Consider the following 57,671-nt stretch of genomic DNA (forward strand, 5'->3'; position numbering starts at 1 on the left):
CCCGCATGAAACGTCAGATCAAGCTGATTATTAACGTAGAAGCCCAGAAGGATTTTCATCCCGGATACTCTCTTATGACCCGTGGCATTTTCTACGGAGCCCGGATGATTTCGGCTCAGAAGGGAACAGAATTCTCCGGAACGGACTATGATAACATCCGGAAAGTATACAGCATATGGATCTGCATGAATGCTCCGGATTCTGTCGGGAATGCCATATCCGATTACAGCATTTGCAAAAAGGATAAGATCCCCGGCATTCCTGACCGGAAGGAAGAATACGATAAGATGACTGTGGTCATGATCTGCCTGAATCCGAATTCAAAGAAAGGCAACCGGCTGACGAAGATGCTGGGAGTTCTGTTGTCGCCGACTATAAGCGCAGACTCGAAGATACGGCATCTGGAACAGGAATATGATATACCGATGGAAAGCAATATGGGAGAGGAGATGAAACAGATGTGCAATTTAAGCGATTATGTGGAAGAACTGGGGATACAAAAGGGACTTGAACAGGGGATTGAGCAGGGAAAAGAACAGCTCCTTACTCAGCAGATAATGAAAAAATGCGCAAAAGGCAAGTCAACAGCAGAGATTGCAGATGAGTTGGAAGAGGATGAAGAGACGATCCGCAAAATAATAGAAAATATACAGGAGGGAACACAGAATGTTGGAATTTCGGTATGACACACAGCTTTTGATTGAAGGAGAGGATCTCGATGAGGATGTGATCAGCGAGTATTTTACAGAGCATTTCAAGGGTGACTGCCTGCTCGCGGTGGGAGATGAGGAGCTGATCAAGATTCATTTCCACACCAATGAGCCCTGGAAGGTGCTGGAGTACTGTGCAGGTTTAGGCGAGATCTATGATATTGTAATTGAAGACATGGATCGCCAGTCCAGAGGACTGAAAGGCTGAGAAAATCCCCGCCCCCTTGTAATAATGTATTACATCGGGACGGGGATTATTTCATGCATATTTTTTTGACATCCAGGAGATATATCCTGTCAATAATCCTTTAGTCATCCTCCTCGGTCTGAACCGTGTAAGTCTGTCTCTTTCTTGCCATCTCGTCGCTTTCCAGATACTCATCGTATGTGGTGATCTTATCGATGAGCTGTCCTCCCGGCACGATCTCCATGATCCGGTTGGCGGTTGTCTGTACGATCTGATGATCCCGTGAAGTGAAGAGCAGCACGCCCGGGAACTTGATCAGTCCGTTGTTCAGGGCAGTGATTGCCTCCATATCCAGGTGGTTGGTAGGCTCATCAAGAATCAGTACATTCGCTCCGGAGATCATCATTTTGGAGAGCAGGCAGCGTACTTTTTCTCCACCGGAAAGCACTTTCAGGCGCTTCACGCCGTCCTCTCCGGAGAAAAGCATCCTTCCCAGGAAGCCGCGGACATAGGTGGCATCCTTATTCTCAGAGTACTGGGTCAGCCACTCGGTGATCGTATAGTCGCTGTCGAATTCCCCGCCGAAATCCTTCGGGAAATATGCCTGGGATGTGGTGATGCCCCACTTGTATGTGCCGGAATCCGGCTCCATCTCCCCGATCAGGATCTTGAAGAGCACAGTCTTGGCAACCTCGTTGCTTCCCACAAACGCGACCTTGTCATCATGCCCCAGGGTGAAACTGATATTGTCGAGAATCTTTTCGCCGTCGATGGTCTTGGTCAGCCCTTCCACTGTGAGAACTTCATTTCCGATCTCGCGGTTCGGGCGGAAATCGATATACGGATATTTCCTGCTTGACGGTTTGATCTCATCAAGCTGGATTTTTTCAAGGGCACGCTTTCTGGAAGTTGCCTGTTTGGATTTGGAGGCATTGGCGCTGAAACGGGAAATAAATTCCTGCAGTTCCTTGATTTTCTCTTCTTTTTTCTTGTTGGCTTCCTTCATCTGGCGGATGAGAAGCTGGCTTGACTCATACCAGAAATCATAGTTTCCGGCGTAGAGCTGGATCTTGCCGTAGTCGATATCCGCGATCTGGGTACAAACCTTGTTTAAGAAATAACGGTCATGGGATACCACGATCACCGTATTCTCAAAATTGATCAGGAACTCTTCCAGCCAGGCAATGGCGTCCAGATCAAGATGGTTGGTAGGCTCGTCGAGAAGAAGAATGTCCGGGTTGCCGAACAGAGCCTGGGCGAGCAGGACTTTAACCTTCTCCGGACCGGTCAGATCCTTCAGATATTTGTAGTGAAGTTCTGTGGGAATCCCCAGTCCGTTTAACAGGGATGCGGCGTCAGACTCCGCCTCCCAGCCGTTCATTGTGGCGAATTCCGCCTCCAACTCGCTTGCCTTGATTCCGTCCTCATCGGTGAAATCCTCTTTTGCATAGATGACTTCTTTCTCCTTCATGATTTCGTAAAGGCGGGCATTTCCCATGATTACGGTGTCCAGGACCGGATATTCATCGTATTTGAAATGATCCTGCTGCAGGAAGGAAAGACGTTCGCCGGGAGTGATGGAGACGTCTCCCTGGGTCGGCTCAAGCTGACCGGAGAGGATCTTTAAAAATGTGGACTTTCCGGCTCCGTTGGCGCCGATCAGACCGTAGCAGTTTCCCTCGGTAAATTTGATATTGACATCTTCAAACAGCGCCTTTTTCCCGACGCGCAATGTCACATTGTTTGCACTGATCATTGTAAAAACTCCTTAATTTCTGAAAAAGATTTTCTTCCTATAAACATCACCGCTTATATTAACATGGAAGAGGGGGAAAAGGCAAGGCAGGAAACATTATTTTATGCAGGGATTTTCAAAAAAAGATGGTTTGCGAACAGGCAAAAACGTTATATAATGAAAGAAGGCAGGCGCAGAATCTGCCGGACTGGCTGACAAGACTTATTATGCAAGGAGAAATGGATATGGCGATAAAAAAAGCAACACTTGTACTGGAAGGCGGCGCTACAAGAGGTGTATTTACCTCCGGCGTTCTGGATTACCTGATGGAGCAGGACTTTTATACGTCCAACGTAATCGGAGTATCGGCAGGGTCATGCAATGCGGTTGACTATGTATCAAAGCAGCCGGGAAGGACGAGGGACTGCATGATTCCAACGGAGAAAAGCAACAGCTATTATTACGGGGTTCGGGATTTCTTCAGGGAAAAAAGTGTGATGAATATGGACCTGATCTTTGAAAAATTCCCGAATGAGCTCATTCCCTTTGACTTTGACACATATTTTAATTCGGAGATGAAGTGTGAGATTGTCACTACAAACTGTATCACCGGAAAAGCGGAGTATATGACGGAAGACCATGACAGGGAGCGGCTTATGAAGATCTGCCGTGCTTCCTGCAGCATGCCTCTTCTGACCCCCATTGTAAATGTGGACGGAGTACCCTATCTGGATGGCGGACTGGCGGACTCGGTGCCGGTGAGGCATGCCCGGGAGATCGGGAATGAAAAGATTATTGTAGTCCTCACAAAGAATCCGGGATACCGCAAGAAGACACCGTCCCCGGCGCTGCAGAGGATTTACCGCAGGGCCTACAAGTCCTATCCGAATGTAGTACGCACAATTCTGAGAAGGAGCTTTATGTACAACAGGACGATGAATCATATCGATCAGCTTGAGAAAAAAGGAGAGATTTTTGTCCTGCGTCCTCTGGTAAAACCGGTGTCAAGACTTGAGAGAAATGGAGATGCTCTGTTGTCTTTCTATGAGCACGGATATAAGCTGATGGAGAGAAAGATGGACGCCCTGATGGAGTACATGGCAAAATAGCACAATGCGAAACGAATATAAGCAAGGATAATGAAGGAGGGAACCACAGCATATGGACAGACCTGAGATTTTAGATTACACCCAGAACCGGGAACTCTCATGGCTTCGCTTTAACCAGAGGGTTCTTCAGGAAGCGCAGGATGAGACGGTACCGCTGATGGAGAGGATGAAATTCGTGGCGATCTTCACGAGCAACCTGGATGAGTTTTTCATGATCCGGGTGGGGAGTCTCTACGACATGGCGGACGCGGACAGCAAAAAGATCGATATGCGGTCGGGCATGACGGCGCTGCAGCAGCTTGAGGCAATCTACAAGGCGGTTGCCCCGCTCTACAAGGAGCGTGACAAGACTTACGCGGAGATCAAAAAGCAGCTCCATCCCTACGGAGTGTGCGGCCTGGATTTTAAGGAACTGGAGCAGCAGGAGAAAAAGTATGTAAAGAAGTACTTTAAGGAACAGGTGCTGCCGGTACTGTCACCGCAGATTGTGGATGCGAACCATCCGTTTCCCCATCTCTTAAGCAAGGAGATCTATGTGGTGGCGAATTTAAAAGATGGAGATAAAACCATGATGGGAATCGTTCCGGTTCCCCAGTACATATCCGATATCCTCTATATGCCGGGATATGACATCCGCTACATCCGCATGGAAAAAGTGATTATGGAGCACCTGGAGCTGGTGTTTGACAAATATCAGGTGTCCGATAAAAATTATATCTGTGTGACGCGAAATGCTGATATTTCACCGGATGACGAGGCGTTCGCGGACCATGAGGATTTCCGGCATATTATGAAGGAGACGCTCCACAAGAGGAGGAGGATGGCGGTTGTCCGTCTGGAGGTCGCCAACTCTCTGAGTAAGGAGATGGAGAAATATTTCTGCGAGCGGTTCAATATTACGCCGGAATGTATTTTCCGCACAAAGATGCCAATGAAGCTGGGATTTATTTTCGCCATAGCAGACAAGATCCCGGATTCCATGAAGAAGGCGCTGACCGATCCGCCGTTTTCTCCGCAGCCTTCGGCTTCTCTTGCGGAGGGCAGTGTGATGGCACAGGTCAAGAAGAAGGACGTCCTGCTTTCCTATCCGTATGAGAGCATGGATCCGTTCCTGCAGCTGATTAAGGAAGCTGCCTATGATCCGGATGTGATGACGATCAAGATCACGATTTACCGTCTGGCGAAAAAGGCGCGTCTGGTGGAGTATCTCTGCGCTGCTGCGGAAAATGGAAAAGAAGTGACCGCACTGATCGAACTGCGGGCACGTTTCGACGAACAGAACAACATCGACTGGTCGGAGCGGATGGAGGAAGCGGGGTGCCGCGTGCTCTATGGATTTGAAGGATATAAGGTACACTCGAAGATCTGTCTGATCACTTACAGGAGCCGGAATGAGATCCGGTACATCACCCAGATCGGAACCGGAAACTATAATGAGAAGACGGCGAAGATGTATACGGATTATTCGCTCATGACTGCCAACCGGGAGATCGGGGAAGATGCGGCAGTGTTCTTTAAGAACATGTCTATCGGCAACCTGGACGGCGTGTACAATCACCTGATTGTGTCGCCCACAAGCCTGAAACAGAAAGTGCTTGCTCTGATGGACGAGGAGATCAGAAAAGGAGCGCACGGGCGTATTGTGATGAAGATGAATTCCCTGACGGATATGGATTTTATCCGCAAGACCGCGGAGGCGTCCCAGGCGGGGGTGAAGATCGACCTGATTGTCCGGGGAATCTGCTGTATTCTTCCGGGGGTTCCGGGGCGTACGGATAACCTGAGAGTTACAAGCATTGTGGGAAGATTCCTGGAACATCCGAGAGTGTTCGTATTCGGAGCAGGGCAGGACGCGAAAGTATATATCGGTTCTGCGGACATGATGACAAGGAACACCGAGAACCGCGTGGAGGTTGCATGCCCCATCTACGATGAGGGAATCAAACGCCGCCTGATTCATGATCTGAAAGTGATGCTTGCTGACAATGTGAAAGCCCGGGTGATGACAAGCGACGGTACATACCGGAAGAAGCCTTCGGACGGAAAGAAGATAAATGCACAGGAGACTTTTATGAAAGAGGCGATGAACGCCAGAAGACCTGCTCCGGTCCGTGAGAAAGGAAAGCAGGGCTTTATCGGGAAAGTGCTCGGGATGTTCGGAAAGAAGAAATAGGAGGAGAGAAAAGATGGATAAGCTGACAGTAAAGAAATTCGGAGTTACGGGAAAGGGAGAAAAGCCATACCTCTATACCATGCAGAATGATAAGGGTATGCAGGTGTCTGTCACAGACTATGGCGCGACTCTGGTAAAAGTCTGCGTGCCGGACAGAGAAGGAAAACTGACCGATGTGGTGCTGGGATATGATGACGCGGCGGGATACGAGCGCGGGGGCCTCTTTTTCGGCGCAACCGTAGGAAGGAGCGCCAACCGGATCGGAGGCGCACAGTTTGAGATAAATGGTGTGAAGTACAGTCTGGAGAAGAATGACAACGGCAATAATCTCCACAGCGGTATGGATTATTACCAGCAGCGCATGTGGGAAGTTGTGGAAAATGCAGACGACCATGTGACGTTTCTGCTTCACAGCCCGGACGGCGACCAGGGATATCCGGGGGCGCTGGATATGTATGTGACATACAGCCTTGATGAGGAAAACACGGTTACCATTCATTATCAGGCTGTACCGGATCAGGATACGATTATCAATATGACGAATCACAGCTATTTCAATCTGAACGGACATGACAGCGGAGATGTCCTCGGACATACCGTCCGCCTGGAGGCAGACTGTTTTACACCTGCCGATAATGAGTCCATTCCGACCGGAGAGATCCGCAGCGTGGAGGGTACGCCCATGGATTTCCGGGAGGGCAAGGCCATCGGAAAAGAAATCGATGCTGACGATGAGCAGATCCGGTTCGGCGGCGGCTACGACCACAACTGGGTGTTGAAAAACGAAGGCAGATTTGATAAAGTAGCAGAAGTGACGGCGGACAGGAGCGGCATTGTCATGGAAGTGTACACGGATCTTCCGGGGGTACAGATGTACACCGCTAATTTCGTGGATGGCGAGCCCGGAAAGGAAGGGGCATGCTACGGAAAGAGAAGCGCAGTGTGCCTGGAGACGCAGTATTTCCCAGATGCGGTGCACCATGAGAATTTCCCGGGTCCGATATGCAAAGCGGGAGAAAAGTACGATACCCGCACGGCATACCGGTTCCTGTAAACCGTCAGTGCTTATCAGTGCATGGGATTAATCAGTGCATAAGAATACATACAGGACGGCAGAATTGACATTATATGGGAAAAGCAGTATATATCGCAGAGAAGCCAAGTGTGGCTCAGGAATTTGCAAAAGCATTAAAACTGAATACAAAACGAAAAGACGGATATCTGGAATCGGATCAGGCGATCGTCACATGGTGCGTGGGACATCTTGTGACGATGAGCTACCCGGAAGAATACGATCCGTCGCTGAAAAAGTGGTCCCTCGAGACGCTTCCTTTCATTCCGGAAGAGTTCAAGTATGAGGTCATTCCGGGGGTAGCGAAGCAGTTTCAGATCGTAAGCGGCATCCTGAACCGGGAAGATGTGGATACGATCTACGTCTGTACCGACTCCGGGCGGGAAGGAGAATATATTTACCGTCTGGTGGAACAGGAAGCCCATGTTACGGGAAAGGAGAGGCGCAGAGTATGGATTGATTCCCAGACCGAGGAAGAGATCCTCCGGGGGATCCGTGAGGCGAAGGATCTGTCCGAATATGATAACCTCAGCGCCTCCGCCTATCTTCGGGCAAAAGAAGACTACCTTATGGGAATCAATTTTTCCCGGCTTCTGACACTGAAATACGGGAACAGCATTTCCAATTATCTTCACACAAAATATTCCGTGGTCTCCGTGGGCCGGGTGATGACCTGTGTGCTGGGCATGGTAGTCCGCAGAGAGCGGGAGATCCGGGATTTTGTGAAAACCCCCTTCTACCGTGTAGTCAGCACCATCGACGCCTCGGGACATTCCTTTGAGGGGGAATGGCGGGCAGTGAAGGGCTCAAAATATTTTGAATCATTTGCCCTGTACAAGGAAAACGGATTCAAGGAGAGAAAGACGGCCCAGGAGCTGATCGACTATCTCTCGGAGGAGAAGCCGGTGGAGTGCCGGATCGAGTCCATTGAGAAAAAGAAGGAGAAGAAAAATCCGCCTTTGCTCTACAACCTGGCGGAGCTTCAGAACGACTGTTCCAAGCGCTTTAAGATCAGCCCCGATGAGACACTGCGGATTGTCCAGGAACTCTACGAGAAGAAGCTGGTCACTTATCCGAGGACGGACGCCCGTGTCCTGTCTACAGCGGTGGCAAAGGAGATCAGCAGGAACCTGAACGGGCTCTCAAAATATCCGATGGCGGCGCCCTATCTGCAGGATATCCTGGGATTCGGCTCCCACAAGGGACTTGCAAAGACACGTTACGTCAATGATAAGCAGATTACGGACCATTACGCCATCATTCCTACCGGTCAGGGCCTTTCCGCCCTGAATTCCGTCTCGGCGACGTCAAAGAGGGTGTATGACCTGATCGTGCGGAGGTTTCTCAGTATATTCTATCCTCCGGCAGTGTACCAGAAGGTTGCCATTGTGACGTCTGTGCGGGGCGAAAGTTTTTTCTCAAACTTTAAGGTTCTGGCGGAAGAAGGTTATCTGAAGGTAGCGGGAATTCCCCAGAAGAAGGGAACGAAACAGAAAAACGCATCAGCAGAGGGCGCAGAAGAGTCCGGAGAAAGCCGGATGTCGGAGGAAAACCGGGAAACAGACGGGGACGCAGGCGGCGCACAGGAGGAACAGAGTCTCGATACTGCTCTGTTCGAAGTTATAAAGACGCTGAAAAAAGGCGCGCTTCTCCCGGTGAAGGCACTGGAGATCAAGGAGGGGGAGACTTCTCCGCCCAAGAGATACAATTCCGGTTCCATGATCCTTGCCATGGAGAACGCGGGACAGCTTATCGAAGATGAGGAACTCCGCGCCCAGATCAAGGGAAGCGGGATCGGCACCAGCGCCACCCGCGCGGAGATCCTGAAGAAACTGATCCACATCAAATATCTGGCGCTGAACAAAAAGACCCAGATCATTACACCGACCCTGCAGGGCGAGATGGTGTTCGACGTGGTGGATCACTCGATCCGTTCCCTTCTCAATCCGGAACTTACGGCAAGCTGGGAGAAGGGGCTGACCTACGTGGCGGAGGGAAGTATCACTCCGGATGAATATATGGAAAAACTGGACCGTTTCATCACAAGCAGGACGGTGGGGGTGAAAGGGCTGAATAATCAGTATCAGCTGAGAACCTGCTACGACAGGGCGGCGAAGTATTATAAAACCGGCAGCCCTGCGAAAAGCGCGTCCGGCAGATCCGGCTCTTCGGGAAAAGCAGCAGCAAAAATGCCGGAAGAACGGTAAAAATCAATCATGTGCCGGTGATCCGGCGGAAAAGGAGTATAGAAATGAGTATGGAAGCATTGACAGTGAAAGAACTGTATACACTGGATCAGACAATTGCAAAAGACATTTTCAACGGAGTGACCTACCCCTGGGAGGTTCTGCCGAAGATCAGCAGCTTCATCATCGAGCTGGGCAACACGCTCGACAGTGAAGAGTATGAGAAAGTGGGGGAGAATGTCTGGATTGCCAGGTCTGCGAAGGTCGCACCCACGGCTTTTATCAATGGTCCTGCCATTATCGGAAAGGACGCGGAAGTGCGCCACTGCGCGTTTATCCGCGGCAATGCGATTGTGGGAGAGGGCGCAGTTGTCGGAAACTCAACAGAGCTCAAGAACGTGATCCTGTTCAATAAAGTTCAGGTGCCGCATTATAACTATGTGGGGGATTCCATACTGGGATACAAGTCCCATATGGGCGCAGGTTCCATCACATCCAACGTGAAATCCGACAAAAAACTGGTAGTAGTCAAGACGCCGGAAGGCAATATCGAGACAGGAATGAAGAAGTTCGGCGCCATGCTCGGCGATGAGGTGGAAGTCGGATGCGGCAGCGTGCTTAATCCGGGAACCGTAGTGGGAAGCCACTCCAATATCTATCCGCTCTCTTCCGTGCGTGGGTTCGTGCCTGGGAACAGTATCTACAAGAAGCAGGGAGAAGTTGTGGAGAAGAGGGACGAGTAGAGAGAATAATAGAGGAGGTTTCTTGACTTATGAAACAGATAGGTTTTATCGGTGTGGGCATCATGGGGAAATCCATGGTCCGCAATCTTATGAAAGCAGGGTATGAGCTTCACATCTTTGCCCGGACAAAATCGAAAGTGGAGGATGTAATCAGCGAGGGAGCTGTGTTTCACGAAACAATCGCTGACTGTGTGAAAGGGCGTGATGCGGTGATTACGATCGTCGGTTTCCCGCAGGATGTCGAGGAGGTATATTTTGACGAGGGGAATATTCTGGACAGTGCGGATCCGGGCACTTACCTGATCGATATGACGACTACCAGTCCCCAGATCGCAGAGAAGATCTATAACGAAGGAAAGAAGAAGGGCTTCCATGTGCTAGATGCACCTGTCACAGGCGGGGATTCCGGCGCGCGGGAAGGAAAACTCTCTATTCTTGTGGGCGGCGACCGTGAGGACTATGATGCCTGCCTGGAGCTGTTTGAGGCGATGGGAACGAACATCAATTATGAGGGAAAGGCAGGGTGCGGCCAGCACTGCAAGCTTGCCAACCAGATCATGATCGCGGGAGCGCTCTCCGGTGTGTGCGAGGCGCTGACCTATGCGCAGGCAAAGGGGCTTGATATGGATACGTTTTTCCACTCTGTTGCCACAGGGGCAGCGGGCAGCAGGCAGTTCGACACACTGGGACCCAAGATCATCGGCGGAGACTATGAGCCGGGATTCTTTATGAAGCACTTTATCAAAGACATGAAGCTGGCCCTGATCGAGGCGAATATGAGCGGACTTGATCTGGGGGTGTTAAGCCAGGTACTTGCCAACTGCGAGGAACTTCAGGCGGAAGGTCTGGGAGAACTCGGAACCCAGGCGCTTATGAAGTATTATGACGAGGAACACAGAGGGGAGATGTAATTCCCATGTGTTTTGTAACTCCCATGTGTCTTATAAGGCAGAGGAGTTCTTAAGTTTTTCTGTATCTCAAAAATTGTATTGACAGAAAGAATAAAGTCCTATATCATTGTATTAAATCAATAATACAGCGGTGCAGGACTTTTTTTGCTGCATGCAGCGGTCGGATATATGGCTGCGGTCAGGCACAGTCAGGAGGGTAGTAAAATGTTAGAGGTACAGAATCTGAGAAAATCTTACGGGCATAACGTTGCAGTTGACGGAGTAAACTTTCTGGTCCCGGACGGACAGATAGGAGTGCTCCTGGGACCCAACGGCGCAGGAAAATCTACGATTATCAAGAGTATAGCGGGACTTCTGAGGTATCAGGGGATCATACGTATCCAGGGAATTCCCGCCCGGAGAGTCGAGGCGAAGAAGCTGTTCGGCTATGTCCCGGAGATTCCGGCTATGTTTGAGGCACTAACGGTGAGAGAACATATCGAATACATCCGGAGGGCATACGGCAGCGACATCACGGATGAGGAAGTGGAGGAGATGCTGACGGCTTTTGAGATGGATGACAAGCAGGACAAGCTGGGAAATGAGCTGTCCAAGGGAATGATGCAGAAAGTCAGCATCTGCTGTGCTCTGGCAGTGAAACCGAAGGTGATTTTACTTGACGAGCCAATGGTGGGACTGGATCCGGCGGCGATCAGGAAGCTCAAAGAGGTTGTTCTGAGACTGAGGGATCAGGGAGTGACGGTGCTGATCAGCACTCATATGCTAGAGATGGTTGAAGAACTCTGGGACATTATGTTTGTCATGAAAAAGGGAAATATCATCGGGTCTTATACCAGGAAAGACGCTCAGGGTAAAGATCTTGATGAACTGTTTTTTGAGATGACGGGTGGTGAAGACTGATGAAAGCTCTGTTTTATCTGGCAAAACGCAGTTTTGTCAATCATATTAAAATGGCCCTGAAAAAGCCGCTGACACTGATTATATTTGTATTCGGCGTGGCTTATGCAATATTTATTATCATGGCCCTTGCCTCGTTCGCATCCATGATCCGGCTGGACTCTGTCCAGGGGTTGGTAATCATCATGACAGTGTGGAGCATCTATATCACACTGGCGGATTTTATGACGTATTCGGGGAGGAAAGGTATCCTTTTCAGACCTGCACACACGCATTTTGTGTTCACTGCGCCGATCAGTCCCAAGCTCGTGCTGATCAACAGTGCATGGATGAATTACATTTTCGCTTTCGGAATGTGGCTCCTCATGGCGATCGCTGCAGCTACGATTTTTCAGGCTGCTCTGTGGCAGGCGGTGCTGTTCTTCCTGGCTGCATGTATTCTGAGTCTGGGGTTCGAGATCGCGGTGATGGTGCTGCTCTACGCGAATGACAGTATCCCGGAGAAGGTCCTCAGGGGGATCTGCTGGGGAATCCGTGTATTCCTTGTGGCGCTTACCCTGGTTATTATTCTCTATTTCCGGCAGAACGGGCTTACCATTGAGTCGGCGATATCCTTTGTGGACTGGCCGGTACTGCAGATGCTCCCCGTGGTGGGCTGGCAGGTCGCCCTTTACCGCCTGATTCTTCTGGGACCTACTGTGCTGAACGTGGTATGCAGCCTTCTCTATCTGGCGACAGTGGCTGCAGCGGCAGCAGGAGCAGTGTGCATGAGATGCGATGGAGGATACTATGAGGAGGCGGCGAAGTTTGCCGATGATTACGCGGAACTGCGGAAAAGGCAGAAAAGCGGAGAGTTGGTCAGCGGGATCGGCAGGAAGAAGAAAACGTTCAGGAAGATCCGGGAGCGTATTGGCGGGAAAGGGGCAAAGGCGGTATTCTACAGGCAGCTCCTTGAATATAAAAAGGAAAAATACTTTATCTTTTCCAAGACCACACTGATTGCCGTGTTCGTGGCGCTAGTTGTGTCTTTCCCGATGCGGGACGAGGTGGAGGCCGGGTATTCCCGTTTCTTCCTTCTGGGAATCGTCGCCTATGTATCCCTGATTATGTCCGGATATACGGGAAAGTGGGAGAATGAGCTGAAGACACCCTACCTTTTCCTGATCCCGGACACGGCATTCCGGAAACTGTGGTACTCCACCCTGATGGAGCACATAAAAGCACTGGCGGACGGGACGATTATCTGTGTGGCTTCCGGCATATTCTGGCGGGTACAGCCTCTGTATATTGTACTCTGTATTCTGATCTACACCGTGCTTCAGGCAAATAAGCTCTATGCCAGAGTGCTGGCTCAGTGCCTGGTGGGAGATGTCTTCGGCGCGAAAGGACAGGACATCATCCGGGCTGTAATCCAGATGGCGATTCTCGGAATGGGCATCGGCGCTGCGGTGATTGTGGGAGTCTTCGTGAATGTAGATTTGATCTTTCCAATTCTTCTGATTTATAGTATCATAGTAACCGGAGCGATGTGCCTGCTCGCTTCCCTGCGGTTCGACACGATGGAACAGCTCGTGTAGCCGGACTGCGGAGCTGAAAAAGGCAGAAAGCAAGGAGGTTACTGGTATGTTGGATGACAATTATGTAACAATAGAAATCGAGAAGGCAAAACACATTGCACTGGTTGCACATGACGGAAAGAAAAAGGAACTGGTTGACTGGTGCGAACGCAACAAGGATGTGCTCAAGAGCCATTTCCTGTGCGGGACGGGAACGACGGCGCGGCTGATCTCGGAACGAACAGGACTTCCGGTAAAAGGGTACTGCAGCGGTCCCCTCGGAGGCGATCAGCAGATCGGCGCCAAGATTGTGGAAGGACAGATTGACTTTGTGATTTTCCTGTGGGATCCGCTTGAGGCGCAGCCCCATGATCCTGATGTGAAGGCGCTTCTCCGTATTGCCGTAGTCTATGACATTCCGATTGCAAATAACCTTGCCACAGCGGACTTCATGCTGAATTCGAAATACATGAATGAGCCGTACAGCAGGAAGATTGAAAACTACAACAAGACGATTCAGCAGAGGGTAAAGCATTTCGAGTCCGAGGGTGTGTGATTCCTGTCTGAAAAAGCGTGATTCCGGTTGACACGGGCTGTATGCCCGTGTTATTCTATGCTCAGATACTTTAATACTTTAAAGCGTTGCGCATTAAAGTTCAACGCTTTAAAGCAATTGAGTGAATGCGGAAAAAACTTTGTTGAAGAAAGGGTAAAGAAAATGGGAATTAAAATTGTGCTTCTTGTAATCTTTTTTGCCGTGATGGTGGGTGTGGGGATTTACTCCCGCAGGCATGCCACCAGCGTGGACGGCTTTGTACTTGGAGGCAGGTCAGTGGGACCGTGGCTTACGGCATTTGCCTACGGTACCTCCTATTTTTCAGCGGTGGTATTTGTCGGATATGCCGGACAGTTCGGATGGAAATACGGCCTTGCCAGCACATGGATCGGAATCGGAAATGCAGTGATCGGAAGTCTCCTGGCCTGGGTAGTACTGGGGAGAAGAACAAAAGTTATGACACAGCATCTGAAGTCCAAGACCATGCCGGACTTTTTCGGCGAGAGATACGACAGCAAAGCATTGAAAATCGCAGCTTCCGTGATCGTGTTTGTCTTTCTGATTCCCTATACCGCATCGGTCTACAACGGTCTTTCCAGGCTCTTTGAGATGGCTTTCCACATTCCCTATGCGTGGTGTGTCGTCGTCATGGCAGTATTTACGGCAGTCTATGTGATCCTCGGCGGCTATATGGCGACTGCAATCAATGATTTCATCCAGGGAATCATCATGCTGGGAGGCATTGTTGCCGTCATTGCGGCTGTGCTCAACGGGCAGGGAGGATTTATGAATGCGGTCTTCGAGATGGCGCAGATTCCAAGCGATGTTGCTGTGACAGAAGGACAGCCGGGCGCCTTTACCTCCTTTTTCGGACCGGATCCGCTGAATCTTCTGGGTGTTGTCATTCTCACCTCGCTGGGAACCTGGGGACTTCCGCAGATGATTGGCAAATTTTACGCTATCCGGGATGAAAAATCCATTAATACAGGAACCGTGATTTCCACGGTGTTCGCCATTGTGGTGTCCGGTGGATGCTATTTTCTCGGCGGCTTTGCCCGTCTGTTCGACAGCCCGGAAATCTACGACAGCGCAACCGGAGCAGTTGTCTACGACAGCATTATCCCGCATATGCTTTCCTCCCTGTCGGATATTCTGATCGGTATTGTTGTCGTTTTAGTTCTTTCTGCATCCATGTCAACATTGTCATCCCTAGTGCTGACATCGAGTTCGACAATGACCCTGGATCTGCTGAAGGGAAATATTATCAAAAAGATGAGCGAAAAGAAGCAGATTGTGACCATGCAGGTGCTGATTGTGTTTTTCATCGTTATTTCTGTGGTGATTGCCCTCAATCCGCCTACCTTCATTGCACAGCTCATGGGAATCTCCTGGGGCGCCCTGGCGGGCGCATTTCTGGCACCGTTCCTCTACGGGCTGTACTGGAAGGGGGTGACGAAAGCGGGAGTCTGGGCAGGATTTGTCGCCGGGGTGGGACTGACGGTGTCGAATATGTTTCTCGGTTTTATCGAATCACCGATCAACGCAGGGGCGGCAGCCATGATCTTAAGTCTGATCGTTGTTCCGGTTGTCAGTCTGATTACACCCCGGCTTAAGAAGGAAAAAACAGATGCAGTATTTGCCTGCTACGAGGAGAAAGTGACGATTACAAAGAAGCGGTCGCTGCAGCAGGAGTAGCTGTTTACATATTGTAATAATGGGCGTACAGTCCGTTTTTCGCCAGAAGGCTTTCATGGGTGCCCCGTTCGGCGATGCCGTCCTCGGTGATCACGATGATCTCGTCAGAATTGCGGATTGTGGAGAGGCGATGGGCGATTGTAATAGTTGTCCGGTCTTTCGCCAGCTCCTCCAGGCTCTGTTGGATCCAACGCTCGCTCTCGTTATCCAGGGCACTTGTAGCCTCGTCCAGGATAAGGATGGGCGGATTCTTCAGGAATACGCGGGCAATGGAGATCCGCTGCTTCTGACCGCCGGAGAGCCTTGTCCCGCGCTCGCCTACATAGGTGTCGTATCCGTCCGGGAGCTCCATGATAAAGTCGTGGATGTTGGCCCGCTTTGCCGCCTCCACGATCTCATCCATGGAAGCGCCCGGTTTTCCATAGGCGATATTCTCTCTGATCGAGCCGCAGAACAAATAGACGTCCTGCTGGACCATTCCGATCTGGCTTCTCAGGCTTTTGAGCTGAAGCGTGCGCACATCCTGCCCGTCTATGGTGATCCTTCCCCCTGTGACATCATAGAAACGGGGAAGCAGAGAACAGATCGTCGTCTTTCCGCTTCCTGACGGTCCCACGAGGGCGATGGATTTGCCTGCCGGTATCTCAAAGGAAACATGCGAGAGAACCGGTGTATCATCGTCACTGTAGTGGAAGGAAACGTCTTCATAGCACACACGTCCGCGGACGTCTGTAAGAGGCACTGCATCCGGAGCGTCCTCGATATCCGGTTCCGTCTCCATTACGTCGAGAAAACGGCGGAAACCGGAAAATCCTTTCTGAATCATCTCCACCAGCTCCACGAGAATCTGGATCGGACTGATGAAAATACCGATGTACAGGGCGTACATGGCGAGATCAGCGGGAGCCATCTGCCCGTTGGCAATCAGATATCCTCCGTAAATGAGTGTGACCAGATACATCATTCCCTGGAAGAACAGGTTCCATCCCATAAAACTTCCCATGCACCGGTAGTTGTTATCCTTGGAGATCAGGAATGCATGATTGCTCTTTTTGAATTTCTCATGCTCGATCTCCTCATTGGCAAAGGACTGTACTACGCGGATTCCGGAAAGGGTATCCTGGAGACTGGCGTTCACATCTCCGATCTTGCGGCGGTTCTCCATGAATGTCTCCTGCATCCGGCTGTTCTGCCGGAAAGAGAAGAGAAACATGCACAGCACCAGAACCACGAGAGGCAGGGCAAGCCGCCAGTTGATCAGGAAGAGGAAGATGAACGAACCGACAATCTTTACCACGGAAATGAACAGGTTTTCCGGTCCGTGGTGGGCGAATTCGGCGATATCAAACAGGTCGGAGACGAGTTTGCTCATCATCTGTCCGGAGTTGTTCTGGCTGTAATAGGAAAAGGAGAGCTTCTCATAGTGGTCGAAGAGCTGCTGACGCATGTCCCTTTCCATATTTGCTCCCATCATATGGCCCTGATAACTGACATAGTACTTGCACAGGCTCTGGACAATGTACATGACGAGAAGCCCGATGGCAATGGGAAGCAGGGCGGAAAGAATCGTGTCCCTGTCCTCTGTGAAAAGTGTATTTGTCATCGTCCGCAGGATCTGCGGATATACCAGATCCACCAGACTGATGACAGCCGCGCAGATCAGATCAATGAAGAAAACGGCGCGGTAAGGTCCGTAGTAGCGGATGAATTTCTTTAATGTATCCATAAAATCCCCCTTTGTTCATGTGTTTCTTATATTTTATCTGTTTGTCTGTGTGCTTTCCGGATGCTGAGGCGAAAGTTTTGAAAGAAGCTGCAGATCCGGTCTGCTGATTATCTTAGCACAACCTTTTCCGCTTGACAAGAGCCTCAGAATGTGGCTAACTTATATGAGGCAGCTCAGGTGCCGGCGCTTTACTGCGGGCCTTTGTGGCAACTGGAAACGGCACTGTCTGCGAAACGGAATATACAGCAGAATATGCGCCTGCCCACACAGGGAAAGGCGAAGGAGGCAATATGAAGATTTATCTTGCCCCTCTTGAGGGGATTACGGGATTTATATACCGCAGGGCTCTTTTTGAGTGCTTCGGGGGATTTGACAAGTATTTTATACCATTTATCCGGCCCAACCAGAAGGGGCATTTCAGTTCCAGGGAGAAGAAGGATATTTCCCCGGAAAATAACGCGGGAATGTATGCGGTTCCGCAGATCCTGACAAACAGCGCGGAAGATTTTCTGCGGACGGCGGCAAAGCTGAAGACATACGGATACGGGGAAGTGAACCTTAATCTGGGGTGCCCGTCCCGGACGGTTGTGACCAAAGGTCGGGGCGCGGGATTTCTGGCAAAACCGGAGGAACTGGAACGGTTTCTGGATGAGATCTTTGAAAAATGTCCTCTGGAGATCTCGGTCAAGACGAGACTGGGGATGGAAGATCCGGGGCAGTTTGAGAAAATTCTCGCGATTTACAACCGGTTCCCAATGAAAGAGCTGATCATCCATCCGAGGGTACAGAAAGATTTCTATAAGAATACGCCGAATCTGGATGTGTTTGAACAGGCGTTACAGGAGAGCAGCAGTCCGGTATGCTACAACGGCGATATCTTTACCACCGCAGATTATGAAAAGTTTGCCGCACGGTTCCCGGAGGTGGAATGTATTATGACAGGGAGAGGAACGCTTGCGGACCCTGCCCTGGCGAGAAAACTCAAAGGGGGAAAGGGAGCGGACAAGGCAGAGCTGAAAAAGTTCCACGACAGGATCTATGCCGGCTACTGTGAAGAGATGTCCGGCGACCGGACGATCCTCTATAAAATGAAAGAACTGTGGTTCTATCTTGCCCCCATATTTCCCGACAGCAGAAAGTATGCGAAAAAAATCAGAAAATGTGAGAAGTGCCGGGTATATGAAGAAGTTGTGGAGGAGTTATTCCGAAATGAGAGCCCGGCCTGCTGAACAAAACAAAAATACCGTCAGGGATACAGCTTATCAGCCTTCCCTGACGGTTCATTTTATCTTTCGTTTTTATTCTTCAGCGCGGCCTCCACAAATCCCTTAAACAGCGGATGCGGGCGGTTGGGCCTGGATTTCAGTTCCGGGTGCGCCTGTGTGGCGATAAACCACGGATGAGACGGGATCTCGATCATTTCCACAATACGGCTGTCCGGGGACAGACCGCACAGAGACATCCCGTTTTTCTCCAGATCTTCCCGGTAGTCATTGTTGACTTCATAGCGGTGGCGGTGGCGTTCGCTGATCTCTTTCGTGCCATACAGCTTATAGGCAAGGGAATCTTCCTTGAGTACGCACGGATAGGCGCCCAGGCGGAGCGTTCCCCCGATGTCTTCCACGCCGATCTGATCCGGCATGATATGGATAACCGGGTGCGTGGTATCGGGATTCAGTTCCATGCTGTGTGCATCGTTAAATCCGACCACATTCCGGGCAAATTCCACGATGGCAAGCTGCATGCCAAGGCAGAGACCGAGGAAAGGAATGTTGTGAGTGCGGGCATATTTGATTGCCTCGATCTTTCCTTCCACACCGCGGTGTCCGAATCCTCCCGGAACAAGGATTCCGTTTACATCGCCGAACAGTTCATCTGCATTGTCCGGCGTGACGGTCTCGGAATCAATCCATTTGATATTTACTGTAGTGTGGCTGTAGATTCCACCGTGCTTCAGAGCCTCAACCACACTGATATAGGCGTCGTGGAGCTGAATATACTTTCCTACAAGGGCAACCGTTACTTCCTGAGTCGGGTGACGGAGATTTTCCACCATCTCGGTCCAGTCTTTCAGATCCGGCTCCGGACAGTCGAGATGGAGACATTCGCACACCACCTGCGCCAGATGCTCTTTCTCCATTGCCAGAGGCGCCTCGTACAGATATTCCACATCCAGATTCTGGAGTACATGGTTCGACGGCAGGTTGCAGAACAGGGATATCTTGTCCTTCATGCTCTGGTTCAGCGGGTATTCGGAACGGCAGACGATGATGTCCGGCTGGATTCCCATGCCCTGAAGTTCCTTTACGCTTGCCTGCGTCGGTTTTGTCTTCATCTCCTGGGATGCACGGAGATACGGGATCAGTGTTACGTGGATCAGGATTACATTCTCCCGTCCCCGCTCATGCTGAAACTGACGGATGGATTCCAGAAACGGCTGGCTTTCGATATCGCCGACAGTACCGCCTACCTCGATGATGGCGATCTCCGTGTCCGTTGCTGCCGGATTGCGGTAAAACCTGCTCTTGATTTCATTGGTAATGTGCGGGATAACCTGTACGGTCCCTCCGCCGAAATCGCCGCGGCGCTCTTTCTGAAGAACGGACCAGTAGATTTTTCCGGTTGTTACGTTGGAATTCTTGGTCAGGCTTTCGTCGATAAAACGCTCGTAATGACCAAGATCCAGGTCTGTCTCAGCACCATCGTCCGTGACAAAAACCTCTCCGTGCTGCACCGGATTCATTGTTCCCGGGTCGATGTTGATATATGGATCGAATTTCTGCATGGTAACCGTGTAGCCGCGCGCTTTCAGAAGCCGTCCGAGAGATGCGGCGGTGATGCCTTTCCCAAGGCCGGAAACAACGCCTCCGGTAACGAATACATATTTTACTGCCATAGTGTCTGTCCTCCTCCGTATAGAATCTGTCAAAAAAAATACTTTCCAAGTATACACCAATCTGACGAAAAAATACAGTATTTTTTTCAGGACATAAATATAAATCTAGTGATAGAGATAATCGTGTTCGTAGACTGCCTCACAGGTAAGCTGCACTCCGAGTTTCTTGAAAATCTTGATATCCACGTCGGAGAGCAGGACGGAAGTGTGTGCCTGGCAGCCGTTCAGACGGGGAAGCTGGGAGAGCGCAAGACGCGCCTGAGGGTTGATGGCAGCACTGGCGGACAGGGCGATCAGCACCTCGTCTGTGTGGAGTCTGGGGTTCTTGCTCTTTAAATAGTCCACTTTCAGCTTCTGGATCGGTTCGATGGACTCCGGCGAGATGATCCGGAGTTCGTGATCCAGCCCGGCAAGTTCTTTCAGCACATTCAGCAGAAGTGCGGCTGACGCGCCCAGCAGTTTGGTTGTCTTGCCGGTGATAATCCTGCCGTCATCCAGTTCCATTGCGGCTGCGGGACCGCCGGTCTCCCGGGCACGCTCCAGGGCTTTCACGGCAACTTTCCGGTCTGCAGTAGTAATTCCCGCCATATTCATAAGAAGCTCGATTTTCTGTGCTTCCCGGTCGGAAGTCTCCCCTTTTACAAGGGCGTTCAGGGCAGCATAGTAGCGGCGGATAATCTCCTGGCGGGATGCCTCGCGGCAGGCCTCGTCATCGCAGATACATTTCCCTGCCATATTTACCCCCATGTCTGTGGGAGATTTGTACGGGCTGTTCCCGTAGATCTTCTCGAAAATCGTGTCGAGGACAGGGAAGATCTCCACATCCCGGTTGTAATTGACGGTCGTCTCACCGTACGCCTCCAGATGGTACGGATCGATCATGTTCACATCGTTGAGATCAGCCGTAGCCGCCTCGTAGGCAAGATTGACCGGATGGCGCAGAGGCAGATTCCAGATGGGAAATGTCTCGAACTTCGCATAGCCTGCCCGGATCCCTCTCCTGTGTTCGTGGTAGAGCTGGGAAAGGCAGGTTGCCATCTTACCGCTTCCAGGTCCCGGAGCCGTGACGATCACGAGCGGCCGGGAAGTCCGGATATAGTCGTTCTTTCCGTAGCCCTCCTCGCTGAGAATCAGAGGAATATTGGACGGATATCCGGGAATGCTGTAGTGAATGTATACCGGGATCTGCATGTTCTCCAGTTTTTTCTTGAAAAGAAGAGCGCTTTCCTGTCCGGAGAACAGCGTGATCACGACGCTTCCAACGAAAAGCCCCTGCCCCCTGTAAGTCTCGATCAGCCGCAGTACATCGGAATCATAGGTGATCCCCAGATCTCCGCGCACTTTATTTTTCTCGATATCCTTTGCGCTGATCACGATCACGATTTCCGCCTGGCTGCTCAGCTCTTTCAGAAGCCTGAGTTTGCTGTCCGGTGCGAATCCGGGAAGAACCCGGGATGCGTGATAATCGTCAAAAAGCTTTCCCCCGAACTCGAGATACAGCTTATTGTCAAACTGATTAATCCGGTTGCGGATATGTTCGGACTGCATTTTCAAGTACTTTTCATTGTCAAAGCCAATTTTCATTTTTGAACCCCCATTAAACGACATATTTCGTAACCAGTATACTATAAAAAGTCATGGATTTACAATATTTTCATAATCTTTTTATTGATTTATGGAAAACTGATACTTATAATGGTAATAGTTGATTTTAGGAGGAAAAGGATGGATAACCAGAATAATAGAGATAACAATTCCAACAATAACCGGCAGGGTTGGGGGATTATCCTTTTTACAACACTGTTGGTCACTTTTGTTGTGATGGCGCTGTATTCCATGATGCAGGGATCAAGCCCGGAGGAGATTACCTACGACAGGTTCCTTGAACTTGTAGAGGACGGAGATGTGCAGTCCGTCGAACTTGGGAGCAACAGAATCCTGATTACACTGACGGATGAGGCGAGGCAGGAGCTTATGGGAAGCAGTCTCCCCTCCGGCAACAGCAGCATTATGAACCGTTTTCAGTCACAGCAGTCTTCCGGGAATACAGATTCAGATTCGGACCGGCAGCCGGATTATTATACCGGATATGTAAGCGATGACACTCTTGCGCAGCGTCTGGACGATGCGGGCGTTGAGTTCAAGGGAACAGTGCCGGATACGGCCGGATCGATATTTTTCGAGCTGATGGTAACGCTTGTGCTCCCGGTTGTGCTTTTCGGACTGCTCTTTATGTTCGTCATGCGCAAGATGTCCAAGGGCGGCGGCATGATGGGAATCGGAAAGAGCAACGCCAAGGTCTATATGGAGAAGGAGACAGGCGTGACATTCCAGGATGTTGCAGGTCAGGATGAGGCCAAGGAATCCCTGCAGGAGGTTGTTGACTTCCTGCACAATCCGGGGAAATATACGGGGATCGGTGCAAAGCTTCCTAAGGGGGCGCTTCTTGTGGGACCTCCGGGAACCGGAAAGACGCTGCTCGCCAAAGCTGTTGCGGGTGAGGCGAAGGTTCCGTTCTTCTCCCTGTCCGGTTCGGCGTTTGTCGAGATGTATGTCGGCGTGGGAGCTTCCCGTGTCCGTGACCTGTTCAAGCAGGCGCAGCAGATGGCGCCGTGTATTGTCTTTATCGACGAGATTGACGCGATCGGAAAGACCCGTGATACGATGATGGGCGGAAACGATGAGCGGGAGCAGACGCTCAACCAGCTTCTGGCGGAGATGGATGGATTTGACACGAACAAGGGGCTCCTGATCCTCGCGGCCACCAACCGTCCGGAAGTATTGGATCCGGCGCTTCTTCGTCCGGGACGTTTCGACCGGCGGATCATTGTGGACAAGCCGGATTTGAAGGGCAGGATTGATGTCCTGAAGGTACATGCAAAAGATGTAAAGATGGATGAGAGCGTGGATCTGGAGGCAATCGCTCTGGCAACATCCGGAGCAGTCGGTTCGGATCTTGCCAATATGATCAACGAGGCCGCCATCAATGCCGTGAAGAACGGCAGGCATGTGGTCAGCCAGAAGGATCTCTTTGAAGCCGTGGAAGTGGTTCTTGTAGGAAAAGAGAAGAAGGACCGTATCATGAGCAAGGAGGAGCGCAGGATTGTCTCTTATCATGAAGTAGGCCATGCGCTTGTGACCGCGCTCCAGAAAAATACGGAACCGGTACAGAAGATTACCATCGTGCCGAGGACCATGGGGGCTCTGGGGTATGTGATGCAGACGCCGGAGGAAGAGAAGTTCCTCAACACAAAAAAGGAACTGGAAGCCATGATCGTGGTTGCCCTGGGAGGCCGTGCAGCGGAGGAAATCGTATTTGACACTGTGACCACAGGCGCTGCAAACGATATCGAGCAGGCCACCAAGATTGCAAGGGCGATGATTACCCAGTACGGTATGTCCGAGCGGTTTGGCCTGATGGGGCTTGAGTCTATCCAGAACCGCTATCTGGACGGGCGTGCAGTCCTGAACTGCGGAGACGCTACAGCCGGAGAGATCGATGAAGAAGTTATGAAGATGCTCAAGGCTGCCTATGAGGAGGCCAAGCGGCTCCTTGAGGCGAACCGGGAAGCACTTGACAAGATCGCCGCTTTCCTGATTGAGAAGGAGACCATCACCGGCAAGGAATTCATGAAGATCTTCCGCGAGGTGAAAGGAATCCCGGAGCCGGAAGAAGGCGCAGAGACCGAGGAGAAGAAGTCATCCAGAATCGCCATGAAGCCGGTGGAGGAGCATGCGGACAGCCCAGCAGAGAATCCGGTGGGAGAGCATGCGGACAGCCCAACAGAGAATCCGGTGGGAGAGCATGCGGACAGCCCAGCAGAGGCTCCGGCGGAATAAAACAGCAGCAGAAAAGAAAACAGGAAGATGTCCCGGAAACCGGTAGAGACGGCTCCGGGATATTTTTTTGTGCCGGAACAGCCGAAATATGTTCTTGTCCTTTCGTGCCGGAACAAGTATAATAATGACTATGGAAACGAATAATTTTGATATACAGGAAGAATTGAAAAAGCTCCCGGGCAGACCGGGGGTTTATATTATGCATGACGAGAAGGATAATATTATCTATGTGGGAAAGGCGATAAGCCTGAAGAACCGTGTCAGACAGTATTTCCAGACGAGCAGGAACAAAGGGGTAAAGATCGAGCAGATGGTCACGCATATCCGCCGCTTTGAATATATTGTGACGGATTCTGAACTGGAGGCTCTTGTCCTGGAATGCAACCTGATCAAGGAGCACCGTCCGAAATATAATACAATGCTCATGGACGACAAGACCTATCCTTTCATCAAGGTTACGACCAATGAAGATTTTCCGAGGATATTTATGACCAGGAAGATGCTCAAGGACAAGGCAAAATATTACGGCCCGTATACAAGTTCCCAGGCAGTCCGTGACACCATTGATCTGATCCACAAGCTTTATCATGTGCGGAGCTGCAACCGGAATCTGCCGAAAGATATCGGAAAGGAGCGACCCTGCCTGAACTATCATATCCGGCAGTGTGATGCGCCGTGCCAGGGTTACATTTCCAAGGAAGAATACGGGGAGTCCATCAGTGAGGTGCTCCGCTTTCTGAACGGAAACTATGACATTCTCCTGAAAGATCTGGAAGAGAAGATGAACGCGGCGTCGGAAGCCCTGGAATTTGAGAAGGCAATCGAGTACAGAGAACTGATTTCCAGTGTAAAAAAAGTGGCGCAGAAGCAGAAGATTACTGATTCCAGCGGTGAGGACAGAGATGTTCTGGCGGTTGCCTCCGGGGAGGAAGATGCGGTTGTACAGGTATTTTTTATCCGCGGCGGAAGACTTATCGGGAGAGACCACTTCTATCTGCGTATCTCGAAGGATGAAGACAAATCATCGATTCTGGACAGTTTTATCAAACAGTACTATGCCGGGACACCCTATATTCCGGGGGAGCTGATGCTGCAGGAGGAAGTGGAGGAACACGAGCTTCTGGAGACATGGCTTACGGCAAAGAGGGGGCAAAAAGTAGTGATCCGCGTCCCCAAAAAAGGTACAAAGGAAAAACTGGTGGAACTGGCGGCGGACAACGCCGCGCTTGTCCTGAGCAAGGACAAGGAGCGCTTAAAGCGCGAGGAGGGACGGACGATCGGCGCTGTGAAGGAGATTGCCGCGCTTCTCGGGCTGGATGAGATAACACGGATGGAGGCATATGATATCTCTAATACAAATGGCTTCGAGTCCGTGGGATCCATGGTCGTCTATGAGCGCGGCAGGCCCAAGCGCAATGACTACAGAAAATTCAAGATCAAGGGAATCAAAGGCGCAGATGATTACGGAAGCATGGGAGAGGTGTTGACGCGCCGTTTCACCCACGGTCTGAAAGAACGCCAGGAAAATAAAGAACTTGGAAAGTTTACGGTGTTTCCGGATCTGATTCTCATGGATGGAGGAAAGGGGCAGGTCAATGTTGCCCTGGAAGTCCTTGACACCCTGCATCTTGACATCCCGGTGTGCGGCATGGTAAAAGATGACTACCACCGGACGAGGGGACTTTATTATCACAACGTGGAAATCCCCATTGACAAGAACTCTGAAGCATTCCGGCTGATTACCCGGATCCAGGACGAAGCGCACCGCTTCGCCATAGAGTACCACCGGCAGCTCAGGGGAAAAGGGCAGGTACATTCCATTCTGGATGATATCGACGGAATCGGACCGGCCAGAAGAAAAGCGCTGATGCGCCATTACATGAGTCTGGACGCCATCCGGAACGCTACGGTAGAAGAATTAAAAGAAATTCCATCCATGAATGAAAAAGCAGCCGAAGCTGTCTATAAATTTTTTCATTAGTATGATATAATAATACAATCTGGGTACACAGTAACGAAAGGAGAAAGTAATGGAACATGGGATTAAACTGAAAGAAATTGTAGAAAAGATGGATCTGAAAAATCTGACGCCGGAAGTCGATATGACAGAGCGTGAGGTAAACGTACCGGATATCAACCGTCCGGCACTTCAGCTTACCGGATATTTTGATCATTTTGACTCCGAGAGAGTTCAGATCATCGGATTTGTAGAATATACGTATCTGCAGACACTGACGTATGATGAGAAGATGAAGATGTATGACACCTTTCTTTCTCACCCCATTCCGTGCGTGATCTTCTGCAGGAATCTAGAGCCGGAGCCAGAGCTGCTTGAAAAGGCGGTACAACAGAATATTCCGATCTTCCGTACGGCAAAGCAGACATCTGATTTTATGGCGGAGATTATCCGCTGGATGAATGTAAAGCTTGCCCCCTGCATTTCGATTCACGGCGTACTCGTGGATGTATACGGCGTCGGCGTTCTGATCATGGGCGAGAGCGGTATCGGAAAGAGTGAGGCGGCACTGGAGCTGATCAAGAGAGGACACCGTCTCGTGACGGACGACGTGGTGGAGATCCGGAAAGTCAGCGACGATACGCTGGTCGGTTCTGCACCGGATATTACAAGGCACTTTATCGAGCTTCGCGGCATCGGCATCGTGGATGTGAAGTCCATGTTCGGTGTGCAGAGCGTCAGGGAGACACAGAATATCGATCTGGTTATCACACTGGAAGACTGGAGCCGTGAAAAAGAATATGACAGGCTCGGACTTGAGGAAGAATACACAGAATTCCTCGGAAACAAGGTTGTGTGCCACAGTATTCCGATCCGTCCGGGAAGAAATCTTGCAATTATCGTAGAGTCTGCAGCGGTCAACCACAGACAGAAACAGATGGGATACAATGCCGCACAGGAACTCTACAAGCGGGTTCAGGAAAACCTCGCAAAAAGAAAAGGCTAAAGGGAGAGGAGAAAGTGTTATGAAGTACTGTTTTGGTGTGGATATCGGAGGGACAACCGTAAAGATGGGCTTGTTCGAGTCGGAAGGAAAGATCCTTGACAAGTGGGAGATTACCACGGACACATCCCGTGAAGGCCAGGCGATTCTGCCGGATATTGCAGCTTCGATCGAGAAGAAGACAGAAGAGCACCATCTGAGCAGAGAGGACATTCTTGGCGTAGGCGTAGGCGTGCCGGCTCCGGTGACATCGGCGGGCATCGTAAACGGAAGTGCCAATCTCGGCTGGAAATATAAAGAAGTGAAAAGAGAGATGGAAGAACTCACAGGATTCCGCGCAGAAATCGGAAATGATGCGAATGTGGCCGCTCTCGGAGAGATGTGGAAAGGCGGCGGAGCCGGAAGAAAGAATATCGTCATGGTAACGCTTGGAACCGGAGTAGGCGGCGGAGTTATCATTGACGGGAAGATTCTTGTCGGCCAGAACGGCGCGGGCGGAGAGATCGGACATCTCTGCGTGAACTATGAGGAGACGGATACGTGCGGATGCGGAAACAGGGGATGCCTGGAACAGTATGCTTCCGCAACCGGAATCGTACGTCTGGCAAAGAAAAAACTGGGAGAAGAACTTCGTCCTACAACACTGAAAAAGGAAGACATCACGGCAAAAGCTGTATTCGATGCCGTAAAAGCAGGAGATGAGACTGCCAGAGAGATCGCTGTGGAATTTGGAAAATATCTCGGATATGCTCTTGCGAATATTGCGGTTGTGACGGACCCGGATGCATTCGTTATCGGCGGAGGGGTGTCGAAAGCGGGCGAGGTGCTGATACCTTTTATCAGAGAACCTTATATGGAAAAAGCATTCTTCGCAAATAAGAAAGTGGACTTTGTCCTGGCAACTCTCGGGAATGACGCGGGAATCTGCGGAGCGGCAAAACTGGTGCTGGATGCGTAAATGCCGGCCCCTGCAGCGAAAATGGAAAGAATACGATAAAATGTAATAAAAAGAAAAGGAACCGACTGTTTTTGAAGGTCGGTTCCTTTTTTTAAACCTGTGAGTCCGGAAGAGGGGGAGTGACCACTCCCGTGATCACTGCGCCGCTCCGCCTTCCGCATTGCCGCCTGTGCTGCCTTCTCCGCCGGTATTACCGCCGGATGAAGTATCACCGCCGCCGGTATTGCCACCGGTATTGCCTCCGGTTGTGGTGTCACCGCCGCCGGTATTGCCGCCTGTGCTGCCTCCGGTTGTAGTGTCGCCGCCGCCGGTATTACCGCCGGTTCCCGGATCGGTTGTTGTGCCCGGATCTGCAGGAGCTGCCGGATCATCCGGTGTAACCGGTTCTTCCGGCTCCGGAGGAGCTACATAGTGTCCTCCGCAGCTCTGCGTCGGTACATTGTCGGCTGCAAAGTATTCGGTAAGTCTGGAACTGCAGCTGTCAACTGCCAGCAGTCCCGTTTCTGTACAGATCGTCTTCTGTACAACGGAAGCCGGCATTTCAAAATCTCTGTACTCGAGATTCTCGTGGACACGGCTCATGATATTGCTCCACAGACGTGTACGCCAGCTTGAGTAGGAGCTGTTCATCGGCTTGTTGTTGTCATATCCGCCCCATATGGAAGCTGTATAGTACGGTGTGTAGCCTGCAAACCAGAGATCCACATAATTGGTGGTTGTACCGGTCTTTCCGGCTACCGCCATGTTATCAATATTGGCGGATCGTCCGGTACCGTATTTTACAACATCCTCCATGGCGCTTGTGAGCAGATAGGCAGTAGAATCCTTGACAACCTGCTTTGTATTCGGTGTAGAGTTGTCGATCAGGATATTTCCGTCATGGTCAATAATCTGTGTGTAAAGGCTGGGCTCGGTATATGTGCCGCCGTTTGCAAGGGCTGCAAATGCCGCGGTCAGCTCAGTGTTGTAGACGCCGTACTGAAGTCCGCCGAGTGCCTTGGACTGGGAATACACATCATCATCTGCGAGACTGGTGAATCCCATATTGAGAAGGAACTCATAACTTTCCTCCTCGCCGACCTGGTCGGTCAGTGTGCGCACTGCACAGGTATTGATGGACTGTTCGATTGCATAGCGCATTGTGACCGGACCGGCATAGCGGTTGTTTACGTTATTTACCGGTGTTCCGTCCTTGTAGGAATACGGCTCATCTACAATGATGCTTGCCAGTGTCATGCTCTTGTTCTCCAGGGCAGGCGCATATGCGGCGAGGATCTTGAATACGGATCCGGGCTGCTTGCGCGCTGCTGTGGCACGGTTGAAGGAAAGACTCGAAGTCTTCTCGCCGCGTCCGCCGACGATGGCCTTGATCTGACCGGTGTACTGATCCATGATCACGATGGAAACCTGAGGCTGCGGTGTGATCTCAAGATTTTCATCAACCTTGTCGTCCTCAGCGATTCCAAGCGTTCCCTTGTACTCTTCGATCGCAGCTCTTGCTTCATCTTCTGAATCGAAGACTACATAAGTGACGCCGTGGGCGCCCTTGTAATAGGACTCGAACTGTTCCTTGCTGTAGTTTTCAGCCGTACCGTCTGCTCTGTGGATGGTGAGGGCATACTCAATTCCGTATTCAACATTCGGGTAGAGCTCGCTGATTCTGGAAACTTCCTCATCGCAGATCTGCTGGATCGTCGTGTCCTGCGTCGCCTTGATGGTCAGACCGCCGCTGTAAAGCAGATTATAAGCCTGCGTCTCTGTATAGCCCTTCTCATCAACAAGATCATTCACCACCTGCTTGATGACAGCGTCAATGAAATAAGTGTAAGGAGCCTTATCGGACGTCTGGGAAGCGGTCTGCAGGATACGGTCATAAACCGGATCTGCAAGCGCCTCATCGTACTCGGTCTGGGTAATATAGCCCTGTTCCAGCATGAGTTTCAGGATACGGTTCCGGCGCTGCTCGTTATTCTCCGGATGATTGACCGGGTCGTAGTAGGAAGGCCGGTTTGTGATGGCTGCGATTACCGCGCACTCTGACAGATTCAGGTCGGAGACATCTTTATTGAAATATCTCTGGGAAGCTGTCTGTACGCCGAGACATCCCTGGCTTAAATTGATCGTGTTCATATAGGCTTCCAGGATCTCTTCCTTGGACATCTGCTTTTCAATCTGCAGGGCAAGATAGATTTCCTGAATCTTACGCTCCACACGTTCATAGGCGGACTCGTTAATGAAGTCCGGGAATACGTTGTTCTTGATGAGCTGCTGTGTGATGGTGCTGGCACCCTCGGTGAAATCAAACTTGTTCAGGACACCGACCACTCCGGCACGGATGATTCCCTGAAGGTCGATTCCGTTGTGTTCATAGAAACGCTCGTCCTCGATCGCCACAAAGGCGTGGGCGAGATACTCGGGTATCTCATCGTAAGTGACGTAAACACGGTTGGAATCGGCATCGCTGAGCGTCTCAAGAGTCGTGCCGTTCTGGTCCACGATGATAGTGGTATATCCCTGCGGAAGGATATCCTCAGCGGTCACTGCAGGGGTATTGTCTATAATCCGTTTTACAATGAAAGCCGCGCCGCCGGCACAGATAACCATAAGAAGCAGAATACATATTATGACTGCCTTGAAAAGACGGACACCGACACGCTTCTGCTTCATCTTCTTTTTTGAAGAAATGTTCTTTTTTCTTCTGGAAATATTTTTCTTTCCGTAATTCACGAATAGCATCCTCCTTTATCAACTCTTATGATTATATCAAATATGCCCTTTTAAATAAAGGAAAAAATAAAAACTTCACATTTCTGAATAAAAACTTAAGATTTTCTTGTGCGGAGAGGAGCGGTCTGATATAGTAAAAAGACAGGAGGATAGGGCATTGGACAGTTATCATACAGTATATAAAGGCGGGACGGCGGAAATTGTCGAAAAGAAGTCCCGGTTTATCGCGGAGGTTTTCCCGGTTTCTTCCGAGGAAGAGGCCATGGAATATCTGGAGGAGACAAGAAAAAAATACTGGGATGCGCGCCATCATTGCTGGGCGTATGTGACGGGGAGAAATCCCGCCTCGGAGCGGATGAGCGATGACGGAGAGCCTGCCGGAACTGCGGGGAAACCGATTCTGGAAGTGATAAGGGGGAGAGGGCTGACGGATGTGTTTGTTGTAGTGACCCGGTATTTCGGCGGCACTCTTCTGGGAACGGGAGGTCTGGTCCGAGCTTATACGTCCGCGGCGGCGGAAGGGCTTGAGAGCAGCACGTTGATCACAAAAATCCGTGGATTCCGTCAGAAGATTACCACGGATTACACCGGACTGGGTAAAATTCAGTATATTCTCGGTCAGCGTAAGATCCCTGTATTGGACAGCGTTTATACCGATAAGGTTGAAGTTTCCGTGGTTGTGGATGCGGGAGAGAAGAAGAGCCTTGAAAAGGAGATTACAGAGGGGACGAACGGACAGGCTGTGATGGAAGATCTGGAGGAATGCTGGTTCGCCGATACGCCGGACGGCATTCAGATATATTCCGGGATGGACTGACGGCGCGGAAAAGGGAGCGCGGAATAAGGAGTACGGAAAAGGAGCACGGGAAAAATACTCTTTTTCCGTGCTCCTTTTCCTGTATGCTGTGAACTGCTTTCTGCACAAGGAGGAGAGAAGTGCATCACAGCTTCAGATTCCTGTTATTCTAAGAAAATTCAGGCTCGATCAGGCCGAAGGAACCGTCTTTTCTCTTGTACACTACATTGACTTCATCTGTCTCCGCATTGGAAAATACGAAAAAGCTGTGTCCGAGAAGTTCCATCTGGAGACATGCGTCTTCCGGATACATGGGCTTGACGCCGAATTTCTTTGTGCGGACAATGCGGATCTCATCATCCTCAGAAGGCTCTTCCTCCGAGTCGATGAACTCCTTCTTTATGCCGCCCGGTACAGAGGCGGAAGTCGGGTGTCCCTGGTTTTTGGCCACCAGCTTGTTTTTGTACTTGCGCAGCTGGCGTTCGATGATCTCTTCCACGAGATCAATGGATACGTACATGTCACTGCTTGTCTGCTCGGAGCGGATGAGACTGCCCTTGACGGGAATTGTCACCTCAATTTTCTGACGGCCTTTCTCCACGCTGAGTGTTACGATGATTTCTGTTTCAGGAGTGAAATACCTTTCCAGCTTTCCTAATTTCTGCTCGATCGCATCTCTTAATCCGGTAGTTACTTCGATGTTTTTTCCGCTGATGATAAAATTCATGCTGCTCAACTCCTTTGTTCATATTTAACATAAACAATAATAAAATTACTGCTTACATTATATAAATATTATAACATAGGACAGGATTAATGTATAGAACGAATCCATTTTTTTATTCCACAGAGTTATCCTCAGAGTTATCCTGTCCTTTTCTTGAAGCCGCTGCTTATTTCATGGCGCTGCGTTTCCTCATTCTGGAATCCAGAATCTTCTTGCGGATGCGCAGAGATTTCGGCGTTACTTCCAGAAGCTCGTCGGTATCGATGAAATCAAGTGCCTGTTCCAGGCTTAAGATCCGCGGCGGAGTCAGGCGGAGCGCCTCATCCGCGCTGGAGGATCTGGTGTTGGTCAGATGCTTGGTCTTGCAGACATTCAGTTCGATATCCTCTGCCTTGCCGTTCTGTCCGATGACCATTCCCGCGTAAACTTTTTCACCGGGGCCGATAAACAGCGTACCGCGCTCCTGGGCGCTGTAGAGACCGTAGGTTACGGATTCTCCGGTCTCAAAGGCGATCAGAGAGCCCTGTTTGCGGTACTGGATGTCACCCTTGTACGGCGCATATCCGTCGAAACTCGTGTTCAGAATACCGTTTCCTTTCGTGTCCGTCAGGAATTCACCGCGGTATCCGATCAGGCCACGTGCAGGAATGGAGAATTCCAGGCGGGTATATCCTCCGCTGATGGATCCCATGTTCTGGAGTTCGCCTTTTCTCTGACCGAGTTTCTCGATGACGACGCCGGTAAATTCGTCGGGAACGTCGATGTAGGCGATTTCCATGGGCTCCAGTTTTTTCCCGTTCTCATCGGTCCTGTAGAGAACCTCTGCCTTGCTGACTGCGAATTCATAGCCTTCCCGGCGCATGTTCTCGATGAGGACGGACAGGTGAAGTTCCCCGCGGCCCGATACTTTGAAGCTGTCGGTATTCTCCATTTCTTCCACGCGGAGGCTTACGTCCGTGTTCAGTTCACGGAACAGACGCTCGCGCAGATGGCGGGAGGTGACGTACTTTCCTTCCTGGCCGGCGAAGGGGCTGTCATTTACGATAAACTGCATGGAGATCGTAGGCTCGGAGATCTTCTGGAAGGGGATCGGTTCGGGGTGCTCCGGAGAGCAGAGGGTGTCTCCGATGGAGATATCGGAGATTCCCGAGATCGCCACGATCGATCCGATGGTAGCCTCACGGACCTCTACCTTGTTCAGTCCGTCGAACTCATAGAGCTTGCTGATCTTTACCTTTTCCTTCTTGTCCGGATCATGATGGTTGACAAGAACCATCTCCTGATTCACGGCGATGGTGCCGTTGTCTACTTTGCCGATACCGATACGTCCCACATACTCGTTGTAGTCAATGGTGCTGATGAGAACCTGCGTGGGGGCTTCCGGATCTCCTTCCGGGGCAGGAATGTAGTTCAGGATCGTCTCGAAGAGCGGCTTCATATCCCGCTCCTCATCGGAGAGATCCAGAACGGCCACCCCGGCCTTCGCTGATGCGTAGACAAAAGGACATTCCAGCTGCTCATCGGAAGCGCCCAGATCGATGAACAGTTCCAGCACTTCGTCGATGACTGCCTCCGGACGCGCTTCCGGACGGTCGATCTTGTTGATGCACACGATAACCGGGAGACCCAGATCAAGCGCCTTGCGCAGAACGAATTTTGTCTGGGGCATAACGCCCTCAAAAGCGTCTACCACAAGGATGACACCGTTCACCATTTTCAGTACACGTTCCACTTCGCCGCCGAAGTCCGCGTGTCCCGGAGTATCGATAATATTAATTTTAGTTCCTTTATAATGCACGGCGGTATTCTTGGAGAGAATTGTGATGCCGCGCTCGCGCTCGATATCGTTGGAATCCATCACTCGCTCCATGACTTCCTGGTTTTCACGGAACACGCCGCTTTGCTTGAGCAGCTCGTCCACCAGAGTCGTCTTGCCGTGGTCGACATGAGCAACAATCGCAATATTTCTTACATCTTCACGTTTTGTCTTCATGATATTCTACACTCTTTCCCTATTATACTCTGTTTAACTGCTGTAACTTTCTTATTCTATCATAATTCTGCAAATTTACAAGAATTCTTTTTAAATATTGCAGATGAGCCTGGAAAAAGCTGCAGCTACCGGACGGTACAGGGCATGGAAAAGGACGCGGAATCTGTCGAACGATTTGCCGGAAATTCCGTTCTAAATGCGGAATGCGGTTCATACATTTAGTATTGACTCAAAAATACCAAACAGAGGAAGGGAGAACTACAAATCATGTCAGATAAGATCATTGAGAACAATCAGGTGACGGTAATCGGGGAGGTCGTATCGGAGTTTACATACAGCCACGAGGTCTTTGGAGAAGGCTTCTATATGGTTGACATCCGGGTGAAGCGCTTAAGCAGCTCCAGTGATACGATTCCGGTCATGGTATCGGAGCGGCTGCTGGATGTGAGCCGGGACTACCGGGGAGAGTGTATTATGGTGTCGGGCCAGTTCCGCTCCTATAACCGCCATGAGGAACAGAAAAACAGACTGGTGCTTTCCGTATTCGCGAGGGAGATTGAATTCATCGACGAGGAACCCGACGGGGCAAAGACCAACCATATCCTTCTGGAGGGGTACATGTGCAAAAGACCCGTATACCGGAAAACGCCGCTCGGAAGAGAGATCGCGGATCTTCTTCTTGCGGTCAACCGGCCTTACGGAAAGTCGGATTACATCCCCTGTATCTGCTGGGGCAGGAATGCCCGGTATGCTTCCGGATTTGAAGTGGGAGAGCACGTGCGCATTCTCGGGAGGATCCAGAGCAGGGAGTATGTGAAAAAACTTTCCGATACGGAGACGGAGACAAGGACGGCCTACGAGGTTTCCGTGAGCAAACTGGAGTGTATAGAACAGTAATCCCGCGGTTTTCTGAGCAAAAAAGGATATCATATGTTGAGATAAGCTCTCAAATGTGGTATCCTTTTTCTTATAGGGTAAATTCAGACAGGAGGAAGAAGACTATGGTAAAGATATTGATGCATGGCTGTAACGGAAAGATGGGAAGGATCATTACAGAGCTGGTGAAAAACGATGAAAATGCAGAGATCGTTGCGGGAGTGGATACATACACCCAGGTGCCAAACGATTATCCTGTATTTGATTCTCTTGACAAGTGTAACGTGGAGGCGGATGTGGTCGTAGACTTTTCCACGGCAGCGGCGATGGATGCCCTGCTGGACTACTGCGCCGCGAAAAAAGTTCCGGTGGTTCTGTGTTCTACGGGGCTTTCACAAGAGCAGCTTGAAAAGGTAAAGGAGACTTCAGAGAAGACGGCGGTTCTGAAATCAGCCAATATGTCCCTTGGCATTAACCTGCTGTTAAAGCTTCTTCAGAATGCGGCGAAAGTTCTCGCCCCGGCAGGATACGATATTGAACTTGTGGAAAAGCATCACAACCAGAAGCTGGATGCTCCCAGCGGTACAGCACTGGCACTGGCTGATTCCATCAACGAGGCTCTGGGCGGAGAGTATCACTATGTGTACGACCGCAGCCAGGTGAGACAGAAGCGCGACAAAAAGGAGATCGGTATCTCTGCCCTCAGAGGAGGAACGATCGTAGGGGAACATGAGGTTCTGTTTGCGGGAACAGATGAGGTGATCGAGTTTAAGCACACCGCATATTCCAGGAGCGTGTTCGGAAAAGGCGCCATCGAGGCTGCCAAATTCCTTGCGGGGAAAGAACCGGGCATGTACGATATGAGCGATGTGATTCAGCTGTAAAATCGGGGGACAGAATGAGATTCAGTCCGCAATATGAGAACCGAATGGCAGAATCTGTCTGAAATGATTCGGTTATGAAAGAGAATATCAGGAGAAATAATAGTTATGAAAGAACTTGAGACCAGGTATCTGGAGCGGCTGTCAGACCTGTATCCGACCATTGCGGCGGCGTCCACGGAGATCATCAATCTCCAGGCGATTCTGAACCTCCCCAAGGGCACGGAGCATTTCCTGACAGATATCCACGGGGAATACGAGGCCTTTTCCCATGTGCTCAAGAACGGTTCCGGAGCGGTGCGCAAGAAGATCGACGATGTGTTCGGCAATGCCATGAGCCACCGGGACAAGCAGGCGCTTGCCACGCTGATCTACTATCCGAGGGCAAAGATGGATATGATCAGGCAGACGGAAAGCAATATGGAGGACTGGTACAGGGTGCATCTGTATCTGCTTATCGAGGTGGCAAAGCGGGCGGCGAGCAAGTACACACGCTCCAAAGTGAGGAAGGCGCTGCCGAAAGATTTCGCCTATGTGATCGAGGAACTGATCACGGAGAAAGCGGAGGTCAACGACAAGGAATCCTATTACAATGAGATTATTTCCACCATTATCCGCATCGGCCGGGCGGAGCAGTTTATCGAGGCGATTTCCGAGCTGATTCAGAGACTCGTGGTGGATCACCTGCACATCCTCGGCGATATATATGACCGGGGACCCGGTCCGCATATTATTATGGACAAGCTGATGACATACCATTCCCTTGACATTCAGTGGGGAAACCATGATATCCTCTGGATGGGAGCGGCAGCGGGACAGAGAGGATGCATTGCAAATGCGGTCCGGATCTGCGCACGCTACGGCAATCTGGATATTCTGGAGGACGGGTACGGGATTAACCTGCTTCCGCTTGCTACATTTGCCCTGCGGACCTATGAGGATGATCCCTGTGTCTGCTTTAAGCTTAAAGTGCCCGAACGTCCGAAATCGGAAGAGTCGGAGATGAATCTGAGAATCCACAAGGCGATCTCTGTTATTCAGTTCAAGGTGGAAGGACAGATTATCCGGCGCCAGAAAGGTTTTCATCTGGAAAACCGGGCGCTGCTCCACCGGATTGACTATGAGAAAGGGACCATCGAACTGGACGGAAAAGAGTATAAGCTTCTGGATACAAATTTCCCGACCATCGATCCGGAAGACCCCTACGCGCTTACAGCGGAGGAGGAAGAGGTCATGGAGCGTCTGGAAAAGGCGTTCCTCCACTGTGAAAAACTGCAGAAACACATGCGTTTCCTCCTGGCAAAAGGAGGACTTTACAAGGTCTACAACGACAATCTCCTCTACCACGGCTGTGTTCCGCTCAATGAGGACGGCACGCTGAAGGAAGTGGAGATCTTCGGGAAAAGATACCGGGGCAGGGAGCTTTACGACACATTGGACAGCTATGTGAGAAAGGGATTTTTCGCACTGGATGAGAAGGAGAGGCAGGACGGAAGCGATATCATGTGGTATATCTGGCTCCATCCGGACTCCCCGCTGTTCGGCAAGAATAAGATGGCGACCTTTGAGCGCTATTTCCTGGCGGAGAAGGAGACCCATGAGGAGAAGAAAAATCCTTATTACCGGCTGCTTGAGAATGAGACGGTCATCGACGGGATCTTAAGGGAGTTCGGTCTGGATCCGGAGGATGCGCACATTGTCAACGGCCATGTTCCGGTCAAGAGCAAGGATGGGGAGAACCCCATCAAATGCGGGGGAAAGGTGATGGTCATTGACGGCGGATTTTCCCGGGCGTACCAGAAGGAGACGGGCATTGCAGGCTATACGCTGATCTACAATTCCTACGGTCTGCGCCTGGTGGCACATGAGCCTTTTGAATCCAGGGAGGCTGCCATTGTCAAGGAAAATGACATCCACTCGGAGACTGTGGTCATCCAGAGAGTTTTCGATAGAAAACTTGTGGGAGATACCGATGTGGGAAGAGATCTGAAAGAGCAGGTGCAGGATCTGGAACGTCTGCTTGCGGCATACAGAAACGGAGAGATCATAGAGAAACTGTAACAGTACCCGCAGAGGAATGCGGAGCGGGAGGAATACAGAGCGAACAGGAAACAGAAGAAACAGGAGAGACAGGATAATATCCAGGAGGCATACATGAATCAGGACATTGAGAAAGAACTGGAAATTCCGGCGGGAACGGAGGCCACCGAGCCGCTGAAGATTTATTTGAGAGAGATCGGACAGATCCCCCTCCTCGAACCGGAGGAGGAAAAGGAGCTGGGCAGACGGATCTCAGAGGGCGACGAGAGCGCAAGGAGGAGACTGGCGGAGGGAAATCTTCGTCTGGTAGTCTCCCTCGCGAAACATTATACCGGCAGAGGCGTACCGTTTCTGGACCTGATCCAGGAGGGGAATATGGGACTGATGCGTGCTGCGGAGAAATATGACTACAAGATGGAGAACCGCTTCTCCACCTATGCGTCCTGGTGGATCCGGGAGGCGATGCAGAGAGCCATCGACCAGCAGTCACGGGAAATCCGGGTCCCGGTCCATGTGGCAGAGAATATGAAGAAAGTCCAGAAAGCGGCAAAGGACCTGCAGCAGACTCTGGGACGGGATGCTACGCCGGCGGAGATCGCAGAGAAACTGGGCAGGACAGAGAGCGATGTGAAAGAAATCCTCACTTATCTGCAGAGTCCTGTGTCTCTTGAGACTCCGGTGGGAGAGGATGGGGAGAACAGTCTGGGTGATCTGGTGGAGGATAAGTCAGAGTCCACGCCGGAGGAAGCCATGGAGGCGCTTGTGGAGAAGGAGGAAGTGAGCGAACTTCTCTCTTCCCTGAATGAAAGGGAGCAGAAGGTGATCCGCCTGCGCTTCGGACTGGAAGACGGAAAGGCACATACGCTGGAGGAGATCGGAGAGATGCTGGGCGTCACAAGGGAAAGAGTCCGGCAGATCGAGGCCAGAGCCATGGAAAAGCTTCGGCAGAAGGCAAAAAAATAACTCTCTTCTGCATAAATATTGAAAATGTGCAGATAGTAATGGTACAACAATATTTATGGAAAGGGAGATAATCTTATGAAAAGAATGAAAAAATTTCTCCTGCTTCTGACATGCGCATTTGTCCTTTTCGGAACAACTGCATGCAGCAGCAGGAACAATGCAGACAACGCAGCTGACCAGACGACACAGGAGGGCACTGCAAACGATCCGAATATGAACGACGCAACAGAGGGCGGCGGCATCCTGGATGACGCGGTGGATGATGTGACAGACGGTGTGGACAATGTGACGGACGACATTACGGACGGCGTGGATAAAGCGGCCGACGACCTGACAGAGGACAACGGAGCGCAGAAAGATATGGAGAATAACAGATAGGTGCGTGACTGACCGCCGCAGATCCGGATACCGCCGGTTCTGCGGCAGATTTTGTGAAAGGGAGAAAACAAGAGATGAGATTTCGGCCATGTATTGACATACATAACGGGAAAGTTAAACAGATCGTGGGAGGAAGTCTGCGGGATGAAGGTGACCGGGCGGCGACAAACTTTTCGTCCGAACTCGGTGCGGCATTCTATGCGGATTTATACAGAAGGGACGGACTGAAAGGGGGACACGTGATTCTTCTGAACCATGCCGGTTCCGAATACTATGAAGAGACGAAGCGCCAGGCGTTTGAGGCGCTTAAGAGTTACCCGGGCGGCCTGCAGGCAGGGGGCGGCATCACTGCAGAGAATGCAGAGGAGTATCTGCGCGCAGGGGCGAGCCATGTGATCGTAACATCTTATGTGTTCCGTGACGGGATGTTCTGCAGAGAAAACCTGGAAAAACTGGTGAGCGCTGTGGGAAAAGAGCATATTGTTCTCGATCTGAGCTGCAGGAGGAAGGGCGACGGTTATTATATCGTGACAGACCGGTGGCAGAAGTTTACGGAGGTGAAACTCTCTCCGGCATTTCTGGGGGAACTGTCGGATTCCTGTGCGGAGTTCCTTGTTCATGGAGTAGATGTGGAAGGGAAAGGCTCCGGGATGGAGACCGAACTGGTGGAGATGCTGGGAGAATGGGAAGGAATTCCGATCACCTATGCAGGCGGAATCGGCTCCATGGAAGACCTGGAGCGCTTCCGGAAAGCCGGCAGAGGCAGGCTTGATTTTACAATCGGAAGCGCTCTTGACCTGTTCGGAGGCAGCATTCCCTACGAGAAAGTTCGCTGCCTGCAGTAAAAAATCAGTTCCAGAAATCTGTCCGGTCTTTCAGTCCGATGTCTGCGGCTTTGAAGACCGGATTTTTTCCTTCTTTCTTCTGTCTGACATAATCTTTCAGGCAGCGGACTGCAGGACCGCCGAGAAGAATAATAACCGGCAGGTTGATCAGTGCAAGGAATCCCATAATCACATCTGCTGTACTCCAGGCAACGCTGAACTCCATGAGAGATCCGCTAAAGACGATAACTGTGGCCACGATTCGGAATACGATGAGCAGTTTCCTGCCGGGTTTGCGGTCGCAGAGGTAGCCGAGCCCCATCTCTGCATAGAAGAAATTGCCGATCAGAGTGGTAAAGGCAAAAAGAAACAGGGCAACCGTGATAAAAACTGTGCCGAAACTGCCCAGTGAATGGGATGCGGCAGCCTGTACCCAGGGCATCCCTTTGAGTTCCGCGCTGGGAGATACTCCGGAGCAGAGCAGCATAAACGCGGTGGCAGAGCAGATCAGTATGGTGTCGATGAATACGGAAAGCATCTGCACAAGTCCCTGTTTTACCGGATGAGAGACGGATGCGCTTGCAGCTGCATTCGGGGCGGAACCGACGCCGGCCTCGTTGGAGAAGAGTCCTCTCTTGATTCCCTGCATGACACAGGAACCGGTGAAACCTCCGAAGACTGCCTTCAGGTCAAATGCATTTGTAAATATGTCGGCAAACATTCCGGGGATCAGGCTGTAATGTGTGACTACGATGAACAGGGATAAAGCCAGGTAAAAAATCCCCATGGCAGGCACGAGAACGCCTGTGATCCTGGAGATCTGCCTGCTCCCTCCGCAGATGCAGACACAGAAGACAACCGCAAGAATTCCTCCGATGACAAGCGGTGTGCTGGACTCATCGAAAAAGCCGTAAGCCCGGAAACAGTCCGTGATATTGAAAGATGCGACCAGATTGAATCCCACCATGTAGGTAAGAATCAGGAAAACGGCAAAGATCACGCCCATCCAGCGTTTCTTGAGAACCGCCTGAATGTAGTAGGCGGGACCGCCGTAACAGCTCCCGTCTTCTGCGCGGCGCTTGTAAATCTGCGCCAGTGTGCTCTCGATGAAGGCAGAGGCACTTCCAAGAAGCGCGGTAATCCACATCCAGAATACGGCGCCTGCACCGCCCAGGCAGATTGCTGTGGAGATTCCGGCGATATTTCCCGTTCCCACCCGGGAAGCCGTGGAGACCATCAGCGCCTGAAAGGACGAAAGACCTTTTTCATCATCTTTCGGCTCCATAACCACGCGGATCGATTCGATCAGCATGCGGAACTGGACAAAACGGGTCTTCACTGTAAAATAGATCCCGGTTGCAAGTAAAAGGATGATCAGGATATAAGTGTACAAAAGATCGCTTAATGTGTTGATGATTTGTGAAAACATTTTTTCCCTCTTTTCATTCTTTATAGTCTTTCTGTTTTTGATGTCCGGCTTATATATTCTATAGAAAGAAAGCGGGTTTGTCCAGGCAAAAATGCGGAAAACACACAGGAATAATGAAGAAAATGAATGTTAACAAGTTATGAACTAGTTGAATTAGAGGGAAGTTAGTGATAGAATGGAAAACGGAGTGGCATCTGGAAGCAGAGAAGCTGCTAAATTTTTATTAAGGAGTTAATTGCGGACTATGGGTATTATAGAGAAAATTTTCGGAACCCACAGTGAGAACGAGCTGAAGCGGATCTACCCGATTGTGGACCGGATCGAGGCGCTGGGGCCGGAGATGGAAGCGCTGTCTGACGAAGAGCTTAGAGGGAAGACGCGGGAGTTCAAGGACCGCCTGAAAGAAGGGGAGACTCTGGACGATATCCTGCCGGAGGCATATGCAGTTGTGAGAGAAGCTGCTTACAGAAGCCTTGGAATGCGCCATTACAGAGTTCAGCTGATCGGAGGTATTATCCTGCATCAGGGGCGTATCGCGGAGATGAAGACCGGAGAAGGAAAGACTCTTGTCTCCACGCTGCCTGCTTATCTCAACGCCCTGGAAGGAAAGGGTGTCCATATCGTCACGGTCAACGACTACCTGGCAAAGCGTGACGCCGAGTGGATGGGAAAGGTGCATGAGTTCCTGGGGCTGACCGTGGGCGTTGTGCTCAACAGTATGGACAACAAAGAGCGCCGTGCGGCGTATAACTGTGATATTACTTATGTGACAAACAATGAGCTCGGTTTCGACTATCTGCGTGATAATATGGTTATCTACAAGGAGCAGCTCGTACAGAGAGGACTTCATTTCGCGATCATCGACGAGGTCGATTCCGTTCTGATCGATGAGGCGAGAACTCCCCTTATCATTTCCGGACAGAGCGGAAAGTCTACAAAACTGTATGAGGCCTGCGATATCCTGGCGCGCCAGCTGGAGCGGGGCGAGGCCAGCGGAGAGTTCTCCAAGATCGACGCCATCATGGGGGAAGAGATCGAGGAGACCGGAGATTTTATTGTTAATGAGAAAGAGAAGACAGTCAATCTGACGGAAGACGGCGTGAAGAAGGTAGAACAGTTCTTCCATATTGAGAATCTTGCCGATCCGGAAAACCTGGAGATCCAGCACAACATCATCCTTGCCCTGCGGGCGCACAATCTGATGTTCCGCGACCAGGACTATGTGGTTACACCGGAAGGCGAAGTCATGATCGTCGATGAGTTTACCGGACGTATCATGCCGGGACGCCGTTATTCGGACGGACTGCACCAGGCGATCGAGGCGAAGGAGCATGTGAAGGTAAAACGGGAGAGCAAGACGCTTGCCACCATCACGTTCCAGAACCTGTTCAATAAATTCGACAAGAAGAGCGGTATGACAGGTACGGCGCTTACCGAGGAGAAGGAGTTCCGTGACATCTATGGCATGGATGTTGTGGAAATCCCCACCAACAAACCGGTGCAGAGAGTGGACCTGGACGATGCGGTATACAAGACGAAACGGGAGAAATACGAGGCTGTTGTCCGTGCGGTGAAGGAAGCCCATGCAAAGGGGCAGCCGGTGCTTGTAGGTACCATCACCATCGAAGTATCCGAGCTGCTGAGCAGGATGCTGAAAAAAGAGGGAATCAAGCACAATGTCCTGAACGCCAAGTATCATGAGCTTGAGGCGGAGATCGTGGCGGACGCCGGTGTCCACGGAGCGGTTACCATCGCCACCAACATGGCAGGCCGTGGTACGGATATCAAGCTAGATGACGATGCAAGGGCTGCCGGAGGTCTGAAGATCATCGGTACAGAGCGGCATGAATCCCGCCGTATCGACAATCAGCTCCGCGGACGAAGCGGACGTCAGGGAGATCCGGGTGAGTCCCGTTTCTATATCTCTCTGGAAGATGACCTGCTGCGTCTCTTCGGATCCGAGAAGCTGATGAGTGTGTTCAATGCACTCGGAGTGGAGGACGGCGAGCAGATCGAGCACAAGATGCTTTCCAGCGCAATCGAGAAAGCACAGAAGAAGATCGAGAACAACAACTTTGGTATCCGTAAGAACCTGCTTGAGTATGACCAGGTTATGAACGAGCAGAGGGAGATCATTTACGGAGAGCGGCGCCGTGTGCTTGACGGAGAGAGCATGAGGGATACGATCTATAACATGATCACGGAATATGTGGAGAATATCACAGACCGTTTCGCTTCCCCGGAGGCGGATCCGGAGGACTGGGACATCAAGGGACTGGATGTGAACCTTCACAATGTGATCCCGCAGCTTGAACTTCCCACAACGGAAGAGTGCAAGGATATGCGCCAGAAAGAACTCAAGCATATGCTCAAAGAGCGCGCCGTAAAAGCTTACGAGGCAAAAGAGGCGGAGTTTCCGGAGGCAGAGCAGATCCGTGAGGTGGAGCGCGTCGTGCTGCTGAAAGTCATTGACGCAAGATGGATGGACCACATCGATGATATGGATCAGCTGCGTCAGGGAATCGGTCTGAGAGCTTACGGACAGAGAGATCCCCTTGTAGAATACAAGATGACAGGATATGATATGTTCGGCGCGATGACAAATGCCATTGCGGAGATGACTATCCGTACCCTCTTCCACATCCGCGTGGAGCAGAAGGTGGAGAGGGAAGAGGTTGCCAAAGTTACGGGAACCAACAAGGATGACAGCGCTGTGCGGGCGCCGAAGAAGCGGCAGGAGAAGAAGATTTATCCGAATGATCCATGTCCCTGCGGAAGCGGCAAGAAGTATAAACAGTGCTGCGGCCGAAAGATGGCGAAAGCCTGAAATATTATTTTTGAAAGAGGTGATTAAGGTGGTTTTATTAGATGAATTAAAGTCCAGACTGGGCGCCTATGAAGAACCGCTGAAAGATTTGAGGGATTCACTTTGACCTGGCTTCAAAGAAGCTGAGGATCGAAGAACTCCAGAAGAGGCTGGAGGAACCGGGATTCTGGGATAACCCCGAAGAATCCCAGCAGGTCATGAAGGAATTAAAAGGCCTTCAGGACGCTGTGGAAGAAATTGAAAAACTGTACTCTGCATATGATGACATGATGCTTCTGATCGAGATGAGCGAGGAAGATGCGGATGAGGATACCATTCAGGGAATCCAGGAAGAGCTGGAGAGCTTTGAAGAAGCATTTGAGACGCTGCGGATCGGGACGCTGCTGATCGGACCTTACGACCGGGACAATGCCATCGTCACGCTCCATGCGGGCGCCGGCGGCACCGAGTCCTGCGACTGGGCGAGCATGCTGTACCGGATGTATACGAGATGGGCGGAGAAGAAAGGGTATTCCCTGGAAGTTCTCGACTATCTTGAGGGCGATGTGGCAGGAATCAAGGGCGTGACATTCGAGGTGAAGGGAGAGAACGCATACGGGTATCTTCGCTCCGAGAAGGGGGTTCACCGGCTCGTGCGGATTTCCCCGTTCAACGCGGCGGGAAAGCGCCAGACCTCCTTTGCATCCTGTGACGTGATTCCGGATATTGAGGAAGATATTGACATCGAGATCAATGAGGATGACTTAAAGATTGATACCTACCGTTCCAGCGGAGCGGGCGGACAGCATATCAACAAGACTTCCTCGGCGGTCAGAATCACCCATCTGCCCACGGGCATTGTCGTACAGTGTCAGAACGAACGTTCCCAGCACATGAATAAAGACAAGGCCATGCAGATGCTCAAATCCAAGCTGTATCTGATGAAACAGCAGGAACAGGCGGAGAAAATGTCCGACATCAGAGGAGAGGTGAAGGATATCAATTTCGGAAACCAGATCCGGTCCTATGTCATGCAGCCATACACGATGGTGAAAGACCACAGGACAAACGCGGAGACGAGCAATGTGGGCAGCGTGATGGACGGAAATATTGACCTGTTTATCAATGCCTACCTGAGCATGGACGCAGAAGTACAGAAAGGAAGAAAAGAATGATTAACGCAGCAGTAATGGGATACGGCACGGTGGGATCCGGCGTCGTTGAAGTCCTTACTACCAACAAAGAAGTGATCAGCCGGCGCGCCGGAGATGAAATCAATGTAAAGTATGTTCTCGACATCCGGGATTTCCCGGGAGATCCGGTTCAGGAGAAGATTATCCATGATTTTGAAGTGATCCTGAACGATCCGGAGATTCAGATTGTGGCGGAGGTCATGGGAGGAATCGAACCCGCATATACCTTTGTGAAAGAATGTCTGAATGCAGGAAAAAGTGTCGTGACGTCCAACAAGGCTCTGGTGGCAAAACACGGTGCGGAGCTGCTCTCAATCGCTGAGAAAAAGGGAATTAATTTTCTGTATGAGGCAAGCGTGGGCGGAGGAATTCCGATTATCCGTGCGCTTAATTCCTGCCTGACTGCAGATGTGATCGAAGAGATCACGGGAATTCTCAATGGAACGACCAACTACATGCTCAGCAAAATGTTCTATGAAGGCGCGGGGTATGATGACGTGCTTCGGGAAGCCCAGGACAACGGTTATGCAGAGCGCAATCCGGAGGCGGATGTGGAAGGATATGACGCATGCCGCAAGATTGCGATCCTCTCTTCCATGATTTCCGGAAAACGGGTGGATTTCGAGGATATTTATACGGAAGGAATCACGAAGATCACGACAGAGGACATGAAGTACGCAAAAGCGATGGGAATGACCATCAAGCTTCTGGCTTCCGCACAGAGAGAGGGAGACCGGATTGAAGCGATCGTTGCGCCGGCTCTGTTGGGCGCGGCACATCCGCTGTACAGTGTCAACGACGTGTTCAATGCGGTGTTCGTCCGCGGAAATATGCTTGGGGATGCCATGTTTTACGGAAGCGGAGCAGGAAAACTCCCGACGGCAAGTGCGGTTGTGGCAGATATTGTAGATGCGGCGAAGAATTCCGCGAGAAGCACCATGACTGTGTGGTCGGAGGATAAACTGGATCTTCTCCCACGGGAGGATTCCCTGAGAAAGTTCTTTGTCCGCGTGAAGGGAGATCCGGATGCAGAGAAGGAGAAGCTGGATCAGATTTTCGGACCGGTGCAGATTGTCAGGGCTCCGGGCCTGGAGGACGAGTTCGGCTTTGTGACAGAGAAGATGAGTGAAGGCAGCTATGAAGAGAAGGCGGAGCGTCTGGGGAATATCCTCCATATGATCCGTGTGGAAGAATAGAAGTCCGGGAAGGCAGATAAGATGAAATATATTGTAATTTTGTGTGATGGAATGGCGGATGAACCGCTGGAAGAACTGGGCGGCAGGACGCCTCTGGAGGCGGCGGTGACGCCGAATATGGACAGACTGGCGAAAGTGTCCGAGATCGGGATGGTGCGTACGGTGCCGGAGGGAATGGCTCCAGGCAGCGATACCGCGAACCTGTCTGTGATCGGGTATGATCCGGAGAAATACTACTCCGGAAGATCGCCCCTTGAGGCACTCAGCATCGGTGCAGAGATGGGAGAGCGTGATGTTTCCTTCCGCTGCAACCTGGTGACGCTCTCAGAAGAAGAGGAGCGCTATGAGGACAGGAAGATCCTGGACCACAGTTCCGGGGAGATCAGCACGGAGGACGCCGCGGTTCTGGTCGAAGCGCTGAAGGAAGGGCTTGCCAGGGAAGGGTACACCTTCTACGTGGGCACAAGCTACCGCCATCTGTTGATCCAGAAAAACGGGAAAGTCGTGGAGCTGACTGCGCCCCATGACATCCTGACAAAACGGATCGGAGAGTACCTGCCCCAGGATGAAGTGCTCCGGGACATGATGATCAGAAGTTATGATATCCTGAAAGATCATCCCATCAATGTAAAGCGCAGGGCTGAGGGAAAGAATCCGGCAAATTCCGCCTGGTTCTGGGGCGCCGGGACACGTCCGGCACTGACCTCCTTCGAGGAGAAGAACGGCGTGAAGGGCGCCATGATCTCCGCGGTAGATCTGCTGAAAGGAATTGCCGTGGGAGCCGGGATGCACAATATTACAGTGGAAGGCGCCAATGGAGGATTGAATACCAACTATGCCGGAAAAGGCGAGGCTGCTGTGAAAGCTCTCACGGAGGACGGATTTGATTTCGTCTATGTACACATCGAAGCTCCGGATGAGATGGGGCATCAGGGCAGCGTGAAAAATAAAATGCAGGCAATTGAGTCCATCGATGAGAAGATCATCGGACCGGTGGCAGACGCACTGACCGGAATGGATGTGGACTTCCGGATGCTTGTCCTTCCGGATCATCCCACGCCGGTTCGGGTGCGGACCCATACATCCGACCCGGTTCCGTATCTGCTGTACGACAGCACGAAGACAGTGGAGGAATGTGAAAATTACTGCGAAACGTCAGGAAGAAAAAACGGGATTTTTGTAGAACACGGATATACCTTGATAGACCGGCTTTTGGAGAAGGTTTGATTTTAATTGGGGACGTAGTAAAATTCAATTTTACTACGTCCCCAATTAAGTTTTACTGTGTCCCTATCTTAAAAGAGATCAACCGATAATCGACTTTACGTGACTGATCTCTTCCTGTGTCGCTTTCGCTGCCGGGACATAATAGCTGCGCTCTCTTGCCGCATCGTACATCTTTTCCTGAGACATCTCGCACTGGTTGCGGATCTGCTTCAGGCACTGTCTGAGTTCTTTATTCTCTGTCTGCGGGATCATGTCCCCAAACATTTTGAGTTCTCCGTTTATGCCGACAAGTGCGTCGGCTACCATTGTTTTTTCGTCCATATGCTCACCTCATTTTATGAATTGTTCAGTTTTCTACAGAAATTTCATGAGTTCCTGCTTGTTTTTCATCGCAGAATCTGCTGCGTCCTGGAACAGCTTTTTAATCTCCGGGTCTTTGGCCTGGGAAGCGTAATCGGTCATTTTGCAGTGCGTGGTCGAGTAGCCTCCGATCAGATGCCGCAGGTTTTGAAGGTCAAGAACTGATAATTCTGACATGGCTTGTACTCCTCCTTGTAACGAATTTTTTGAAACATTGTTCAGAGTTTAGTATGTCCCTATTGCGCTCTGTTTATGAGTGCATGGGAAATAAATTCGTGAAACAGGCCGCGCATTTCCGGTGAAGTGCGGTACATACATTCCGGGTGCCACTGGACGCCTACTGCAAACGGATGGGACTTTACCTCAATCCCTTCGATGGTTCCGTCCTGGGCGTGGGCGGAAACGGTCACATTTTTCCCCGGGGAGTTGACCGCCTGGTGATGGAAACTGTTTACATACAGGAGAGACCCCACGGATTTCCGCAGAAGGCTTCCCCGTTCCGTGTAGATGCGGTGGCTTACATCGCTGCGGTTTTTGGTCTTCTGCATGTGATCCAGCGTTCTGGCGGGAATCAGGGAAATGTCCTGCCAGATGCTCCCGCCGCAGGCCACGGAGAGTACCTGCATCCCCCGGCAGATTGCCAGCACGGGCTTGCGGGATGCCAGGATCTGCTTCATGAGACGGATCTGAAAGAGATCGACAGTGATGTCGGTGCTGCCGTTGCCGTTCTTTGGCTCTTCACCGAAAAGAAGCGGGGTGATATCTTCTCCGCCGCAGAATAGAAAGCCGTCGCAGAGGCGGACATATTCTTCCAGTATGTGATCGCTCCGGACAATGGGAAGGACAAGGGGGAGTCCTCTGGCATACCGCACGGACTGAATATAGGGATTGGTGACGAACTGACGGTTTTCAGAAAAACCGCATACAATAATACCGATTCTGGGTTCCATGGAAATCCTCCCGATTTTTATTCTGAATCAAAATTTGTTTACGTATGATAGAGTATGTAAAAATGTGGAAACTTATACATTAAGCAAAGTGTAAATGCCCGGAACGGCGTGCAGTGCTGCCTGTGATCCGGCATCCGCTTTTGCAAAGTTTTCGTTTACCGGGCAGGATATCAGAGAGTTTACCAATATTCCACATGTGTGAGAACAGGAGGCAGGCGGATGCAATGGATTGACATGCACTGTGACACGTTAAGCGAACTGCATAGACAGAACCTTCAGAAAAACATACAGGGGACGGATCCGGCACAGGATTCCGGAAGCCGGACAGCGGGATGCCGCGGAACGATGCAGACGCTGGAAAAGAACAGTCTCTGTGTCGATATCAGCAGACTGGAACAGGCAGAGTGCCGCGCACAGTTCTTTGCCTGCTTTGTCAATGCGGCAGAGTATGCGGGGGAAAACGGATCCGATGCCGGAAGTCCGGCCCGGCAGGATCATACCCGGCAGGATCTATCCCTGTGGGACCGGGCTTACGAAGCGGTTCTGCAGATGACGGATCTTGCGCGGGCAGCGCAGAATGACCGGTTCCGTCTGGCGGTCCGAAGGACAGAGTTTGAAGGGAAGGAAGAAAAGAAAGAAAAGGAAGAAAAGGAAGCGAAGGATGAAGCGCAGCATGAGAGAAATGCTGTGAAAGGAATCCTTACGGTGGAAGAGGGCGGCGTGCTGGGAGGCAGACCGGCCCGTCTGGAAGAGTTGTACCAAAGAGGCGTGCGTCTGATCACCCTGACATGGAATTATGAAAACTGTCTGGGAAGCCCAAACAGCCGGGATCCTGCCATCATGTCCCGGGGGCTGACGCCTTTCGGATTCGAGACGGTGGAACGGATGAACGGTCTGGGGATGCTCATTGATGTCTCCCATCTGTCTGACGGAGGATTCTGGGACTGTATCCGCATGAGCAGGGCCCCGGTCATAGCTTCCCACTCCAATGCCCGGGCGCTCTGCCCTCATCCGCGGAATCTGTCCGACGAGATGCTGGCAGCACTTGGTGAAAAGGGGGGAGTTGTGGGAGTGAATTTCTACGGAGCATTCCTGAGGGCGCCGGATGAACAGAAAACCCGCCGGGGAAATATGACAGGCACAATCCCCGGAATCGATGATATCCTCCGCCATATGCGGCATATCATGGACAAAGCGGGAGAGGACGCGGTGGCGCTAGGAACGGATTTTGACGGATTTGACCGGACGTCCCTTCCCCGGGGAATTGCCGGAGTGCAGGATATGGAGAAGATCTGGGAGGCCATGGAGCAAGCGGGATTTACCGCCCGGCAGATCGAGAAAACGGCTTACGGAAATGTCAGCAGGATTATCCGGGATGTGTGGAAGTAAGAAATCATTTCCTTTCCCCATTTCGTGTGGTAAAATAAAAAAGGCGGCGTGTCCGGGACAAAAGATGCGCCGTCGGAAGCGAATGGGAAAAGAGGAGGACAAACGATGGAAAACAAAAGAATTATCCAGGTTGACGAGAAGGTTCCTTTTAAACTGCTTGTGCCGCTCAGCATCCAGCATATGTTTGCCATGTTCGGCGCATCGGTGCTTGTGCCCTTTGTATTCGGCATCAACCCTGCGGTTGTACTGTTTATGAACGGCGTGGGAACCCTTCTCTTTATTTTGATTACAAAAGGGAAAGCCCCGGCTTATCTGGGCTCCAGTTTTGCATTCCTTGCCCCTGCGGGAATTGTGATTGAGCGGTGGGGATACAGTTACGCTCTGGGCGGTTTTGTGGTGGTAGGTTTCCTGGGATGTATTCTGGCACTGCTGATCTATAAATTCGGGACGGACTGGATTGACGTGGTACTCCCTCCGGCTGCCATGGGACCGGTTGTCGCCCTGATCGGTCTGGAACTGGCGGGAACAGCGGCAAGCAATGCGGGACTGCTGGACGAGACGATCGATCCGAAAAATGTGATTGTGTTTGTCGCAACACTGCTGACGGCAGTGCTGGGTTCGGTACTGTTCCGCGGATTTTTATCCGTAATCCCGATTCTGATCTCGATTATCGTAGGATATGTTGCGGCGCTTCTGTGCGGAATCGTGGATTTTGCCGATGTGGCGGCGGCACCGTTGTTTTCTCTGCCGAATTTCTCCACGCCCAGATTCAAATGGGAAGCGATTGTTATCCTGATTCCGGTACTTCTTGTCATCACATCCGAGCATATCGGACACCAGATTGTGACGAGCAAAATCGTGGGCAGGGATCTTCTCAAGGATCCGGGGCTTCATCGCTCCCTGTTTGCGGACAACTTTTCTTCCATGCTCTCGGGACTGATCGGTTCTGTCCCGACTACGACATACGGAGAGAATATCGGTGTTATGGCGATGACAAAGGTGTACAGCGTCTATGTTATCGGCGGAGCGGCAGTACTGTCTATTATCTGTTCGTTTATCGGGAAGATGACCACTCTCATCGATACGATTCCGGATCCGGTCATCGGAGGAATATCTTTTCTTCTGTACGGCATGATCGGAACGTCCGGCATCCGCATTCTGGTGGACGCCCAGGTGGATTACGGAAGATCGAGAAATATGGCAATGACCTCCGTGATCTTTGTGACGGGCCTTTCAGGAGTTACGGTAACGCTGGGAAGCGTTGAGCTTACCGGAATGGTTCTCGCCTGCGTGGTCGGCATGCTTATGGGACTGGCATTTTTCATTTTTGACAAGCTGAGGCTCACAAACGACCGGGAAGAAAAATAAATGATATCTTAATGAAGTCTCAGGAAAATTTAAGATTTTGTTTCATGAAAACCATTGTTTTCAGGCATATAATCGCTTCCGTAAGTAAAAGGAGGCGATTATTCATGTCCGGGGAAAATCAGTATGACAGGACAGATCGATGGGTAGAAGTGACTGACAGACGCAGGGGCAGTTCAGACAGAAGGCGCAGCACAGATAAACGAAGAATAAAAGAGTTAAAAAAGCAGAAAAAGAAGGTCAGGCGCAGGAGACGCCGCAGGAAAATCATGCGGATGGCGGCAGTTCTTATCGTTCTTGTTGTCAGTGCATCCTGTGTGAAGCGGATTCTGTTTGACAATCTTCTCAATCCGGATTCCTCGTTTTCCATCAGCCGGATGTCAGCCGGAATAAGCACAGGAGGAAACAGTACAAAAAGAGGCGGAACCGAACATATTACGGGAGCCGCTGTGGAGAAAAAATTAAAGGAAATGGCGGAATCTGATTCCAGAATCAATGATATACTGGATCATCCGGACCAGTACCCGGAGGAGATCCGGGAGCTTCTGGCGAATAATGAGGAAACAAAAGATTTTGTCCTGGATTATCCGGAAAAGAAAGATACAGCGCCGGCAGAAACCATCAGCGGAAAAGGAACAGAATGGCCGGGAGATGGTCGAATTCCGCTTCTGCTTCAGTGGGATGAGCGCTGGGGATACGGCTCCTATGGCGGGAGCACAATCGCGGTGAGCGGATGTGGCCCCACGGCCGTTGCCATGGTGGCGGCAGGGCTGACAGGAGATGAGAGCATCACGCCGTATAAGGTGGCACAGTATGCGGAATCAAACGGTTATTATGTCTCCGGAGAGGGAACAAGCTGGTCGCTGATGAGCCAGGGGGCAGCAGCTTTCGGTGTTCAGGGGAGCGAGCTGGGACTGGATCAGAATCTGATTTTCTCCGAGCTGGAGAGCGGGCATCCGATCATCTGCAGCATGCGCCCGGGAGATTTTACTTCCACCGGACATTTCATTGTCCTGACCGGTGTAGAGGATGGAAAGATACGGGTGAATGATCCGAACAGCAGAGTCAACAGCGAAACGCTCTGGGATTATGACCGGATCGAGTATCAGATCAGCAATCTGTGGGCGTTCCAGGCGCTTTGAAAGCTGAGAAGCGGCAGGGCGGCTCCTGTCGTCAAATCCGCGGAGCAGGTCTGCAAAGAGCAAATTTTAGCAAATCCGATTGAAATCATCTGCAAAATCGTCTAAAATAAATTCAGTTTAATGCCCGTTTTCGGAGATGAAACGGAGATTTTCAGGAATGGGAGCGGTCACGGGATGATCAGAACGGCGATTGTGGAAGATGACAGAGTATGTCAGAAGCAGCTCTCCTCGTATATCAGAAAATACGGGGAGGAGACAGGAGAAAAGTTTGATATCTCCCTGTTTGCGGACGGATATGAGATTGTGGAGCACTACAGCGGAAATTATGACATTATCTTCCTGGATATTCAGATGGAGCACATGGATGGCATGGAGGCGGCGCGGAAGATCCGCCGGTTGGATGAAAATGTGATACTTATCTTTATCACCAACATGGCCCAGTATGCGATTCAGGGGTACGAGGTCAACGCACTGGACTATGTGCTCAAGCCGGTCTCTGCTTTCGCTTTCTCCCAGGAACTGGACAAGGCTGTGAGAAAACTCAAGGCGGGAAATGAATTATATCTGACTGTGTCCCAGGAGAGAGGCATTGTGCGTCTCAACTTATCTCAGATCAGCTATCTCGAGAGCCAGGGGCATCAGATTATCGTGCATACGGATAAAGGGGACTATACATTTCGCGGGACTATGAAGCAGATGGAGGAGAGACTCTCCGGACGGTCCTTTGTCCGGTGCAACAGCGGATATCTGGTTCATCTGCGCTATGTGGAAGAAGTGGATGGAAACACGGTGAAGGTAGCGGGGGAACAGCTCCAGATCAGCCGCCCGAGAAGGAAGGCGTTTATGGAAGCGCTGACGGATTATCTGGGAGGAAAATAGAGATGAATGTTGCGGATATCCCTAAAATATATACAGCCCTGGCGGAATGGATGGCATGTCTTGTATTTGTCCTTGCCATGGAGAAGAGAAGCGGAAAATGGAAAACGGCGGGAATACTGGCCGTTTTTCTTGTTGTGCTTTCCGTGCTGCAGTACTATATCGGAGTCTGGCCCGTGGCGGTCTGGATTCCTGCCATGGCTGCGGCAATGAGCCTCATGTGCCTGTGCATCTGGATGTGCTGCCGGATTACGGGAAGGGCGGCACTGCTCTGTTTTTCCGCGGCCTTTATGGTGGCGGAGTTTGTAGCATCGCTGGAATGGCAGATCTATTCTTTTGCAGACGGTTTGGGATATGGCAGCCTTCCTGTGGAAGTGACGCTCTTTCTTCTCTTTTACGGAGGTCTTTTCGGGACGGCATATGTTCTTGTGCGGCGGTATTTTTCTGATGCAGATAAAAGAGAGGTGTCGTGGAAAGAAGCCGCGGCCTCGGTGCTGATGGCGGTGGCGGCATTTCTGATCAGCAATATCAGCTATGTGTATCCGAACACGCCTTTCAGCAGCAGTCTGCCGGCAGAGACGTTCTACATCCGCACTCTGGTGGATTTCTCCGGGGTTCTGATCCTCTTCCTTCAGCAGGAGAGATGGCGGGAGATGGGGATGAAAAAGGAAGTAGACGCGGTAAATTCCATCCTCCACAGACAGTATGAGCAGTATAATCTTTCCAGGGAAAACATCGATACCATCAACCGGAAGTACCATGACCTGAAACATCAGATAGCAGTGATCCGGGCGGAGAAAGACAGTGAAAAGCGAGAACAGTATCTGGCAGAGATGGAAAATGAAATCCGGACCTATGAGGCACAGAACAAGACCGGAAATCAGGTGCTTGACACGATTCTGACCGGGAAGCATCTGTACTGTGTGCAGCACGATATCAATTTTACCTGCGTGGCGGACGGGCATCTTCTGGATCGCATGAATGTGATGGATATCTGTACTATATTCGGGAATGCTCTGGACAATGCCATTGAATGTGAGGAGAAGATTGAAGATAAGAAGAAGCGGCTGATCCGGGTGGCTCTCTATTCCCAGAACCAGTTTACCATGATCCGCTTTGAAAACTACTGTGAGGACCGGGTGGTGTCGGGGGAGGAACTTCCGGAGACGACAAAGAAAAATAAGGAGTACCACGGATACGGGCTGAAAAGTATCCGCACCACGGTGGAGAAGTACGGCGGTTCCATGACCGTACACACGGAGGGAGAGTGGTTCTTCTTAAGAATCCTGATTCCTATGGACAGAACGCCGGCTGATGCCGGGGGGAGATAGGGAATGCTAGTTGTACAGCAATACACTTCAGAATAATGATCCGGGGCCGGACAGTAAATGACGGTCCCGGACTTTTCGTGTCTGTCTTTATGTCAGTCTGTCATACAGGATTCGCGCGGTATGGATAGAATTGTTGATTTTACCCAGAAACTGGAGAAATGGAAAGAAAGAACAGACAGAATGACAGATTTTGCCGTCTGAGATTCAGTTTATGACAGGATTGTTTACAAAATTTCACGATGTGATAATTTGTAAACACAGGTTAAGAGGAAAGGAGGAGAGAGAATGAAGGGACAGGCTTTTAATCCTTATCTGCCGGAGTATGAGTACATACCGGACGGTGAGCCTTATGTGTTCGGCGACCGGGTCTATGTGTACGGCTCCCATGACCGGTTCGGCGCTCCCATGTTCTGTATGAATGATTATGTGTGCTGGTCGGCGCCTGCGGATGACTTGAGCGACTGGCGGTATGAGGGAGTGATCTTCCGAAAAAACCAGGATCCGAAGAACCGCCTCGGCGTCCGGCTTCTGTTTGCACCGGATATTACCCGGGGACCGGACGGAAGCTTTTATCTGTATTATGCGTTTGATTTTATGGGAATCATGGGCGTGGCAAAGGCGGATTCGCCGGTAGGACCGTTCGAGTTTTACGGGCATGTGCAGTATGCGGACGGAACACTGTGGGGCAGGAAAAAGGGAGACAGCTTTCCGTTTGATCCGGGAATCTTTGTGGACGATGACGGAAGGGTATATCTGTATTCCGGATTTTACACTCCTGTGCCTGCGATTGTCACAGGATTCCGTTCACTGGGATTTATGGGCGGATATGTTCTGGAACTGGAACAGGATATGAAGACGATCCGAAAGCCGGAGAAGCTGCTGTTTCCCAAAGAGGGCAAAGGATCTTTTGAGAACCACGAGTTCTTTGAGGCAAGCTCCATGCGGAAGTATAACGGAAAATATTATTTCGTCTATTCTTCCCGGCATAACCATGAACTGTGTTATGCGGTAAGCAAAAGCCCCACAGAAGGATTCCGGTTCGGGGGGACACTGGTGAGCAACGGAGATCTTTTCCTGGACGGGAACGAGGATGAGAGCCATGCTGCAAATTACATCGGAAATACGCATGGCAGCCTGCTCCACCTGAACGGAAAATACTATATCTTCTACCATCGGCATACCAACCGCAGTTCCTATGCGCGGCAGGCCTGCGCGGAGGAGATTGTGATGGATGAAAACGGACATTTCCAACAGGCAGAGATGACAAGCTGCGGGCTGAACGGCGGACCGTTAAAAGGCATTGGCAGATATGAGGCGCGGATCGCCTGCAATCTCTGGTCGAAAAAAGGAACCGGAAGATATGACTGTAAGAATCCGAAAAAGGTATTCGCAGATGACCCGTATTTTACACAGGATAAAAAAGACGGGGATGAGAGTGCAAGACAGTATATCGCCAATATGCGGGATGGAGCGGTGGCAGGGTTTAAGTATTTCGAGATCAGAAAACTGAAAAAAATAGGCGTAGTGATAAGCGGATATGCGTCCGGTATAATAAAAGTGTCGGAAAGCCGGGATTTCAGCCGGGTAAATGCAGAAATTATAATAGAGCTTGAGAGCAGTACGCCTGTAGATTTTGAAGTAGCCTGCAGTATTTCTGACGGAAAAAAAGCGTTGTTTTTCAAATTTTGTGGAACAGGTAGTTTTGATTTTTGGGATATTGAACTTTCAGGAGAGGAAAATGTATGGAAAAGAGAAAAAAACTGAGAATGAATAATACTAAATTCCGGATTATATTAATCCCTATTTTAGCTGTTTTTGTTGTTTTTGCGATTGTTCTGACAACAGTTACTAACTATTTCACTTCTTCTCTGGACACGTTTCTCGGAAAAGGAGAGAGAACTGCAACAACACCATCAGGAACAGACGGTTGGGATACCAACTATTACGATTTTAAGACGGGAAGCCAGGAGGAAGCTCGGGAAGCCAGTGCAGCCGTTGCTGAGCAGATCGCAGATGAAGGCGAAGTCCTTCTGAAAAATGATGGACTTCTGCCTTTGTCAAAGGAAACGGAAATAACACCATTAGGGTATCGTTACATAAATCCTATAATGAGCGGAAGCGGATCAGGCAGTACGAATACATCAGCAGATTATGTATACACTCCGCAGAGAGGCCTTAAAGAGGCATTTGATAATGTTAATGATGCTGCTGCAGAAGCAATGGCAGAAAGTCAACCGACAGAAATCACACCTGTCGCAACGAGCGGAGAAGGCGGTCAGACTGCATTTCTTG

45 protein-coding genes and 1 pseudogene (1 of these 46 running past the window's edge) are annotated in these 57,671 nt (G+C 50.9%); 35 read left to right on the forward strand and 11 right to left on the reverse strand.

Annotated features, from left to right (window positions below; all coding sequences use genetic code 11):
* Nucleotides 1-686, forward strand: a pseudogene (locus B5F07_RS09270) (hypothetical protein); the annotation flags it as partial.
* Complete coding sequence (locus B5F07_RS09275; RefSeq protein ID WP_087161004.1) at nt 667-918, forward strand: kinase to dihydroxyacetone kinase; 252 nt, start codon at nt 667-669, stop codon at nt 916-918. The pseudogene B5F07_RS09270 and the gene B5F07_RS09275, both read left to right, overlap by 20 nt.
* Nucleotides 919-1,018: 100 nt before the next feature.
* Here the strand turns inward: B5F07_RS09275 and B5F07_RS09280 are convergent, their stop codons facing one another.
* A complete protein-coding gene (locus B5F07_RS09280) occupies nt 1,019-2,653 on the reverse strand; it encodes an ABC-F family ATP-binding cassette domain-containing protein (RefSeq protein WP_087161005.1) in 1,635 nt (544 codons plus the stop codon).
* A gap of 224 nt (nt 2,654-2,877) precedes the next feature.
* Here B5F07_RS09280 and B5F07_RS09285 point away from each other — a divergent pair, with 224 nt between their 5' ends.
* The 10 genes from B5F07_RS09285 (at nt 2,878) to B5F07_RS09330 (ending at nt 15,530) form a co-directional block, all read left to right on the forward strand.
* Complete coding sequence (locus B5F07_RS09285; protein ID WP_087161099.1) at nt 2,878-3,741, forward strand: patatin-like phospholipase family protein; 864 nt, start codon at nt 2,878-2,880, stop codon at nt 3,739-3,741.
* 52 nt (nt 3,742-3,793) lie between these two features.
* The gene (gene ppk1 / locus B5F07_RS09290) at nt 3,794-5,914 is read left to right on the forward strand and encodes a polyphosphate kinase 1 (RefSeq protein ID WP_087161006.1); all 2,121 of its coding nucleotides are present in this window, start codon (nt 3,794-3,796) and stop codon (nt 5,912-5,914) included.
* A 13-nt stretch (nt 5,915-5,927) separates the two neighbouring features.
* Entirely contained in the window at nt 5,928-6,968 is a 1,041-nt protein-coding gene (locus B5F07_RS09295) for an aldose epimerase family protein (protein ID WP_087161007.1), read from the forward strand.
* Nucleotides 6,969-7,042: 74 nt separating this feature from the next.
* Nucleotides 7,043-9,193, forward strand: a complete 2,151-nt coding sequence (locus tag B5F07_RS09300; RefSeq protein ID WP_087161008.1) for a DNA topoisomerase — start codon at nt 7,043-7,045, stop codon at nt 9,191-9,193.
* Between the two features lie 50 nt (nt 9,194-9,243).
* Nucleotides 9,244-9,915, forward strand: a complete 672-nt coding sequence (locus tag B5F07_RS09305) for an acyltransferase (RefSeq protein WP_087161100.1) — start codon at nt 9,244-9,246, stop codon at nt 9,913-9,915.
* A 29-nt stretch (nt 9,916-9,944) separates the two neighbouring features.
* Nucleotides 9,945-10,826 (forward strand): NAD(P)-dependent oxidoreductase, encoded by an 882-nt coding sequence (locus B5F07_RS09310; protein WP_087161009.1) that lies wholly within the window; start codon nt 9,945-9,947, stop codon nt 10,824-10,826.
* A gap of 204 nt (nt 10,827-11,030) precedes the next feature.
* Nucleotides 11,031-11,726, forward strand: coding sequence for an ABC transporter ATP-binding protein (locus tag B5F07_RS09315; RefSeq protein ID WP_087161010.1), 696 nt, complete (start codon nt 11,031-11,033; stop codon nt 11,724-11,726).
* Entirely contained in the window at nt 11,726-13,300 is a 1,575-nt protein-coding gene (locus B5F07_RS09320) for a putative ABC exporter domain-containing protein (protein ID WP_087161011.1), read from the forward strand. Before B5F07_RS09315 ends, B5F07_RS09320 begins: the two co-directional genes overlap by 1 nt.
* 46 nt (nt 13,301-13,346) lie before the next feature.
* Entirely contained in the window at nt 13,347-13,835 is a 489-nt protein-coding gene (locus B5F07_RS09325; protein WP_087161012.1) for a methylglyoxal synthase, read from the forward strand.
* Nucleotides 13,836-13,997: 162 nt separating this feature from the next.
* Nucleotides 13,998-15,530 carry a sodium:solute symporter family transporter gene (locus tag B5F07_RS09330; RefSeq protein WP_087161013.1) on the forward strand — a complete coding sequence of 511 codons (1,533 nt, stop codon included), beginning with the start codon at nt 13,998-14,000 and terminating at the stop codon, nt 15,528-15,530.
* Between the two features lie 4 nt (nt 15,531-15,534).
* On the opposite strand, the gene B5F07_RS09335 is transcribed toward B5F07_RS09330, so the two are convergent.
* The gene (locus B5F07_RS09335; protein ID WP_087161014.1) at nt 15,535-17,256 is read right to left on the reverse strand and encodes an ABC transporter ATP-binding protein; all 1,722 of its coding nucleotides are present in this window, start codon (nt 17,254-17,256) and stop codon (nt 15,535-15,537) included.
* A gap of 290 nt (nt 17,257-17,546) precedes the next feature.
* On the opposite strand from B5F07_RS09335, the gene B5F07_RS09340 reads away from it, so the two are divergent.
* Nucleotides 17,547-18,485: a tRNA dihydrouridine synthase gene (locus B5F07_RS09340; protein ID WP_087161101.1), complete on the forward strand. Its 939-nt coding sequence runs from the start codon at nt 17,547-17,549 to the stop codon at nt 18,483-18,485.
* 56 nt (nt 18,486-18,541) lie between these two features.
* On the opposite strand, the gene B5F07_RS09345 is transcribed toward B5F07_RS09340, so the two are convergent.
* Entirely contained in the window at nt 18,542-20,152 is a 1,611-nt protein-coding gene (locus tag B5F07_RS09345; protein WP_087161015.1) for a CTP synthase, read from the reverse strand.
* Between the two features lie 105 nt (nt 20,153-20,257).
* Entirely contained in the window at nt 20,258-21,736 is a 1,479-nt protein-coding gene (locus tag B5F07_RS09350) for a DUF1846 domain-containing protein (RefSeq protein WP_087161016.1), read from the reverse strand.
* Between the two features lie 141 nt (nt 21,737-21,877).
* On the opposite strand from B5F07_RS09350, the gene ftsH reads away from it, so the two are divergent.
* From ftsH to B5F07_RS09370, 4 genes are all read left to right on the forward strand, one after another.
* Entirely contained in the window at nt 21,878-23,992 is a 2,115-nt protein-coding gene (gene ftsH / locus B5F07_RS09355) for an ATP-dependent zinc metalloprotease FtsH (protein WP_087161017.1), read from the forward strand.
* 130 nt (nt 23,993-24,122) lie between these two features.
* Nucleotides 24,123-25,973, forward strand: a complete 1,851-nt coding sequence (gene uvrC, locus B5F07_RS09360) for an excinuclease ABC subunit UvrC (protein WP_087161018.1) — start codon at nt 24,123-24,125, stop codon at nt 25,971-25,973.
* Between the two features lie 49 nt (nt 25,974-26,022).
* Nucleotides 26,023-26,955 carry an HPr(Ser) kinase/phosphatase gene (gene hprK, locus B5F07_RS09365; RefSeq protein WP_087161019.1) on the forward strand — a complete coding sequence of 311 codons (933 nt, stop codon included), beginning with the start codon at nt 26,023-26,025 and terminating at the stop codon, nt 26,953-26,955.
* Nucleotides 26,956-26,974: 19 nt separating this feature from the next.
* Nucleotides 26,975-27,910 carry an ROK family glucokinase gene (locus tag B5F07_RS09370; protein ID WP_087161020.1) on the forward strand — a complete coding sequence of 312 codons (936 nt, stop codon included), beginning with the start codon at nt 26,975-26,977 and terminating at the stop codon, nt 27,908-27,910.
* Between the two features lie 135 nt (nt 27,911-28,045).
* Here B5F07_RS09370 and B5F07_RS09375 read toward each other — a convergent pair whose 3' ends face one another.
* Entirely contained in the window at nt 28,046-30,637 is a 2,592-nt protein-coding gene (locus tag B5F07_RS09375; RefSeq protein ID WP_087161021.1) for a transglycosylase domain-containing protein, read from the reverse strand.
* 157 nt (nt 30,638-30,794) lie between these two features.
* Between B5F07_RS09375 and B5F07_RS09380 the strand changes: the two genes are divergently transcribed.
* Nucleotides 30,795-31,454: a YigZ family protein gene (locus B5F07_RS09380; RefSeq protein ID WP_087161022.1), complete on the forward strand. Its 660-nt coding sequence runs from the start codon at nt 30,795-30,797 to the stop codon at nt 31,452-31,454.
* Nucleotides 31,455-31,602: 148 nt separating this feature from the next.
* On the opposite strand, the gene hpf is transcribed toward B5F07_RS09380, so the two are convergent.
* Complete coding sequence (gene hpf / locus B5F07_RS09385) at nt 31,603-32,160, reverse strand: ribosome hibernation-promoting factor, HPF/YfiA family (protein WP_087161023.1); 558 nt, start codon at nt 32,158-32,160, stop codon at nt 31,603-31,605.
* Nucleotides 32,161-32,326: 166 nt separating this feature from the next.
* Complete coding sequence (gene typA, locus B5F07_RS09390) at nt 32,327-34,153, reverse strand: translational GTPase TypA (RefSeq protein WP_087161024.1); 1,827 nt, start codon at nt 34,151-34,153, stop codon at nt 32,327-32,329.
* A 267-nt stretch (nt 34,154-34,420) separates the two neighbouring features.
* Here typA and B5F07_RS09395 point away from each other — a divergent pair, with 267 nt between their 5' ends.
* The 6 genes from B5F07_RS09395 (at nt 34,421) to hisA (ending at nt 40,136) form a co-directional block, all read left to right on the forward strand.
* A complete protein-coding gene (locus tag B5F07_RS09395; RefSeq protein ID WP_087161025.1) occupies nt 34,421-35,050 on the forward strand; it encodes a single-stranded DNA-binding protein in 630 nt (209 codons plus the stop codon).
* 104 nt (nt 35,051-35,154) lie between these two features.
* On the forward strand, nt 35,155-35,913 hold the full coding sequence (dapB, locus tag B5F07_RS09400) for a 4-hydroxy-tetrahydrodipicolinate reductase (protein WP_087161026.1): 759 nt from the start codon (nt 35,155-35,157) through the stop codon (nt 35,911-35,913).
* Between the two features lie 105 nt (nt 35,914-36,018).
* The gene (locus B5F07_RS09405; RefSeq protein WP_087161027.1) at nt 36,019-37,971 is read left to right on the forward strand and encodes a fructose-1,6-bisphosphatase; all 1,953 of its coding nucleotides are present in this window, start codon (nt 36,019-36,021) and stop codon (nt 37,969-37,971) included.
* 93 nt (nt 37,972-38,064) lie between these two features.
* A complete protein-coding gene (locus B5F07_RS09410) occupies nt 38,065-38,913 on the forward strand; it encodes a sigma-70 family RNA polymerase sigma factor (RefSeq protein WP_087161028.1) in 849 nt (282 codons plus the stop codon).
* A 75-nt stretch (nt 38,914-38,988) separates the two neighbouring features.
* Nucleotides 38,989-39,291 carry a hypothetical protein gene (locus B5F07_RS09415; RefSeq protein ID WP_191403552.1) on the forward strand — a complete coding sequence of 101 codons (303 nt, stop codon included), beginning with the start codon at nt 38,989-38,991 and terminating at the stop codon, nt 39,289-39,291.
* Between the two features lie 74 nt (nt 39,292-39,365).
* Entirely contained in the window at nt 39,366-40,136 is a 771-nt protein-coding gene (gene hisA / locus B5F07_RS09420) for a phosphoribosylformimino-5-aminoimidazole carboxamide ribotide isomerase (RefSeq protein WP_087161029.1), read from the forward strand.
* Between the two features lie 4 nt (nt 40,137-40,140).
* On the opposite strand, the gene B5F07_RS09425 is transcribed toward hisA, so the two are convergent.
* The gene (locus B5F07_RS09425; RefSeq protein WP_087161030.1) at nt 40,141-41,544 is read right to left on the reverse strand and encodes an alanine/glycine:cation symporter family protein; all 1,404 of its coding nucleotides are present in this window, start codon (nt 41,542-41,544) and stop codon (nt 40,141-40,143) included.
* A gap of 244 nt (nt 41,545-41,788) precedes the next feature.
* On the opposite strand from B5F07_RS09425, the gene secA reads away from it, so the two are divergent.
* The 4 genes from secA (at nt 41,789) to B5F07_RS09445 (ending at nt 47,966) form a co-directional block, all read left to right on the forward strand.
* Nucleotides 41,789-44,371 (forward strand): preprotein translocase subunit SecA, encoded by a 2,583-nt coding sequence (gene secA / locus B5F07_RS09430; RefSeq protein ID WP_087161031.1) that lies wholly within the window; start codon nt 41,789-41,791, stop codon nt 44,369-44,371.
* A 28-nt stretch (nt 44,372-44,399) separates the two neighbouring features.
* Nucleotides 44,400-45,525, forward strand: a protein-coding gene (gene prfB, locus B5F07_RS09435; protein ID WP_191403553.1) for a peptide chain release factor 2 whose coding sequence is annotated in 2 segments (ribosomal slippage) — nt 44,400-44,462 and nt 44,464-45,525 — 1,125 coding nt in all. Because the reading frame shifts where the segments join, the coding sequence is not laid out codon by codon here.
* The gene (locus B5F07_RS09440) at nt 45,522-46,739 is read left to right on the forward strand and encodes a homoserine dehydrogenase (protein WP_087161033.1); all 1,218 of its coding nucleotides are present in this window, start codon (nt 45,522-45,524) and stop codon (nt 46,737-46,739) included. The genes prfB and B5F07_RS09440 overlap by 4 nt, the downstream gene beginning before the upstream one ends.
* A gap of 21 nt (nt 46,740-46,760) precedes the next feature.
* Complete coding sequence (locus B5F07_RS09445) at nt 46,761-47,966, forward strand: cofactor-independent phosphoglycerate mutase (protein WP_087161034.1); 1,206 nt, start codon at nt 46,761-46,763, stop codon at nt 47,964-47,966.
* Nucleotides 47,967-48,044: 78 nt separating this feature from the next.
* Here the strand turns inward: B5F07_RS09445 and B5F07_RS09450 are convergent, their stop codons facing one another.
* The 3 genes from B5F07_RS09450 to B5F07_RS09460 are packed head-to-tail and all read right to left on the reverse strand — an operon-like array spanning nt 48,045 to nt 49,276.
* Nucleotides 48,045-48,287 carry a spore coat protein gene (locus B5F07_RS09450; protein ID WP_087161035.1) on the reverse strand — a complete coding sequence of 81 codons (243 nt, stop codon included), beginning with the start codon at nt 48,285-48,287 and terminating at the stop codon, nt 48,045-48,047.
* A 33-nt stretch (nt 48,288-48,320) separates the two neighbouring features.
* Nucleotides 48,321-48,503 (reverse strand): hypothetical protein, encoded by a 183-nt coding sequence (locus B5F07_RS09455; protein ID WP_087161036.1) that lies wholly within the window; start codon nt 48,501-48,503, stop codon nt 48,321-48,323.
* A gap of 59 nt (nt 48,504-48,562) precedes the next feature.
* Nucleotides 48,563-49,276 (reverse strand): gamma-glutamyl-gamma-aminobutyrate hydrolase family protein, encoded by a 714-nt coding sequence (locus B5F07_RS09460; RefSeq protein WP_087161037.1) that lies wholly within the window; start codon nt 49,274-49,276, stop codon nt 48,563-48,565.
* Between the two features lie 219 nt (nt 49,277-49,495).
* Between B5F07_RS09460 and B5F07_RS09465 the strand changes: the two genes are divergently transcribed.
* The 7 genes from B5F07_RS09465 to B5F07_RS09495 all read left to right on the forward strand — a co-directional run.
* The gene (locus tag B5F07_RS09465) at nt 49,496-50,665 is read left to right on the forward strand and encodes a dipeptidase (RefSeq protein WP_087161038.1); all 1,170 of its coding nucleotides are present in this window, start codon (nt 49,496-49,498) and stop codon (nt 50,663-50,665) included.
* A gap of 105 nt (nt 50,666-50,770) precedes the next feature.
* Entirely contained in the window at nt 50,771-52,033 is a 1,263-nt protein-coding gene (gene uraA, locus B5F07_RS09470) for a uracil permease (protein ID WP_087161039.1), read from the forward strand.
* A gap of 104 nt (nt 52,034-52,137) precedes the next feature.
* The gene (locus tag B5F07_RS23050) at nt 52,138-53,172 is read left to right on the forward strand and encodes a C39 family peptidase (RefSeq protein WP_242972485.1); all 1,035 of its coding nucleotides are present in this window, start codon (nt 52,138-52,140) and stop codon (nt 53,170-53,172) included.
* Nucleotides 53,173-53,346: 174 nt separating this feature from the next.
* Nucleotides 53,347-54,051, forward strand: coding sequence for a LytR/AlgR family response regulator transcription factor (locus tag B5F07_RS09480; protein ID WP_087161040.1), 705 nt, complete (start codon nt 53,347-53,349; stop codon nt 54,049-54,051).
* A 2-nt stretch (nt 54,052-54,053) separates the two neighbouring features.
* Entirely contained in the window at nt 54,054-55,379 is a 1,326-nt protein-coding gene (locus B5F07_RS09485) for a sensor histidine kinase (protein ID WP_087161041.1), read from the forward strand.
* Nucleotides 55,380-55,664: 285 nt separating this feature from the next.
* Entirely contained in the window at nt 55,665-57,143 is a 1,479-nt protein-coding gene (locus B5F07_RS09490; RefSeq protein WP_087161042.1) for a family 43 glycosylhydrolase, read from the forward strand.
* Nucleotides 57,122-57,671, forward strand: partial view of a beta-glucosidase gene (locus B5F07_RS09495; protein WP_087161043.1) — the beginning only. It continues 2,654 nt past the right edge of the window; the window shows 550 of its 3,204 coding nt (coding positions 1-550); its start codon is at nt 57,122-57,124; its stop codon lies beyond the right edge, outside the window. Before B5F07_RS09490 ends, B5F07_RS09495 begins: the two co-directional genes overlap by 22 nt.

Source organism: Lachnoclostridium sp. An169, from assembly GCF_002160525.1.
Lineage (GTDB): Bacteria > Bacillota > Clostridia > Lachnospirales > Lachnospiraceae > Mediterraneibacter > Mediterraneibacter cottocaccae.

Bases quoted from the DNA above. Each gene is read 5' to 3' on its own strand.
- B5F07_RS09485 (WP_087161041.1), top strand. From the start codon at position 54,054: ATGAATGTTGCGGATATCCCTAAAATATATACAGCCCTGGCGGAATGG.
- B5F07_RS09315 (WP_087161010.1), top strand. From the start codon at position 11,031: ATGTTAGAGGTACAGAATCTGAGAAAATCTTACGGGCATAACGTTGCA.
- uvrC (WP_087161018.1), top strand. From the start codon at position 24,123: ATGGAAACGAATAATTTTGATATACAGGAAGAATTGAAAAAGCTCCCG.
- B5F07_RS09440 (WP_087161033.1), top strand. From the start codon at position 45,522: ATGATTAACGCAGCAGTAATGGGATACGGCACGGTGGGATCCGGCGTC.
- B5F07_RS09330 (WP_087161013.1), top strand. From the start codon at position 13,998: ATGGGAATTAAAATTGTGCTTCTTGTAATCTTTTTTGCCGTGATGGTG.
- B5F07_RS09320 (WP_087161011.1), top strand. From the start codon at position 11,726: ATGAAAGCTCTGTTTTATCTGGCAAAACGCAGTTTTGTCAATCATATT.
- B5F07_RS09285 (WP_087161099.1), top strand. From the start codon at position 2,878: ATGGCGATAAAAAAAGCAACACTTGTACTGGAAGGCGGCGCTACAAGA.
- B5F07_RS09395 (WP_087161025.1), top strand. From the start codon at position 34,421: ATGTCAGATAAGATCATTGAGAACAATCAGGTGACGGTAATCGGGGAG.
- typA (WP_087161024.1), bottom strand. From the start codon at position 34,153: ATGAAGACAAAACGTGAAGATGTAAGAAATATTGCGATTGTTGCTCAT.
- B5F07_RS09350 (WP_087161016.1), bottom strand. From the start codon at position 21,736: ATGAAAATTGGCTTTGACAATGAAAAGTACTTGAAAATGCAGTCCGAA.
- B5F07_RS09450 (WP_087161035.1), bottom strand. From the start codon at position 48,287: ATGGACGAAAAAACAATGGTAGCCGACGCACTTGTCGGCATAAACGGA.
- dapB (WP_087161026.1), top strand. From the start codon at position 35,155: ATGGTAAAGATATTGATGCATGGCTGTAACGGAAAGATGGGAAGGATC.
- B5F07_RS09480 (WP_087161040.1), top strand. From the start codon at position 53,347: ATGATCAGAACGGCGATTGTGGAAGATGACAGAGTATGTCAGAAGCAG.
- B5F07_RS09295 (WP_087161007.1), top strand. From the start codon at position 5,928: ATGGATAAGCTGACAGTAAAGAAATTCGGAGTTACGGGAAAGGGAGAA.
- B5F07_RS09335 (WP_087161014.1), bottom strand. From the start codon at position 17,256: ATGGATACATTAAAGAAATTCATCCGCTACTACGGACCTTACCGCGCC.
- B5F07_RS09410 (WP_087161028.1), top strand. From the start codon at position 38,065: ATGAATCAGGACATTGAGAAAGAACTGGAAATTCCGGCGGGAACGGAG.
- B5F07_RS09370 (WP_087161020.1), top strand. From the start codon at position 26,975: ATGAAGTACTGTTTTGGTGTGGATATCGGAGGGACAACCGTAAAGATG.
- ppk1 (WP_087161006.1), top strand. From the start codon at position 3,794: ATGGACAGACCTGAGATTTTAGATTACACCCAGAACCGGGAACTCTCA.
- B5F07_RS09465 (WP_087161038.1), top strand. From the start codon at position 49,496: ATGCAATGGATTGACATGCACTGTGACACGTTAAGCGAACTGCATAGA.
- B5F07_RS09345 (WP_087161015.1), bottom strand. From the start codon at position 20,152: ATGGCAGTAAAATATGTATTCGTTACCGGAGGCGTTGTTTCCGGCCTT.
- B5F07_RS09460 (WP_087161037.1), bottom strand. From the start codon at position 49,276: ATGGAACCCAGAATCGGTATTATTGTATGCGGTTTTTCTGAAAACCGT.
- B5F07_RS09455 (WP_087161036.1), bottom strand. From the start codon at position 48,503: ATGTCAGAATTATCAGTTCTTGACCTTCAAAACCTGCGGCATCTGATC.
- B5F07_RS23050 (WP_242972485.1), top strand. From the start codon at position 52,138: ATGTCCGGGGAAAATCAGTATGACAGGACAGATCGATGGGTAGAAGTG.
- uraA (WP_087161039.1), top strand. From the start codon at position 50,771: ATGGAAAACAAAAGAATTATCCAGGTTGACGAGAAGGTTCCTTTTAAA.
- hpf (WP_087161023.1), bottom strand. From the start codon at position 32,160: ATGAATTTTATCATCAGCGGAAAAAACATCGAAGTAACTACCGGATTA.
- hprK (WP_087161019.1), top strand. From the start codon at position 26,023: ATGGAACATGGGATTAAACTGAAAGAAATTGTAGAAAAGATGGATCTG.
- ftsH (WP_087161017.1), top strand. From the start codon at position 21,878: ATGGATAACCAGAATAATAGAGATAACAATTCCAACAATAACCGGCAG.
- B5F07_RS09275 (WP_087161004.1), top strand. From the start codon at position 667: ATGTTGGAATTTCGGTATGACACACAGCTTTTGATTGAAGGAGAGGAT.
- B5F07_RS09310 (WP_087161009.1), top strand. From the start codon at position 9,945: ATGAAACAGATAGGTTTTATCGGTGTGGGCATCATGGGGAAATCCATG.
- secA (WP_087161031.1), top strand. From the start codon at position 41,789: ATGGGTATTATAGAGAAAATTTTCGGAACCCACAGTGAGAACGAGCTG.
- B5F07_RS09300 (WP_087161008.1), top strand. From the start codon at position 7,043: ATGGGAAAAGCAGTATATATCGCAGAGAAGCCAAGTGTGGCTCAGGAA.
- hisA (WP_087161029.1), top strand. From the start codon at position 39,366: ATGAGATTTCGGCCATGTATTGACATACATAACGGGAAAGTTAAACAG.
- B5F07_RS09445 (WP_087161034.1), top strand. From the start codon at position 46,761: ATGAAATATATTGTAATTTTGTGTGATGGAATGGCGGATGAACCGCTG.
- B5F07_RS09340 (WP_087161101.1), top strand. From the start codon at position 17,547: ATGAAGATTTATCTTGCCCCTCTTGAGGGGATTACGGGATTTATATAC.
- B5F07_RS09305 (WP_087161100.1), top strand. From the start codon at position 9,244: ATGGAAGCATTGACAGTGAAAGAACTGTATACACTGGATCAGACAATT.
- B5F07_RS09280 (WP_087161005.1), bottom strand. From the start codon at position 2,653: ATGATCAGTGCAAACAATGTGACATTGCGCGTCGGGAAAAAGGCGCTG.
- B5F07_RS09415 (WP_191403552.1), top strand. From the start codon at position 38,989: ATGAAAAGAATGAAAAAATTTCTCCTGCTTCTGACATGCGCATTTGTC.
- B5F07_RS09425 (WP_087161030.1), bottom strand. From the start codon at position 41,544: ATGTTTTCACAAATCATCAACACATTAAGCGATCTTTTGTACACTTAT.
- B5F07_RS09490 (WP_087161042.1), top strand. From the start codon at position 55,665: ATGAAGGGACAGGCTTTTAATCCTTATCTGCCGGAGTATGAGTACATA.
- B5F07_RS09405 (WP_087161027.1), top strand. From the start codon at position 36,019: ATGAAAGAACTTGAGACCAGGTATCTGGAGCGGCTGTCAGACCTGTAT.
- B5F07_RS09325 (WP_087161012.1), top strand. From the start codon at position 13,347: ATGTTGGATGACAATTATGTAACAATAGAAATCGAGAAGGCAAAACAC.